55 protein-coding genes and 1 pseudogene (2 of these 56 running past the window's edge) are annotated in these 56,162 nt (G+C 63.3%); 35 read left to right on the top strand and 21 right to left on the bottom strand.

Features of this window, described 5'->3' with window-relative positions:
- From V1277_RS09255 to V1277_RS09240, 4 genes are all read right to left on the bottom strand, one after another.
- Window positions 1–243: the 5' end (the start) of a YeiH family protein gene (locus V1277_RS09255; RefSeq protein ID WP_442894570.1), read on the bottom strand. It extends 780 nt beyond the left edge of the window; 243 of the gene's 1,023 nt are visible here — the first part of the coding sequence; the start codon lies at window positions 241–243; the stop codon falls past the left edge of the window.
- 305 nt (window positions 244–548) lie between these two features.
- Window positions 549–770, bottom strand: a complete 222-nt coding sequence (locus tag V1277_RS09250; RefSeq protein WP_213251868.1) for a hypothetical protein — start codon at window positions 768–770, stop codon at window positions 549–551.
- Between the two features lie 135 nt (window positions 771–905).
- Entirely contained in the window at window positions 906–1,640 is a 735-nt protein-coding gene (locus tag V1277_RS09245; protein WP_334364884.1) for an SDR family NAD(P)-dependent oxidoreductase, read from the bottom strand.
- 14 nt (window positions 1,641–1,654) lie between these two features.
- Complete coding sequence (locus V1277_RS09240) at window positions 1,655–2,683, bottom strand: LacI family DNA-binding transcriptional regulator (RefSeq protein WP_035728164.1); 1,029 nt, start codon at window positions 2,681–2,683, stop codon at window positions 1,655–1,657.
- A gap of 198 nt (window positions 2,684–2,881) precedes the next feature.
- On the opposite strand from V1277_RS09240, the gene V1277_RS09235 reads away from it, so the two are divergent.
- The 8 genes from V1277_RS09235 to V1277_RS09200 all read left to right on the top strand — a co-directional run bounded on the left by V1277_RS09235 (window position 2,882) and on the right by V1277_RS09200 (window position 11,219).
- On the top strand, window positions 2,882–4,183 hold the full coding sequence (locus V1277_RS09235; protein WP_334415917.1) for an ABC transporter substrate-binding protein: 1,302 nt from the start codon (window positions 2,882–2,884) through the stop codon (window positions 4,181–4,183).
- A gap of 73 nt (window positions 4,184–4,256) precedes the next feature.
- The gene (locus V1277_RS09230; RefSeq protein ID WP_334415916.1) at window positions 4,257–5,144 is read left to right on the top strand and encodes a carbohydrate ABC transporter permease; all 888 of its coding nucleotides are present in this window, start codon (window positions 4,257–4,259) and stop codon (window positions 5,142–5,144) included.
- A 9-nt stretch (window positions 5,145–5,153) separates the two neighbouring features.
- Entirely contained in the window at window positions 5,154–5,981 is an 828-nt protein-coding gene (locus V1277_RS09225) for a carbohydrate ABC transporter permease (RefSeq protein ID WP_028351095.1), read from the top strand.
- A 7-nt stretch (window positions 5,982–5,988) separates the two neighbouring features.
- Complete coding sequence (locus V1277_RS09220; RefSeq protein ID WP_334415915.1) at window positions 5,989–6,993, top strand: alcohol dehydrogenase catalytic domain-containing protein; 1,005 nt, start codon at window positions 5,989–5,991, stop codon at window positions 6,991–6,993.
- Window positions 6,994–6,998: 5 nt separating this feature from the next.
- Complete coding sequence (locus tag V1277_RS09215; RefSeq protein WP_334415914.1) at window positions 6,999–8,072, top strand: ABC transporter ATP-binding protein; 1,074 nt, start codon at window positions 6,999–7,001, stop codon at window positions 8,070–8,072.
- 41 nt (window positions 8,073–8,113) lie between these two features.
- Window positions 8,114–9,043 (top strand): sugar kinase, encoded by a 930-nt coding sequence (locus V1277_RS09210; RefSeq protein WP_334415913.1) that lies wholly within the window; start codon window positions 8,114–8,116, stop codon window positions 9,041–9,043.
- Window positions 9,040–10,077, top strand: coding sequence for a tagatose 1,6-diphosphate aldolase (locus V1277_RS09205; RefSeq protein ID WP_334415911.1), 1,038 nt, complete (start codon window positions 9,040–9,042; stop codon window positions 10,075–10,077). Before V1277_RS09210 ends, V1277_RS09205 begins: the two co-directional genes overlap by 4 nt.
- Before the next feature lie 14 nt (window positions 10,078–10,091).
- Window positions 10,092–11,219, top strand: coding sequence for a mandelate racemase/muconate lactonizing enzyme family protein (locus V1277_RS09200; protein WP_334415910.1), 1,128 nt, complete (start codon window positions 10,092–10,094; stop codon window positions 11,217–11,219).
- 53 nt (window positions 11,220–11,272) lie between these two features.
- On the opposite strand, the gene V1277_RS09195 is transcribed toward V1277_RS09200, so the two are convergent.
- Entirely contained in the window at window positions 11,273–11,548 is a 276-nt protein-coding gene (locus V1277_RS09195; protein ID WP_334380253.1) for a winged helix-turn-helix transcriptional regulator, read from the bottom strand.
- 191 nt (window positions 11,549–11,739) lie between these two features.
- Complete coding sequence (locus V1277_RS09190; protein WP_334415909.1) at window positions 11,740–12,519, bottom strand: DNA-binding transcriptional regulator; 780 nt, start codon at window positions 12,517–12,519, stop codon at window positions 11,740–11,742.
- Between the two features lie 135 nt (window positions 12,520–12,654).
- On the opposite strand from V1277_RS09190, the gene V1277_RS09185 reads away from it, so the two are divergent.
- From V1277_RS09185 to V1277_RS09155, 7 genes are all read left to right on the top strand, one after another.
- Window positions 12,655–13,473, top strand: a complete 819-nt coding sequence (locus V1277_RS09185) for an HpcH/HpaI aldolase family protein (RefSeq protein WP_334415908.1) — start codon at window positions 12,655–12,657, stop codon at window positions 13,471–13,473.
- A gap of 182 nt (window positions 13,474–13,655) precedes the next feature.
- Window positions 13,656–14,390, top strand: a complete 735-nt coding sequence (locus tag V1277_RS09180) for a hypothetical protein (RefSeq protein ID WP_334415907.1) — start codon at window positions 13,656–13,658, stop codon at window positions 14,388–14,390.
- A 29-nt stretch (window positions 14,391–14,419) separates the two neighbouring features.
- Entirely contained in the window at window positions 14,420–15,391 is a 972-nt protein-coding gene (locus V1277_RS09175) for a DUF6282 family protein (RefSeq protein WP_334415906.1), read from the top strand.
- A gap of 56 nt (window positions 15,392–15,447) precedes the next feature.
- Window positions 15,448–16,542 carry an alpha/beta hydrolase gene (locus tag V1277_RS09170; protein ID WP_334415905.1) on the top strand — a complete coding sequence of 365 codons (1,095 nt, stop codon included), beginning with the start codon at window positions 15,448–15,450 and terminating at the stop codon, window positions 16,540–16,542.
- A 44-nt stretch (window positions 16,543–16,586) separates the two neighbouring features.
- Entirely contained in the window at window positions 16,587–17,558 is a 972-nt protein-coding gene (locus tag V1277_RS09165) for a Bug family tripartite tricarboxylate transporter substrate binding protein (RefSeq protein WP_334415904.1), read from the top strand.
- Between the two features lie 16 nt (window positions 17,559–17,574).
- Window positions 17,575–18,336, top strand: coding sequence for an SDR family NAD(P)-dependent oxidoreductase (locus V1277_RS09160; RefSeq protein ID WP_334415903.1), 762 nt, complete (start codon window positions 17,575–17,577; stop codon window positions 18,334–18,336).
- Between the two features lie 43 nt (window positions 18,337–18,379).
- On the top strand, window positions 18,380–19,798 hold the full coding sequence (locus V1277_RS09155; RefSeq protein ID WP_334415902.1) for an aldehyde dehydrogenase family protein: 1,419 nt from the start codon (window positions 18,380–18,382) through the stop codon (window positions 19,796–19,798).
- A gap of 30 nt (window positions 19,799–19,828) precedes the next feature.
- On the opposite strand, the gene V1277_RS09150 is transcribed toward V1277_RS09155, so the two are convergent.
- Window positions 19,829–20,722 carry a GlxA family transcriptional regulator gene (locus V1277_RS09150; RefSeq protein ID WP_334415901.1) on the bottom strand — a complete coding sequence of 298 codons (894 nt, stop codon included), beginning with the start codon at window positions 20,720–20,722 and terminating at the stop codon, window positions 19,829–19,831.
- A gap of 188 nt (window positions 20,723–20,910) precedes the next feature.
- Here V1277_RS09150 and V1277_RS09145 point away from each other — a divergent pair, with 188 nt between their 5' ends.
- Entirely contained in the window at window positions 20,911–21,750 is an 840-nt protein-coding gene (locus V1277_RS09145; RefSeq protein WP_334415900.1) for a dienelactone hydrolase family protein, read from the top strand.
- Window positions 21,751–21,790: 40 nt separating this feature from the next.
- On the opposite strand, the gene V1277_RS09140 is transcribed toward V1277_RS09145, so the two are convergent.
- Genes V1277_RS09140 through V1277_RS09105 form a run of 8 tightly spaced genes read right to left on the bottom strand, consistent with a single transcriptional unit; the run spans window position 21,791 to window position 29,587 of the window.
- Entirely contained in the window at window positions 21,791–22,318 is a 528-nt protein-coding gene (locus tag V1277_RS09140) for a MarR family winged helix-turn-helix transcriptional regulator (protein WP_334415899.1), read from the bottom strand.
- 19 nt (window positions 22,319–22,337) lie between these two features.
- On the bottom strand, window positions 22,338–23,072 hold the full coding sequence (locus tag V1277_RS09135) for an SDR family NAD(P)-dependent oxidoreductase (protein ID WP_334415898.1): 735 nt from the start codon (window positions 23,070–23,072) through the stop codon (window positions 22,338–22,340).
- Window positions 23,073–23,078: 6 nt separating this feature from the next.
- Window positions 23,079–23,591, bottom strand: a complete 513-nt coding sequence (locus tag V1277_RS09130) for an aromatic-ring-hydroxylating dioxygenase subunit beta (RefSeq protein WP_334415897.1) — start codon at window positions 23,589–23,591, stop codon at window positions 23,079–23,081.
- A 1-nt stretch (window position 23,592) separates the two neighbouring features.
- On the bottom strand, window positions 23,593–24,906 hold the full coding sequence (locus V1277_RS09125; protein WP_334415896.1) for an aromatic ring-hydroxylating dioxygenase subunit alpha: 1,314 nt from the start codon (window positions 24,904–24,906) through the stop codon (window positions 23,593–23,595).
- A gap of 11 nt (window positions 24,907–24,917) precedes the next feature.
- Window positions 24,918–25,880: a PDR/VanB family oxidoreductase gene (locus V1277_RS09120; protein WP_334415895.1), complete on the bottom strand. Its 963-nt coding sequence runs from the start codon at window positions 25,878–25,880 to the stop codon at window positions 24,918–24,920.
- A gap of 2 nt (window positions 25,881–25,882) precedes the next feature.
- Window positions 25,883–26,947 carry an indolepyruvate oxidoreductase subunit beta family protein gene (locus V1277_RS09115; RefSeq protein WP_334415894.1) on the bottom strand — a complete coding sequence of 355 codons (1,065 nt, stop codon included), beginning with the start codon at window positions 26,945–26,947 and terminating at the stop codon, window positions 25,883–25,885.
- A 40-nt stretch (window positions 26,948–26,987) separates the two neighbouring features.
- Window positions 26,988–27,428 carry a hypothetical protein gene (locus V1277_RS09110; RefSeq protein WP_334415893.1) on the bottom strand — a complete coding sequence of 147 codons (441 nt, stop codon included), beginning with the start codon at window positions 27,426–27,428 and terminating at the stop codon, window positions 26,988–26,990.
- Complete coding sequence (locus tag V1277_RS09105; protein ID WP_334415892.1) at window positions 27,425–29,587, bottom strand: indolepyruvate ferredoxin oxidoreductase subunit alpha; 2,163 nt, start codon at window positions 29,585–29,587, stop codon at window positions 27,425–27,427. The genes V1277_RS09110 and V1277_RS09105 overlap by 4 nt, the downstream gene beginning before the upstream one ends.
- A gap of 282 nt (window positions 29,588–29,869) precedes the next feature.
- Here V1277_RS09105 and V1277_RS09100 point away from each other — a divergent pair, with 282 nt between their 5' ends.
- Genes V1277_RS09100 through V1277_RS09070 form a run of 7 tightly spaced genes read left to right on the top strand, consistent with a single transcriptional unit; the run spans window position 29,870 to window position 36,344 of the window.
- The gene (locus V1277_RS09100) at window positions 29,870–31,045 is read left to right on the top strand and encodes an acyl-CoA dehydrogenase family protein (RefSeq protein WP_334415891.1); all 1,176 of its coding nucleotides are present in this window, start codon (window positions 29,870–29,872) and stop codon (window positions 31,043–31,045) included.
- Between the two features lie 41 nt (window positions 31,046–31,086).
- On the top strand, window positions 31,087–31,482 hold the full coding sequence (locus V1277_RS09095) for a RidA family protein (protein ID WP_334415890.1): 396 nt from the start codon (window positions 31,087–31,089) through the stop codon (window positions 31,480–31,482).
- 51 nt (window positions 31,483–31,533) lie between these two features.
- Complete coding sequence (locus V1277_RS09090; RefSeq protein ID WP_334415889.1) at window positions 31,534–32,658, top strand: cupin domain-containing protein; 1,125 nt, start codon at window positions 31,534–31,536, stop codon at window positions 32,656–32,658.
- 11 nt (window positions 32,659–32,669) lie between these two features.
- Window positions 32,670–33,581 (top strand): fumarylacetoacetate hydrolase family protein, encoded by a 912-nt coding sequence (locus V1277_RS09085; RefSeq protein WP_334415888.1) that lies wholly within the window; start codon window positions 32,670–32,672, stop codon window positions 33,579–33,581.
- Between the two features lie 9 nt (window positions 33,582–33,590).
- Window positions 33,591–34,238, top strand: a complete 648-nt coding sequence (locus V1277_RS09080) for a flavin reductase family protein (RefSeq protein ID WP_334415887.1) — start codon at window positions 33,591–33,593, stop codon at window positions 34,236–34,238.
- A gap of 40 nt (window positions 34,239–34,278) precedes the next feature.
- Window positions 34,279–35,370: an NAD/NADP-dependent octopine/nopaline dehydrogenase family protein gene (locus tag V1277_RS09075; protein WP_334415886.1), complete on the top strand. Its 1,092-nt coding sequence runs from the start codon at window positions 34,279–34,281 to the stop codon at window positions 35,368–35,370.
- Window positions 35,367–36,344 (top strand): 3-hydroxybutyryl-CoA dehydrogenase, encoded by a 978-nt coding sequence (locus V1277_RS09070; RefSeq protein WP_334415885.1) that lies wholly within the window; start codon window positions 35,367–35,369, stop codon window positions 36,342–36,344. The genes V1277_RS09075 and V1277_RS09070 overlap by 4 nt, the downstream gene beginning before the upstream one ends.
- 372 nt (window positions 36,345–36,716) lie before the next feature.
- Here the strand turns inward: V1277_RS09070 and V1277_RS09065 are convergent, their stop codons facing one another.
- Window positions 36,717–37,652 carry a LysR family transcriptional regulator gene (locus tag V1277_RS09065; RefSeq protein ID WP_334415884.1) on the bottom strand — a complete coding sequence of 312 codons (936 nt, stop codon included), beginning with the start codon at window positions 37,650–37,652 and terminating at the stop codon, window positions 36,717–36,719.
- A 96-nt stretch (window positions 37,653–37,748) separates the two neighbouring features.
- Here V1277_RS09065 and V1277_RS09060 point away from each other — a divergent pair, with 96 nt between their 5' ends.
- The 3 genes and pseudogenes from V1277_RS09060 to V1277_RS09050 all read left to right on the top strand — a co-directional run.
- Window positions 37,749–38,624 (top strand): aldo/keto reductase family oxidoreductase, encoded by an 876-nt coding sequence (locus tag V1277_RS09060; RefSeq protein ID WP_334415883.1) that lies wholly within the window; start codon window positions 37,749–37,751, stop codon window positions 38,622–38,624.
- Between the two features lie 80 nt (window positions 38,625–38,704).
- The gene (locus tag V1277_RS09055; protein ID WP_334415882.1) at window positions 38,705–39,622 is read left to right on the top strand and encodes an alpha/beta fold hydrolase; all 918 of its coding nucleotides are present in this window, start codon (window positions 38,705–38,707) and stop codon (window positions 39,620–39,622) included.
- Between the two features lie 127 nt (window positions 39,623–39,749).
- Window positions 39,750–39,987, top strand: a pseudogene (locus tag V1277_RS09050) (IS5/IS1182 family transposase); the annotation flags it as partial.
- A gap of 72 nt (window positions 39,988–40,059) precedes the next feature.
- Here V1277_RS09050 and V1277_RS09045 read toward each other — a convergent pair.
- From V1277_RS09045 to V1277_RS09030, 4 genes are read right to left on the bottom strand one after another with little or no spacing between them, the layout of a single operon-like run.
- Window positions 40,060–40,764, bottom strand: a complete 705-nt coding sequence (locus V1277_RS09045; RefSeq protein ID WP_442894569.1) for an ABC transporter ATP-binding protein — start codon at window positions 40,762–40,764, stop codon at window positions 40,060–40,062.
- A gap of 5 nt (window positions 40,765–40,769) precedes the next feature.
- The gene (locus V1277_RS09040) at window positions 40,770–42,539 is read right to left on the bottom strand and encodes a branched-chain amino acid ABC transporter ATP-binding protein/permease (RefSeq protein ID WP_334415880.1); all 1,770 of its coding nucleotides are present in this window, start codon (window positions 42,537–42,539) and stop codon (window positions 40,770–40,772) included.
- Window positions 42,536–43,579 carry a branched-chain amino acid ABC transporter permease gene (locus tag V1277_RS09035; protein WP_334415879.1) on the bottom strand — a complete coding sequence of 348 codons (1,044 nt, stop codon included), beginning with the start codon at window positions 43,577–43,579 and terminating at the stop codon, window positions 42,536–42,538. Before V1277_RS09035 ends, V1277_RS09040 begins: the two co-directional genes overlap by 4 nt.
- 38 nt (window positions 43,580–43,617) lie before the next feature.
- Window positions 43,618–44,766 (bottom strand): ABC transporter substrate-binding protein, encoded by a 1,149-nt coding sequence (locus V1277_RS09030; protein ID WP_334415878.1) that lies wholly within the window; start codon window positions 44,764–44,766, stop codon window positions 43,618–43,620.
- A gap of 139 nt (window positions 44,767–44,905) precedes the next feature.
- Here V1277_RS09030 and V1277_RS09025 point away from each other — a divergent pair, with 139 nt between their 5' ends.
- From V1277_RS09025 to V1277_RS09000, 6 genes are all read left to right on the top strand, one after another.
- Window positions 44,906–45,742 carry an alpha/beta fold hydrolase gene (locus tag V1277_RS09025; protein ID WP_334415877.1) on the top strand — a complete coding sequence of 279 codons (837 nt, stop codon included), beginning with the start codon at window positions 44,906–44,908 and terminating at the stop codon, window positions 45,740–45,742.
- Between the two features lie 467 nt (window positions 45,743–46,209).
- Entirely contained in the window at window positions 46,210–47,007 is a 798-nt protein-coding gene (locus V1277_RS09020) for an aspartate/glutamate racemase family protein (protein WP_334415876.1), read from the top strand.
- Between the two features lie 137 nt (window positions 47,008–47,144).
- A complete protein-coding gene (locus V1277_RS09015) occupies window positions 47,145–48,323 on the top strand; it encodes a thiolase family protein (protein ID WP_334415875.1) in 1,179 nt (392 codons plus the stop codon).
- Window positions 48,320–49,561: an SDR family NAD(P)-dependent oxidoreductase gene (locus V1277_RS09010; RefSeq protein WP_334415874.1), complete on the top strand. Its 1,242-nt coding sequence runs from the start codon at window positions 48,320–48,322 to the stop codon at window positions 49,559–49,561. The genes V1277_RS09015 and V1277_RS09010 overlap by 4 nt, the downstream gene beginning before the upstream one ends.
- 29 nt (window positions 49,562–49,590) lie before the next feature.
- Window positions 49,591–50,376, top strand: a complete 786-nt coding sequence (locus V1277_RS09005) for a cyclase family protein (RefSeq protein ID WP_334415873.1) — start codon at window positions 49,591–49,593, stop codon at window positions 50,374–50,376.
- 27 nt (window positions 50,377–50,403) lie between these two features.
- Window positions 50,404–51,561, top strand: coding sequence for an ABC transporter substrate-binding protein (locus tag V1277_RS09000; protein ID WP_334415872.1), 1,158 nt, complete (start codon window positions 50,404–50,406; stop codon window positions 51,559–51,561).
- A gap of 22 nt (window positions 51,562–51,583) precedes the next feature.
- On the opposite strand, the gene V1277_RS08995 is transcribed toward V1277_RS09000, so the two are convergent.
- Window positions 51,584–53,206, bottom strand: a complete 1,623-nt coding sequence (locus V1277_RS08995; RefSeq protein WP_334415871.1) for an AMP-binding protein — start codon at window positions 53,204–53,206, stop codon at window positions 51,584–51,586.
- A gap of 185 nt (window positions 53,207–53,391) precedes the next feature.
- Here V1277_RS08995 and V1277_RS08990 point away from each other — a divergent pair, with 185 nt between their 5' ends.
- The 3 genes from V1277_RS08990 to pgm form a co-directional block, all read left to right on the top strand.
- Window positions 53,392–55,035, top strand: a complete 1,644-nt coding sequence (locus V1277_RS08990) for an ATP-dependent acyl-CoA ligase (protein WP_334415870.1) — start codon at window positions 53,392–53,394, stop codon at window positions 55,033–55,035.
- Window positions 55,036–55,145: 110 nt separating this feature from the next.
- Window positions 55,146–55,400 carry a DUF3551 domain-containing protein gene (locus tag V1277_RS08985; RefSeq protein ID WP_334415869.1) on the top strand — a complete coding sequence of 85 codons (255 nt, stop codon included), beginning with the start codon at window positions 55,146–55,148 and terminating at the stop codon, window positions 55,398–55,400.
- Between the two features lie 97 nt (window positions 55,401–55,497).
- Window positions 55,498–56,162, top strand: partial view of a phosphoglucomutase (alpha-D-glucose-1,6-bisphosphate-dependent) gene (pgm, locus tag V1277_RS08980; RefSeq protein WP_334415868.1) — the start only. It continues 976 nt past the right edge of the window; 665 of the gene's 1,641 nt are visible here — the first part of the coding sequence; the start codon lies at window positions 55,498–55,500; its stop codon lies off the right edge, out of view.

Here is a 56,162-nt window from a genome sequence, read left to right as displayed (position 1 = left end):
GCCGAGCAGCATGACGGCGACCTCGAGCAGTTGCTTGGCGCTGAAGGCTATGCCGGAACGCCAGCGTTGGGATGGTTGCCAGACGGAGCGAATCGCCATTCCGAGCAGGATCGCGATGACCAGTGCCTCGACGTAAGGATGAATGAAGACGTGCTCTTCGAGGCGTTGCGCGCCCAGTGAAACGGCGGTGATGATGCCGCAGAGCGCGATCCCTGGAACGAGGGCCATGCCGCGGCCGAGCATGCCGGGTCGTGGCTTTGCGTCGTCAGAACTGCTTTGGGGGGGCGGCACTTATCCTCCTTGGAGAATAATTTATGCGCCGGACAGCGCGGGCTCGCTAGTACATTTTCGGATTGTGCCCATACAGAGAGGTTATATCCCTCAACCTGCATTTGCAGGCGTCGGCGTGGCCATCGTCCCGGTGGCGACCAACGAGGCTCAGATCAACTTGGGCGGTTCAAGGTAGTCCTGCGGCGGTCCCGTTCGAACGGATCATTGGATCGGGACGTCGGGGCAACCCAACCCGTACTGCGCATGCCGGCAAGATATTAAAGCGAGGCGAGCAAGCCCTGCGCCCACGCGACGGCGCGCTCGAAGCTGAGATCGCCCGGTTCGAAATAGACCGCGCGCGCCAGCACGATGACGCCGACAAGCCCCCAGAACAGGCCTATGCCGGCTGACTTCAGCCATTTGGACGCGCCGACCGGCGCAGTCGAAGGATCGACCGCCGGGACCGGCTCTCCAAAGGGATCGAATGCGGGCTGGCTCATGGTAGCTTCCGTTTCGCTAAGGCTAATGTCGCCAATAGCTGCGCGGAAGCAAGGGTAGAGGAATGCCTTTTGTGGTCGCGGCGTGGAAGCCCGTTTTCCGCCGCAGCCCCGGGCTAGGGTTTTCTTCTATCGCCCTCAGCCCGCGAGAAATCCGCCATCAACGGCGACAACCGTGCCGGTCGCATATTGCGACGCCGGCATGCAAAGAAATGCAACCGCGCCGGCGATGTCCTCCGGCTGTCCCCACCTTTTGAACGCCGTACGATCGGCAATGCGCTGGTAGTGCGCGCGATCGGATCGCCCTGCTGCGTTGATCGCCGTCTCGATGTAGCCCGGCGCGACCGCGTTGACGCGGATGCCTTCTTCCGCCCAGGCCAGTGCCAGCGCCTTGGTCAGCATGACGACGCCGCCCTTGCTGGCGCAGTAGGCGGGGATGCGCGGCAGCGCGAGCGTTGCGTTCATCGATGCGATGTTCACGATCGAGCCTTTGGTGCCGGCAAGCGCGGCCCGAAAGGCCATGCAGGTGCGGAACGTGCCGACGAGGTTGACATCGAGCACCTTTGTAAAGGTCTCGATCTCAAATTCCTTGTCGCGCGCCAGTATACCGGCGCAGTTGACCAGCGCATCGACGCGTGCCTGTCGGCCTGCAAACGATGCGACGGCTTCATCATTGGTGATATCGAGGGGAGCCAACTGCAATCCCGGCCGCGGCCGTAGCACGGTGCGCGCGATATCGGCCTCGTCGACGCCGGTGGCGGTTACCGTCGCGCCGAGATCGCAGAACAGATTGGCAATGGCAGCGCCGATGTCGCCCGCGCCGCCAATCACCACGGCGTGGAATCCCGGAGCCAGCGCGAAGGGTGCGTTCATCGGATTGTTCCTTGCTATTTGGATGATCGCGTCGGCGATGCGGTGGACTCCCGGACGATCAGCGAATAGTCGACTTCGTGATGCATGATGGTCTGCTCGCCCGCGAGGTGACGCACGAGATACTCGCCGGCGCGCTGCCAGGTATCCCCGGTCGGTACATGGATGGTCGTGAGGCTGGGGCGCAAATGCCGGCTCCAGTCGAGATCGTCGAAGCCGACCACCGACAGATCGTCGGGCACCGAAAATCCGCTGCGTTCGGCCTCCAGCAGCACGCCATAGGCGATAACGTCATTGCCGCAGACCACCGCCGTCGGCCGGTCCTTGAGGCCAAGCAGGTAGCGGGCGGCTTCGCGCGCATCGTCCAGCGTATAGGGCACCTCGACATGCCATTGCGGGGGCATCTTGATGCCGTGTTCAGCCATCGCGCGGCGAAAGCCGGCGACGCGGGCGCTCGCCCGATCGTTGTTGCGCTGCAGTGCGGAGACGATTCCGATTCGCCGATGGCCGAGTTCGATCACATGCAAGGCCGCACGGTGTGCGGCGGCTTCATTGTCCGTGCCGACACAGGGATAGGGCCGGTCGGGACGATAGATGCCGACATTGATGAAGGGCACGGAATAGTCGGCAAGCATCTTGCGCAAGCCGTCGTGATGGCAGTCGCCGCGCAGCACGAGGCCGTCGACGCCGCGGCTGACGAGGTTGCGCGCCTGCTCCAGTTCAGCGTCGAGGTCGTAGCCGCTCGTAGTCAGGAACAGCATGTAGCCGACGGAAGAGAGATATTTCTGCAGGGAGGCGATGCCGCGCGCGAACATGGTGTTGTCGATAGTCGGGACGATCGCGCCGAGCGTGCGCGACCGGCGCGACGACAACTCGCGTGCCGGTGCGTGCGGAATATAGCCGACCGTCTCGACGGCGCGCGCGATCCGCGCCCGCAGCGGCGCGCTTACCGAGTCCGGGTTGTTGAGGGCGCGGGATACCGAGGCGGTCGACACGCCGGCCTCGGCCGCCACCGCGCGAATTCCCTGCTTTGCGGATCTTTCCATCACTACATCGGTCGAGTCGAATGTAACGTTACAATGCAAGGATGGCGGATGGCGGGTAGGAAGTCTATCGATATTTGCCTTATAAATTGTATTTTGCGCAAACTTGACAGCCAGCTTCATCGGCCTAGTATGTAACCGTTTTCAAGAAATCCGGTTGAGCCGGAAACGAGGGCGTCAGCCCCATCAGGGAGGAGATCGATGAAAGCCAAAGCCTTTGCGGCGCGCCTTGCGCTTGCTCTTGTTGCGGCCGGTAATGCTGCCTCGGTGGCCTGCGCCGCTGATTTCGACTGGAAGAAATTCCAGGGCAAGACCGTTACCTTCCTCGCCAACAACAATCCGGTGGCGCAGGCGCTGCTGGCGCACAAGGCCGACTTCGAGAAGCTCACTGGCATCACGCTGAAGGTCGACGCCTACCAGGAGCAGCAGATGCGCCAGCGCCTGGTGACCGTGATGAACGCGCGCAGCGACGAGGTCGACGTGTTCATGTCCTTGCCGTCGCGCGAAGGCCCACAATTCGCTGCTGCCGGCTGGTACGCCGATCTGACGCCCATGACTAAAGGCGCGGTTGCCGGCGACTACGACTATGCAGGCCTCAGCCAGGCTCTATTGAAGGCCGGGACCTTCGACGGCAAGCTCACCAGCATGCCGATGAATATCGAAGGGCCGATCCTCTATTATCGGACTGACATTCTGAAGAAGTGCGGCGTCGAACCGCCCGCGACTATCAAGGACATCGAGCCGGCGGCGAAGAAGCTGAAGGCGTGCGACACCAATATCACGCCATTCGTCTCGCGCGGCCTGAAGCCTGCGATCGCCTATACCTTCAGCAACATGCTGCACAACATCGGCGGCAACTACATCGCCAACGGCAAATCCAACCTCTGCTCGGCCAAGGGCAGGGAAGCCCTCGAGACCTACAGCGGCCTGCTCAGGGATTACGGACCGCCCGGCGTCGTCAATTACAGCTTCCAGCAGATCTCGGCGCTCTATCGCAGCGGCCGCGCGGCGATGTCATTCGAATCCTCGAACGAGCTGCGCACCGTGATGGATGGCGGCGAGCGGCTGAAGGACACTGCGCTTGTTCCGTTCCCGGCCGGCGATGCGGGCCAGGTCCCGACAGCGATCGGCTGGGGCATGGCCGTCTCCGCCCACAGCAAGCAGCCCGAGGCTGCCTGGTATTTCGTACAATGGGCAACGAGCCCGGAGATTCAAAAGCGCATGGCGCTGCAGGGGATTGCGCCGCCGCGCTCTGCAGTTGCCAACGATCCCGCGTATCGTAAGTGGATTGAGGAAGAGCCGGTGCGCAAGCAGTGGCAGGCCGCCCTCGATGTCCTCGCTGCGAAAGGCTCGTCTGAGGTTGGCTATCCCATTGTTGCCAATCCGGAGTCGCGCGAATTCATCGGTCAGGCCGTGCAGGATCTGATCCTCAAGCAAAAGACCGTCGATCAGGCCTGTGCCGACGCCGACAAGGCGCTCGATGCCCTGATCGCACAGAAGTAGCGCATGAGGCGTCGACGGCATTGCTGCGGTCGACGCCTTCCGTTCCAGATTTAATCCGGGAAAGCATGCAGGCATGTCCGAGGCTGCTGCCACATTTTCTGAAGATCGGCAGAGGTTAGAGCTGGCCGCACTTTCGGCGCCGGCGGTGATCTTCACCGTCGCGATGATTGCGTTCCCGGTCGTCTATACGGTCTGGCTCGGGCTGCACAGCTTTTCCTCCACCGGCAAGCAGTCCTTCGTTGGGCTGGCGAACTATTCAAGGCTCCTCGCCGATACCGAATTCTGGCACGGACTATGGGTGACGATTGCGCTCTATGTCCTCTCGCTGGTGCTGCAACTCGTGTTCGGTGTGTGGCTGGCGCTGGTTCTCTTTCACGCCAAACGCCTTCCGGGCATCGTACGCTCGCTCTTCATCTCGCCATTCATGATGCCGCCGGTGGTCGCCGGCATGATGTGGCTGGTCATCCTCGATCCGTCGCTCGGCGCCGCCAACTACATCCTGCAATCCTTGGGGTTGCCGCCGTCGGAGTGGCTGGCATCGCCGGTCTGGGTGATCCCGACGGTTGCGCTGATCGACACCTGGCAATGGACGCCCTATGTCGCGCTAATCGTGCTCGGCGGTCTGCAGTCGCTGCCGCCGAGCGTTTACGAGGCGGCGCAAATCGATGGCGCCTCGGCGTTCAAGACGTTCCAGCGCATCACGTTGCCGCTGCTGTTGCCGACGATCGTCACAGCAACGATCCTGCGCAGCGTCGATCTGCTGCGCTTCTTCGACATCATCTACATCACGACCCAAGGGGGCCCCGGCAACGCGTCGAACACGCTCAACATCTACGGCTTCCGGGTCGGCTTCGAGTTCTTCAATATTGGCTATGCGAGCGCGCTGATGTTGACGTTGACCGCGATCGTGTTCGGCGCGGTGCTGGCATTCAACCGCCTGCGTGGCGCAGTGGCCTGGTGAAGTGAAGCCATGACCGACGCACCGATCACCGATGCCTGGATCCGCCGCCTCAACCTGCTTCAGCTCGTGGTCGCCGGCATCATCGTGCTGACGCCGACGCTCTGGATGGTGCTGTCCTCGCTGAAGCCGTCATTCGAGGTGACCGCCTATCCGCCGACCCTGATATTCGCGCCGACGCTCGAGAACTATGCGCAGCTTACGAAAACGACGCCCTTCCTGAGCTACGCGATCAACAGCCTGATCGTCACCATCGGCTCAACCGCCCTCGGCCTGTTGTTCGGAATTCCCGCGGCGTTTGCCGTATCGTGGACGCGCATTTCATGGCCGGCGATACTGACGCTGGCGGCGCGTATGGCGCCCGGAACGCTGTTCCTGCTGCCGTGGTACGTGATGTTCCGCCAGGTCGGCATGATCGGCTCCTACACCGCGCTTATCCTGAGCCATGCCGTCATCACGCTTCCGATCGTCATATGGGTGCTGCTACCGTCGTTCGACGGCATCCCGCGCAGCGTCTTTGAGGCAGCACAGGTCGATGGTTGCAGCGTCACGCGCATCCTCTGGCGGATCGCGCTGCCGCTGGTCGCCTCCGGCGTCGCGGTGGCATCCATCCTGGCCTTCGTGTTTTCCTGGAACTACTTCCTGTTTGCGCTGGTGCTCTCGAACGGCGACAGCAAGACGCTGATTGCAGCCGCATTCAATTTCATCGGCGAGGGATCGACGCAATGGGGCGCGTTGATGGCCGCCGCGACGCTGATCGCGCTACCGCCGCTGATTCTGGCCGCGCTGGTTCAGCGCTGGCTGGTATCCGGACTGACGCTTGGCGCAGTGAAAGGCTAGGGATTGGATGAACGTCGTTCCGCAACCGAATTCGATCATGCAGGCTGCCGTGTTCCACGGCGGCGACCGCATCACTATCGAGCGCATCGCAATGCCGGAGGTTGCGATCGGCGAGGTGCTGGTGCGAGTCTCGCGAACCGCGCTGTGCGGCTCCGATTTCAAGCTCTGGCACAAGGGCGCCGAGTTTACCGCGGGCCATGAGATCTTCGGTGTGGTCGAGCAGCCCGGCCATCCCATGCACGGCAAACGTTGCGCCGTCTACATCCCGCTGCATTGCGACCGCTGTGCGGCCTGCCAACGCGGCGATACGCAGATGTGCCTGGAGATATCGAGCCTGATCGGCTGGAACAGGCCGGGCGGTTATGCCGAATACGTGCCGGTCCCGGAAAATTGCCTGCTGCCGGTACCTGACGACATCGAAGACAGCCTCGCGCCTCTTCTGCTCGACGTGATCGGCACGTCCGGTCATGCCGTGCGTTTCGTCAGCCGTATTGTGCCGTCGCAAGAGGCGGGGCCGGTTCTGGTGATGGGCGCCGGGCCCGTTGGGCTCGGCGTGGTGCTGGCGCTCCGCAGTCTCGGCTATCGCGACATTCATGTCGCCGATCCCAATTCGGCGCGCCTCAAGATCGCGCAGTCCTTCGGCGCAAAGGCGCACCCGGTCGGTGATACGTCGAGGCGCTTCGCGCTGATCATGGAATGTTCGGGCGCGCACGCGGCCCGTAACCTCGGCATCGAACTCGTCTTGCCGCGCGGAGCATTGGTGCTGGTCGGTGAGAACGCCTCGCCCTGGACGATCGAGGAAGGCAAGGTGTTCCGGCGCAAGGATTTCTACATGGTCCGCACGTTCTACTTCCCGATCAGTGATTTCGAGCCTAACGTGGCCTTGCTGCGCCAATACAAGGAGGAATATCGCGTCCTGGTCGACGGCGAATTCGGGCTCTCGGCACTGCCGGAGAATTTTGCGCGATTCGCCCAGGGCGAATTGATCAAGCCCGTACTGGCGCTGGGCTAGCGGTCATGGCCTCGATCTCGATCCGCAATCTCGTCAAGCGTTACGGCAGCTTTACCGTCATTCCCGATCTCAATCTCGAGATTGCGGACCACGAGTTTGTCGTTTTCGTCGGCCCTTCCGGATGCGGCAAGTCGACCTTGCTGCGGATCATCGCCGGTCTTGAACCGATCAGCTCGGGCGAGCTTTATATCGGCGACAATCGCGTCAACGGCGTTCCCGCCGCCCAGCGCGATATCGCCATGGTGTTCCAGGATTACGCGCTCTATCCGCACATGCGGGTCTACGAGAACATGTCCTTTGCGCTCGAGCTGCGCGGTACGCCGAAGGCCGAGATCGATGCGCGGGTCAAGCGCGCTGCGGCCTTGCTGCACATCGAGCCCTATCTCGACCGCAAGCCGAAGGAATTGTCTGGCGGCCAGCGGCAACGTGTGGCGATGGGGCGCGCGATCGTGCGCAATCCAAAGGCCTTTCTGTTCGACGAGCCACTATCCAACCTCGACGCCAAATTGCGCGGGCAGGTGCGCGCCGAAATCAAGGCGCTGTCGCAACAGCTCAAGACCACGATGGTCTTCGTCACGCACGACCAGATCGAAGCCATGACGATGGCTGACCGCATCGTGGTGATGCAGAGCGGCACGGTTCAGCAATACGACACGCCGGAAGCGGTCTATGAGCGACCGTCCAACCAGTTCGTCGCGGGCTTCATTGGTTCGCCGGCCATGAATTTCTTTCCGGTCGAACTACGCGGAGAGCAGATCGTCTTTTCGCAGGGTGGCACTGACGCGCCGCTCGACGCGGAAAGTCACGATCTGTTGCGCAAGACCGGCCATGGCGTATTCGGAATCCGTCCCGAGCATTTTTCGGTGACGGCAGATGCTGCCGGGGCCGTGGCGGTGACGGTGAGGCTGGTCGAGCCGCTTGGCTCGGACACGCTGATTCATTTCGATCTGGCCGGCGCATCGGCGATCGCGCGGGTCGATCCCTCGCTGCGGCCGAAGGTCGGCGATCGTCTTAACCTGCGTCCGCAGCCCGGCAGGGCGCATCTGTTCGACGGCACCAATGGCCAGGTGCTGCGGTGAACGAGCACGCCAATCCCGCGACGCGGACGAGGTTGGCCGACATGGCCTACAAAGACATGGCCTCCAAAGCAAAGCGCGCGCATGTGATCTGCCTTGGCCTCTCGGCGCTTGATCAGATCTGGCGCGTCGACCACAGGTTTTCAGGCGAAAGCGAAAAGATCAGGAGTCTCGATTATTCCACACTGGGCGGTGGCATGGCCGCAAACGCTGCGGTCGCCATCGCACGCCTCGGCGGGTCCGCTGCTTTCTGGGGCCGTGGCGGCGATGATGCCGCCGGGCATGAGATGCGGTCAGCGCTATCAGCCGAAGGCATTGATGTTGCGAATTTCAAACTGTTTCCCGAAGGCCGCTCGTCGGTCTCTGGCGTGATCGTCGACAAGTCCGGTGAACGGCAGATCGTGAATTTTCGAGGGTCGTATCCCGAGCAAGCTGATTGGCTACCGCTCGATGCCGTTGCAGGCGCTTCAGCCGTGCTTGCCGATCCGCGTTGGCCGGATGGAGCTGTTGCGCTGTTCGGCAAGGCGCGTGCACTGGGCATTCCGACTATCCTCGACGGCGATGTCGCCGAAGCCGCCATATTCGAGCGCCTGCTTTCGCTCACCGATCACGCCATATTCTCCGAACCCGCACTGGCAGCCTTCATGGGGTCGGCCGACGACGCGTCGTTGGCCGATCTTGCGCGCTTCAATTGCCGCATCGTCGCGGTCACCCGCGGACATGAAGGGGTGAGTTGGTATGAAAATGGGGCCTTGCAAAAGCAGGCCGCATTCCGCGTCAGTGTCGTGGACACGACAGGTGCCGGCGATGTCTTTCACGGCGCCTATGCCTTTGCGATCGGTATGGGTCTCGCCGTGCGCGATGCGATGCAGTTCGCTGCTGCCGCGGCGGCGTTGAAATGTGAGCATTCGGGCGGACGCGCCGGAATTCCCTCGATCGAAAATTGCCTTGAATTCATGAGGACGAACCAATGAGAACAATTGGAAAGAACCGCGGGCTTGCGCGTCTGGCTGATGCGGACGGGCACTTTCGCATGGTCGCGCTCGACCAGCGGCCGCCGCTGTTTGATGCCATAGCCCAGGCGAAAGGCATCACCAGGGACCAGGTCGAGTATGCCGATGTAACTGCGGCCAAGCGGCTTCTGGTGGAGGCGCTGGCGCCTCACTGCAGCTCGATGCTGTTTGATCCGAATTTTGCGGTACCTGCAGCCATCGACCTATTGCCGGCCCGCTGCGGCCTCATCATGACGCTCGAGGAGCATCGCGTCGAGGAAACTCCGGGTGGCCGCAAGTCGCGGGCCATCACCGATTGGAGCGTGGAGAAGATCCGCGCGATCGGCGGCGATGCGGTGAAGGTGCTCGCGTGGTACCGGCCAGATGCCGATCCTGCCGTCAACGAACATCAGAAGCGCTTCGTGCGGTCGGTCGGCGAGGACTGCGCCCATCACGACATCCCTTATGTGCTCGAGCTGCTGGTATACCCCTTCCTCGGGAGCGCCAACCACACCGCCGACTATGTGGAATCGCCGGGCAAGCTGCCGAAGCTCGTCATCGACAGCGTGCAGGAGTTTGCCAAGCCCGAATATGGCGTCGATCTCTTGAAGCTCGAAAGTCCGCTTGCGGCCAACAGCCTGCCGCCGCGCGATGGAAGCGCTGCGTCCAAAGCTGCACAGAAGGAGTTCGAGGCAATCGGCGACATCTGTCGCCAACGCAACATCCCCTGGGTGCTGCTGTCAGGTGGTGCGGCACCGGAAAAATTCGAGCGCGTGCTGGACTTCGCCTACGCCGCCGGCGCCGGCGGCTTTCTGGCTGGCCGCACGATTTGGCTGGATGCCGTGCGCAGCCATTTCCCCGATCGCGCCGCCGTCGCCGCCAGCCTTCGCAAGGACGGTGTCGGCGTGCTCGAACGGCTCAACACCCTGACCAAGGCCAAAGCAAAGGCCTGGACAGCGCGCTTTCCCGGCTTCGGCGAAATCAGGCAGGAAGGTGATTTCGCGCGAGCGTACTGACTTGGATTCCTGACATGACGTCGCAACCATTCACCGTCCGTAGCGTGCAGGCCTTCTGCTATCGTTACCCATTGTCGACGCCGGTTGTTACCTCCTTCGGCAAGATGCTTGACAGGCCGGCAGTATTCGTTCGAGTGGAAGACACTGACGGCAATGCCGGCTGGGGCGAGATTTGGTCAAACTTTCCATCGGTCGGAGCCGAACATCGAACGCGACTCGTCAACGAAGTCCTGGCGCCCGCGACATGCGGGCGCACAGTCAGCGCCCCCCAGGAAATCTTCGAGGCCCTGACACAGGGCACCGCCGTGCTGGCGCTGCAATCCGGGGAGCCCGGTCCGTTCGCGCAGGCGATAGCCGGAATTGATCTTGCAATTTGGGATCTGTTCGCGCGGCGGCGGAAGCAGCCACTGTGGCGGTTGCTTGGTGGCAACGGCAAGACGATAAGGGTCTACGCCAGCGGAATTAATCCGACCAGCTCGCGGCAAATGGCGGAATCGGCCATCAAGCGTGGGCATCGCGCACTGAAACTGAAGATCGGCTTCGAACTGGCGACAGATCGCGCCAATCTGGCGTCGCTACGCGATCTGGTGGGCGACGGCGTGCTCGCAGCGGATGCCAATCAGGGCTGGTCGCTGGCCCGTGCGCTGGAGATTGCGCCGCATCTCCGCGAGTTCGACCTTGCTTGGCTGGAAGAGCCGATCCGTGCCGATCGGCCGTGGCGGGAATGGCAAGAGTTGCGTGAAAACGTCGGCATCCCGCTGGCGGCCGGAGAGAACATCGCGAGCCGCGCGGGGTTTGAGCAAGCGCTCGGTGACAACGTATTGCGCGTCGTGCAGCCCGACATCGCCAAATGGGGTGGCCTGACCATGTGCGCAGGTATCGCGCGCGACATCCTGGCGTCAGGCAAGACCTTCTGCCCGCACTATCTCGGCGGCGGAATTGGTCTGCTCGCATCGGCGCATCTGCTTGCCGGGATTGGTGGTGACGGCCTGCTGGAAGTCGATTCAAACGACAATGTGCTGCGCGACCGACTTTGCGGACCGCTCATCAACGTGACGAACGGAACCGTGACCCTGGGCGAAGAGCCGGGATCGGGAATCGAGCCGGATCTGAGCCCGATCGAGCAGTACCGAACCGCTTGATCCGACGGGGCCGCATGCTTGGTGCGCTCCGTTGTCACTATCCCGGGAATGACTTACGCCGGTAACTTCGCCGCCCACTTCTTCGCCCAAACACCGAGAGGAACGAGAAGGGCATAAAGTTCATGTCCGGTCGGTGTAGCGCGATAACCCTCGTGCGAATGCTCGACCAAGCCTGCTTCACGCAGTTCTTTCAGGCGCGAATTGAGAACCGTAGGCGAGATCGATTCGCAGCGTTCTTGCAGTTCGCGGAATGTGCAGGGTCCGCCATTGCTGAGATTCCACAGAACGCCCAATGTCCAGCGTCGCCCCAACAGGTCCAGGAGCGCCATGACAGGGACGCCTGTCCGCGAGCCTCGGACAGGTCTCCCAGGTCTTGGTGTTTGGCTCATAGGCATTCTCGCTACTAAATAGGTAGCGTTTCCCCTGTCAAGCGTCAGGGATGTCACTCCTTCATCGCGAGTACACAGGATGCCCATCATTGTGCTCGCCGCAGCACTCTGACGGCCAATCTCCCTAGGCTCTACTCCTGCAACGACGAGACACTTGCGGCAATATTGTCCGCCAGGGCTTTCACGAGCGGCACGTAGCGCCCGACGACGTCTGCGCGGTCGAGCGCCGACGTGAAATAGGTCATGCCGACGGTGGCGAGCACGCGGCGGTTGACGATGACGGGAAGCGCGATCGTGTTCGAGGAGCGCGGTTCGACCATCGGGTCGCGTTCGGCAAAACCTTGCTTGCGGATCGTGGCCAGCAAAGCCAATGCCCGCTTTCGTTCGGTGGCGAGTTTGTCTTCGGCCTCCTGCGATCGGGCCAGCATGTCGAGCAGCATCGATCGCTCGCTCACCGGACAGAACGCCAGATAGGCGCGCCCCAGCGCTCGTCCGAGCAGGCTGAGTTGCATGTTGAGGGTACCGTGAAAGGGCGAGACCGGGCTGTCGGGAATGGTGCTGAAGCGGACCACGACTGAACTCCGGTCGAGGACGGCGATGGCGATGGGCCAGTGATATTGCCGCGTGAAGGCGAGCGCCCATGGGCGCGCAGCCTCCACCACCAGCGGATCGCCGTGAAAGCCGTTGCTCAGCGATTTGACCCGCGAGGCGACCGCGTAGCCGCCCTGCCGCCGGTCGTTGGCGGCATAGCCCAGCGCGCATAGCGACTTCATCAACCGCACCACAGTCGATTTCGGCAGTCCCGTCGCCCTGTGCAGGCGATCGATCGAGGTGACGCGGTGGCGGTTGAGCTCCTCCAGCAGCAGCAGCGTGCGCGAGGCGGCTTCGACGGTGTCGGATTTGAGCGGCATCTTGAAATTCCACCTGGTGGAACGCGGCGGAATAGCTATGGCCGACCGGCGTCGTCCCTGCAATGGTTTTCGCCAAGCGCCACGCCGGGCCTGCCTCTCAAGGCAGCCCGTGCAGATGGCCGGGGAGGAGCAACCGTGTCCGGAGACGTCGTCAGGCCGCATTTCTCGTCATTCCGTCGCCGGCTCGTAGCGCGACAGGTAGTCGTCGGCACGTTCATCAAGACGCCGACCACGCATGCGACCGAGATATTCGGCGCGCTCGGCTACGATTTCGTCGTCATCGACGAGGAGCACGCGCCGATCGATCGCGCGATGACCGATGTCATGTTGCTGGCCGCGCGGGCCAGCAACCTCGCCGGAATCGTGCGGGTATCATCGGATGATCCGGCCAAGATCCTGTCCTGCCTGGATTGCGGCGCAGCCGGTGTGCTGGTGCCGCATGTCGCGACGGTCGAGAAGGCACGCGCAATTGCGGCCGCCGCGCGATACCGCAGTGGACGGCGCGGCTATTCCGGTTCGTCCCGCGCCGGCGCCTATGGCGGCACGCCGATGTGGACTCTCGTCGATGAACAAGATGAATCGGTTTGCGCAATTGCGATGATCGAGGACCCGGAAGCGCTGGATCACATCGACGCCATCGCCGCTGTCGATGGAATCCACGGCTTCTTCATCGGCCGCGGTGACCTCACCGTCGCCCTTGGCGCCAAATCCTCGGCCGATGCGTCCGTCAAGGATGCGGTGATGAGGATCATTGCCGCGGCGAAGAAAGTCGCCAAACCGGTCTGCGTGATGGTCGCGAGCTCGGCGGAAGCCAAGGATTTCGCCGAGCTCGGGGCCAGCGCCTTCATCATCTCGTCGGATCAGGGGCTGATGCGCCGGGCCGCGGCGCAAACGCTCACCGATTTCAAAACGCTCGTTCGAACCACGGATGGCTCACATGTATCACAGCACTGATCCGCGCGCTGCGCTCGCCGCCACGCCCCGCCGGCACAAAGCCCGCCGCCACCCACTTTGCAGGCGCCGAGTACGCCAAATTCTACGAAACGCCGCCGGCCGAAGATCAGAACGGCGCGCGGACCTGGTACGCCCGCGGCCAGAACTTCATCATCGCCTATAGCGAGGCCGACAAGGGCGCGGTGCTGAGCCGGACCAACCAGCCCGACGAATATGTCGTGCTGCTTCCAGATCCTGGCGCTGGGGCCGAGATCGTCTGGGGCAACGAGCGCAAGGTCGTCAACGGTCACTCCATCAGTTTCGTGCCGGCGGGTGCAAGCTCCGTCACCTTGCTGGGTGGCGCCACGGTGGTACGCATGGTGACGACGCGATCGGAAGACTTCGCAAAACTCTGCTCGAACGCCGCGTCCTACGCGACGCCGCATCCCAATCTACCGCCGTTCGAGCCGTGGCCGGTGGCGGCTGCGGGCGCGAAGATCCACACCTACAGTCTCGACGTTGCGGTGACGCCGGGCCGGTTCGGGCGCATCTTCCGCTGCTCGACCTTCATGGTGAATTTCCTCGAGCCGCGAAACGGCCCGCGCGATCCGAGCAAGATGTCGCCGCATCACCATGACGATTTCGAGCAATGCTCGCTGGCACTGGCCGGCACCTTTGTTCACCACCTGCGCTGGCCGTGGACGACCGATATGGCCCAGTGGCGCGACGACGATCACGAACGCTGCGGATCCCCCTCCATTGCCGTGATTCCACCGCCGGCCATTCACACATCGCAAGCCGTCGATCCCAAGCTCAACGTTCTCGTCGACATCTTCTGCCCGCCGCGCCGGGATTTCTCGGCCAAGCCAGGCTGGGTATTGAATGAGGACGATTATCCGATGCCCGCGCAAACCGTAGCCGGCCAATCCGCGGCCTGACACATCTCCATCTGAAAGGGCCTTCGACCATGGCCGACAAGCAAGTATCCTACCCGAACACCGTACCACTGCCGCCGCTGTCGCGGGCGGCGGAAGTCACCGAGCTTCTGGTCGGCGCGATCGACCTGCACTGCCATAGCGGCCCGGCAGCCATGCCGCGCATCCTCGATCATCACGAGGAACTGCTCGATGCGGCGGAAGCGAAGTTCCGCGCCGTGCTCTACAAGGACCATTTTTATGCCGGCATGGCGCATGCGACCCTGCTGGAGAAGCTTTTTCCCGAAACCAATGTGAAGCTGTTCTCCGGCATCGTGCTGAACAATGCCTCGGGTGGTATCAATCCGCATGCGGTCGACCATACGATCAAGCTCGGCGGCAAGATCGTCTGGATGCCGACGCTGTCGGCCGCGAACCATATCAAGGCGATGGCGGCTGGAAACTCGACGTTTCCGAAGACCTCGCAGAAAATGCTCGAGCCGATTCCGCTCTCCGCGCTCGATGCCAATGGCAAGCTCACGGACGACACCAGGAAGGTCATCGATCTCATTGCCGAGGCGGACATTATCCTGGCCGGCGGCCACCTGCCGGCCAGCGAATTGCATATCCTGTTCGATGAGGCGGCGCGACGCGGCGTCAAGAAGATGATGGTCAACCATCCGACCTACATCGTCGGCTGCAATGACACCGATATCCGCCAGCTCGTCGCGCGCGGCGTCAAGATGGAGCATTCGATCTGCATGTTCATCGAAGGCAAATCCTTAAAGTACAGCGCGGATGATCTCGCGCACCTGATCGAAGTGGCTGGCGTCGACAACACGATTTTGTCGTCCGATCTCGGCCTGCAGGGGTCGCAGCGTCCGGTCGACGGCTTCCGCAGCATTACCCAGATCCTGCTCGATCTGCAGATGCCGCGGCCTGCGATCAGGAAACTCATCAGCGACAACGCGGCGCGGTTTCTGAACCTTCCGGTGATGCAGTCGGCCACACAAGACGCCGCTTAGCGGGACAAGCGCAAAGACTGCGAAAAGCGGCGTGCGCTTAAGGGGAGGAAATTAGCATGGAACGGGTAGATCGCGACGGTGACGCGCTGATGGACCGCATCGTGGCGCGAGCCATGCCATTTATGGCAGCATTGCTGTTCATGGGAGCAAGCCACACGGTAGTCGCGGAAGAGCAGCGCCAGCCGCCGAAGCCGCCGATCATCCTGGAATCGACGGGCGCGTATGAAGTGGGCGGCAGGGTCGTTGCCAAGCCCGGCGATCCCAGCCAGACGCTCTCCTGCGACCATGGTTATGTCGAATACTTCATCCCCGCGAAAAGGCGCAGCGTCGGCCTGATCATGTGGCACAGCTCGAGCACCAAGGTGTGGGAGAACCGTTGGGACGGCGGCGAAGGCTACAAGAGTATCTTTCTGCGCAAGGGCTATCCTGTTTACCTCTGGGACGGCCCGCGCGTCGGCCGCGCGAACTGGAGTTGCGAGCCGATCACCTACACGCCGGATTATTTCGATCAGCGCAACTTTGCCGCCTGGCGCTTCGGTCTGACGTATCTCAATTGGCATCCGGGCCTGCAGTTTCCCACGGCCGACAAGGAAGCCTGGAATCAGGCGACGCGTGCCCGTTACGACGAGTTCGATACGCTCGAGAATGCATTGTTGCAGGCGGAGGCCGGCGGCCGGGCCATCGACAGGATCGGTCCCGTGGTTGCCGTCACCAATTCCGCGGGCGGCTGGCGCGCGCTGTTGTCGGCACTCAAGGCAAAGAGCGACAACATGAAGGGCATCGTTGCTTACGAAACGCCAGGCTTCGTCTTCCCGGTGGGCGAGGGGCCCGAGCCGAAGCCGGATGCGCCGTACGGCCCCAATTCCGTGCCGCTCGTCGAGTTCAAGAAGCTGACCAAGTTTCCGATCCAGATGGTATTCGGCGACTACACCGAGACGCGTCCGATCTGGGCCGCCTCGGTCAAGGTGGCACGGACCTTCTGCGATATCGTCAATCGTCACGGCGGAGATTGCGAGGTCCTGCTGCTTCCCGATGCGGGTCTGCGCGGCAACACGCACATTGCCTTTGCCGATCTCAACAATGAAGCCGTTGCGGACGAACTGTCCAAATGGCTGGGCCGCAAGGGCCTGGACAAGTTTGCCGAAGAATAAGCGCTGGTGCCCATGCAGCGCCTGCGCACAGCTCGGGAGGAAACATGCGTCTGCTCTCTGTCGGCCTCATAGGCCTTGCACTTGCCATTGCGCCATGTCAGCCCGCTGCCGCGCAGGAGTGGCCGAGCCGCCCGGTCACCATGATCGTACCGTTCCCGGCTGGCGCCGCCGTTGACACGTTGGCGCGCGCCGTTGCCCAGGCGCTGAGCGAAGACTTCGGCAAGCAGTTCATCGTCGAAAACCGTGCGGGGGCGGGCGGTAATCTCGGTGGGGCGGCTGTCGCCAAAGCGGCTGCAGATGGCCATACCTGGCTGTTCGGGACGCCAGCGCCGATCGCACTCAACAAGTTCATGTACAAGGGCCTGGCTTACGACTCCGAGCGAGATTTCACGCCGGTTGTGCTCGTCGCCAAGTCTCCAATGATCATCACGGCGACGTCAGACTTTCCAGCGAGGACGCTTCCCGACCTGATCGCCTATGCCAAACAGAACCCGGGCAAGGTCAATGTCGGCCATCCCGGCAACGGCACGCTCGGACACATTACCTCGGCGCTGATCCAGCAGTTTGCCGGCGTCGAGATGACACATGTACCCTATCGTGGGTCCGCGCCACTGATCACGGACCTCTTGGGCGGACAAGTCAACGTCGCCATGGATTTCATGCCGACCTATCTGCCGCTGCTAGCCGACCGCAAGATCCGAGCGCTTGCAGTGACGACAAGCCAGCGCGTCGCGCAACTGCCCGATGTGCCGACCGTGCAGGAAGCGGGATTCAAGGGATTTGAGGCGACCGCATGGTACGCAATCGTGGCTCCAACCGGTACACCGCCTGAGATCGTGATGAAGGTCAACAAGGCGGTGAATGCCTTTCTGAAGGGCGACAAGGGCAAAACCATCCTCGAACAAAATTCGCTGCAAGGCGTCGGCGGTGCGCCGCAAGACCTCAAGGCGTTTATCGATGGCGAACGCGACAAATGGCGGCCCGTGATCGAGGCGGCCAAGATCGCGATGCAGTAAAGCAAGATTGCCATAGATGACGGCTATTGAAATCCCTGCGCTGCCGATCCCGAAGGTTGTCCTCGTCACCGGCGGCAACAGCGGTATCGGCAAGGCGACGGCGGCGCGCCTTGCCGCCATGGGTTCTGCTGTCGTGGTCGGCTACAACAGCCGCCGTTCACTGGCCGAAGAGGTGATCGATGGGCTGCAAGGCAGCCGGCACGTCGCCATGCGGATCGCGATCGACGATCCGACTGCCATCTCCGAGGCCACGGCGGCCGTGGACAAGCAGTACGGGCGGCTCGATGCGCTGGTCAATTGCGGCGGCGCCACGACGCCCGTGCCCGCCGCTGATCTGGAAGCGTTGACGGACGATATCTTCGACCGGACCGTTACGCTCAATCTGCGGGGACCATTCGCCATGGTTCGCGCCTTCCGTCCCTTGCTGGAGCGCGGCAGCGGGTCGGCGATCGTGAACATTTCGTCCATCGCGGCTCGCACGGGTCTGGGCAGCAGCCTGGCCTATCTGGCTGCAAAGGCGGGTGTCGACGCGCTGACGATCGCGCTTGCGAAAGTGCTTGCGCCGCGGATCCGCGTCTTCTCCGTCTCGCCCGCCGGCGTGGACACGGATTTTGTCCCGGGCCGGAGCCGTGAACAGCTACAGAAAACGGCCGAAAGATTGCCGCTGGCCCACGTTACGACGCCCGACGATGTCGCAAGGGCGGTAGTAGCCTGCATCGTCAACCTGACCAGTTCGACGGGAATTGTAGTGCCGGTGGATGAGGGCAGGCACCTCTGACGGAGCAATGACGCCGCTATGCGGACATCATGAAAAGAGAACAATGAAAAAACTGAAATTCTATATCGACGGAGCCTGGGTGGATCCGGCCGCGCCGTCAACGCTTGGAATCGTCAATCCTGCGACGGAGGAGATCTTCGCGCAGATCAGCCTGGGCTCCCCTCCGGATGTGGATCGGGCCGCCAAGGCAGCCCGCCGCGCTTTTGCCACCTATTCCGAAACCAGCGTCGAAGAACGCCTGTCCTGGCTTCAGAAGATCATCGAGGGCTTTAGGGCGCGCCTGAAGGAACTGGCGCGGATGATGACCCTCGAAATGGGCGCGCCCATCACGTTTGCGACGGAGCGTCAGGCCACGGTCGCGCTGTTTCATTTTGAGGAAGCGGCGCGCGTGCTTGCGAACTACAAGTTCGAGGAGCGGATGGGGAACGGGATCATCCGCCGCGAACCGATCGGTGTCTGCGGACTGATCACGCCGTGGAACTGGCCACTGAACCAGGTCGCGTCCAAGGTCGCGCCGGCGCTCGCAACCGGCTGCACGGTCGTCCTGAAACCCAGCGAGATCGCGCCGCTCAGCGCGATGCTGTTCGCGGAGATCGTCGACGCCGCTGGCGTGCCGGCGGGCGTCTTCAATCTCGTCAACGGCGACGGTCCCACAGTGGGCGAGGCGATCGCCGCCCATCCCGACATCGACATGGTGTCGTTCACCGGATCGACGATGGCGGGTGTCAGAGTGGCCAAGCTTGCGGCGCATACGGTCAAGCGCGTCGCGCAGGAACTGGGCGGCAAGTCCGCCAACATCATCCTTGCCGATGCTGATCTGAAAGCGGCCGTGATCCAGGGCGTTCACGCCTGTTACACCAACGCTGGCCAGAACTGCCAATCTCCCACGCGCATGCTGATTCCACGCGCGCAGCGGGAGGCGGCATTCGAGGCGGCGCGCGAGGCGGTCCACAGTATTCGCCTGGGAGATCCGCTCGACCCCGCATCCACGATGGGGCCGCTGGTGAGCCAGGCGCAGTTTCAGAAAGTTCAGGATCTTATTCAGTCCGGCGTTGATGAAGGGGCGACGCTGGTGGCCGGCGGAACGGGTCGGCCTGCCGAAATCAACCGCGGATACTATGTTCGTCCGACCGTCTTCGGCGACGTGACGCCGCAGATGAAGATCGCGCGTGAGGAGATCTTCGGTCCCGTGCTGTCGATCATGAGCTACGATAGCGAGGAGGAGGCGATCGAAATCGCCAATGACACGCCGTTCGGCTTGGCGGGCTTCGTGCAGTCCAGGAATGCGGACCGAGCTCGCATCGTCGCCAACCGCATCCGCGCCGGGCGCGTCTACCTCAACGGTGCTCCTTTCGACCGCAGCCTGCCGTTTGGCGGCTACAAGCAGTCCGGCAATGGGCGCGAATTCGGAATCTTCGGATTTGAGGAATATCTCGAGGTGAAGGCGATACTGGGCCAGTGAGACTGGCGACGTCGCGGGCGAGGGAGACGCTCAAACGACAGGGCGGAAATGTCCGGGAGGATGTTTCGTATCGCGCCGGATCAGCCGGCGAAGCGTGGAAGGCTCCGCATATCCGACCTGCCGCGCGATCTGCTCGACCGACAGGCGCGTCGTCTCAAGCAGCAAGCGCGCTGTTTCCAGCCTGATCCGCTGCACGAACTGAATTGGTGAAACACCGCAGGTCGCCGCGATTCGCCGGGCAAATGTCCGCGGCGCCAGTGCGACGGCTGCGGACAGCTCCTCGATCGCAAAGTCACGCGCGATATTGTCGCGCACCCACTTCTCGGCCTTGGCAATCCTCGGGTCCTGGCCTGCTAGATAGGTAATCGCCATGAATGGCGCCTGGGAGCGTCGCTCATCCAGCAGGAGATAATTGGCGCAGGCTTTCGCCAGGCCTGGTCCTGCGAACCGGCTGACGATCGCGAGCATCAGGTCCATCTGCGCCATGGCCGCGCCAGCGGTTGCGATCGGCCAATCGGCGACGACCATCTGCTCCGTCATGAGTTCGACTTGGGGATAGCGCTGCTGGAACAGCGGTGCGAGCCACCATGTCGTGGTCGCGCGCCGGCCGTCGAGCAGGCCCGCCTCTGCCAACAAAAAGGTGCTGGCGCAGGACGCAGCGAGCATGGCTCCGGTCGCGTGCGCCCGGGTCATCATGTCGCCCGCGCGCCGGCATGCCGGGCTCATCAACTTCGTCTCCAGCTCGTCTGCCGACGCCGTGCCAAGCCCGGGAACGATGACAAGCTCGATTCCGCGCAGATCGGCGCTGCTTCGGCGGGATCCGCAACGCACCGTCGTCACCTTGAATGGCAGAACGCGTTTCGCAGCGCCGATCCGGTTCGCGGTCGCCAATACGTCGTGAGTGATGGCCGCGCTCGAGGCCATGCACCCCTCGATCTCAACAACCGCCACTTTGGTCATGTCAAAAAATGCCCGATAAATGTCATTTTTGACACTAGCCGATGGCTCAGAAATCGCAACGATAGTCACGAGGACGGCGTTTGTAGGAATCTTCGGCCGCTGCGCCGCGGCTCCTGCCTGAGCATCCATTGATCGACAAAGGAATTGTGCCGATGCCGAAGCGGTCCATGACGCAGGACGATCCGCTCGAGGATTTCGCGCGCCGCGACATCGCGCTCGATGGCGTCACCAAGATCGTCTACGTGGCCGGCACGGGGCCGGCTGTCATCGTGATGACGGAGATGCCGGGGATCAGCCCGCATGTCGCGCGATTTGCGCGCTGGGTCCGCGACGCCGGCTTCACCGTCTACATGCCGTCGCTGTTCGGCCGCGACGGTGCCGTTCCAGGCGCGGAGGAGGGCGCTGCGATCTTTCAGCGCGCCTGTGTAAGCGCCGAGTTTCGCGCCTTGTCCTCAAACCAGTCCAGCCCGGTGACAAAGTGGCTGCGGTCGCTGGCGCGATTGGCGCATGGCGAGTGCGGCGGTCCCGGCGTCGGCGCTATTGGCATGTGTTTTACGGGAAATTTTGCGCTGACCATGATGCTTGAACCATCGATGCTGGCGCCGGTGCTTTCGCAGCCGTCGCTGCCGCTGAACGATCCGGCAGGCATCGAAATCACCCCGGACGAAGTCAGGGCCGTCCGCGAACGGCTGGAGCGGGAAGATCTGACGGTGATGGCCTATCGCTTCGAAGGCGACAAGTTCTGCATGGCGCAACGCTTCGCGGCCTATGCGGAAGCGCTCGGCGAGCGGTTCATTGGACGGGTGCTGCCGGATAGCGCAGCGAATACCGATCTCGCGCCATTCTTCGCGCACCATGTGACCACCCCGCACAGCGTCGTCACCGCGCACCTGATCGACGAGGCCGGCCAGCCGACGATCGCGGCCCGCGATGAGATCCTGGCGTTCTTCAAGCATCGGCTCGCGCCTTCGGGAAGCGGCCCCAGCTCATAGCGCTTCAAGCCGCTTGCGGCGCCGCCGTCCGGCATCCGCGTCAGGCGTGCTTGTCGAGGCGGCGCTTGAGCAGGGTCAAATGTTGCAGCAGGTCCGACTGCGCGACCGGCGACAGCTCGCCGATCAGCGCAATCACCCATTCCTCGTGCCGGCGTGCCATCCGGCCGAATTCCTTGGCGCCTTCCTGTGACAGGCGCAGGCGGAAGGTGCGGCGATCCTCGGAATCGACTTCTCTATGGATAAGGCCGTCGGCTTCCAGCTTCTGCACGAGCGCGGTGATGGCGCCGTTCGAGACCATCAAGAGCTCGGAGACTTCGGACATGGTCGCGCCTGCAGGTTTGCGCGCGAGCTGCGCCAAAAGGTCGAAGCGGGCCAGCGTAGTGTTGAACTCCTTGCGCAGCCGTGCGTTCAGCGCCTTCTCGATCCTAGTGGCGCAGGAAAGCAGCCGCAGCCAGATGCGCAACTCGAGATGCGCGCCATCGGATTCGTGCGCCGGCTCGCCTGGGTGCAGCGGTTGCATGCGCGCGCCCTTGGCGGATCGAGCCTTTCGTTTGACCGTGGCGTCCATGGCTGGAACTCACTCCAAGCTAGATGGAAATCGACCCGATGCTGGCTCCGCCGCAGACGTAGAGCGTCTGCCCGGTGATGAAGTCGGCATCCGGTGAACTGAAGAAACTGACCGCGCGGGCGACGTCGGTGGATTTGCCGAGGCGGCCGAGCGGAATCGACTGTGCCAACCTCTTGGCGCGTTCGGATTCCGGCGACATCACGCTCTCGAACATCTCGGTGTCTCCGATCGGGCCCGGCGCGACGACATTGACGGTGATCCCGAACGGCGCAAGCTCGAGCGCCCAGGTCCGCGCCATGCCGATGATGCCGGCCTTGGTGGCCGAATAGACGGTGCGTGTGGCGGCGCCGAGCGCGGCACGGGAGGATAGTAGAACGATGCGGCCGAAGCGCGCCTGCTTCATATTCGGTAGCGCCGCCTGCGCCAGCGCGATCCCGGCGCCGAAATGAAGCTGCGCCAAGGCGCCGACGTCCCCGTCATCGACCTCTTCCAGCGGCTTAGGCCGAATGGCGCCGGCATTGTGCACGACATGGGTGATCGCAAAATTCGCGGCGATTTCCGTCGCCGCCTGGCGCGTTGCCGTCGCATCGAGCAGGTCGACCTCGCGCGAGGAGAGTTTTGGATGGCTCCAGTCCGGCTTGCGCCGCGACAGCGAGATCACGTCATACCCCTCGGCGAGCAGGCCGCGCGCGATCGCAGCGCCAATGCCGGTATTACCGCCGCTCACGATCGCCGTGTGGTGGACCACGTTCATCCTCCCTCACATGAAGAGCTGGATGTTGCCGAAGGCAGCATCGCAATTGATCAGGTCGACGCGCTTGAGCTTGATCTTCAGCCTGCCGTTCTCGACGCTGAGATGATGCGTGGCCCAGGCAGCAAAGAGTGTCTGCTCGTCCATGCGGGTCTCGATGTAATGCATCGGGGTCCAGGTGACGTAGTTGTTGGCGGCAGGATCGCGCGAATCCACCTGCGGCGTCTGCAGCACGTGATGGCAGCGGCTTTTCGGCTTCTGGCTGAATGTCCGCGCGCCCTTGAGCCGCTCGACCCGGATCGAGAGCAACAGCTTGTCCTCATACATCAGCGAGCAAGTCAGCCGCGGATCGGTTTGATTCCATTCCAGCGGCATCCAGTAGAAAGCGTCGTCGGCGTAGAGATCGAGCCATTCGTCGAAACGCTGCTGATCGATCAGCCGCGCCTCGCGAACCACGAAATCGATCAACTCCTGGTCGGTTGGAACCGCATTCTTCAGGGGAGCCTCAGTGACCATGCTCATGTTACATCCCCATCGTCATGAACTTGGTCCATGCCCGGAACTGGTGACGCATCGGCCACTCGCTGGTGCCGTTGACCGCTACGTTGGTCTGCCCGGCTTCGTCGGGGCTGTAGAGGCGCTGGAGGTTCACCCACTCATTGCCGTTCGAGTGCAGGCCCTCCTGTGCGCGTTCATACATTTCGAGGTCGTCATGGCCGACGATCGAGGTCGGCGCGTTGATCAGCCGGTTGTACATCAACGTGCGCTCGAGCAGCATGTCGGGTGCATCGACGAGCTGGAACGTCCAGGATTCGACCAGGGTCTTGTTGGCTGCGATCGGCTTGAAGTGCCGCAACAACTGGATCGGCCCCTTGATCATGATGTTGGGGAAATAGACCGTGTTGTGCCGGTTCTCGCCGAGGATCGCCTTGGCGCGTTCTTCGCCATAGGCCGCTTTCATCTTGTCGAAATAGCCGGGCACTGCCGAATAGTCGGAATGGATCGAGTGATGCACGCCGGTGTGGCCGTGGCCGTTGTCCCAGATCCGAATGCCCATGTTCTCGAAGAATTCATATGGGCTCATGAAGGGAGCGATGATCTCGACCGCCATCGGCTTCTTGGTGCCGGGCGGCGCCTTCTTCCAGACCTCGACCACCGTCCCGGCGGAGGACTCATGCGCCACCATCGGATGGCAAGTGTCGGTCTGGTTTTCCACCAGCATCTTCCAATTGCAATTGTGCATGTACCGCAGCACGCCGCCGGCGACCTTGAGCTGACCGACCGGCGAGCGGTCGATCATGTTGTCGAAGCTCGATAGACTGTCGCCGAAGAACTCCTCGAAATCGAGGCCGCCGTCATTGATCTTGGCGAACACGAAGCCGCGGTAGTTGCGCACATGTCGCACCGGCGCCATGCCGCTCGCCGCATGGCTCTGTTCGAAGCCGGTGTTCTCGTAGCCCTTCTTTAGTGGGATAGCGAGCAGCGAGCCGTCGGTCCTGAAGCTCCAGGCATGATAGGGGCAGCGGAAGAACTTTCCGGCATTGCCGCAGGTCTCGGACGTGATGCGTGTGCCCTTATGCGGGCAGCGGTTGTGCAGCACCTTTACCGTCCCGTCAGTGTGGCGGACCAGCAGGATCGGCTGCGTGCCGATCGTAGTGCCAAAATAATCGCCGGGATTGGGGACCTGGCTGTCGTGGCCGACATAGACCCAGCTATTCGGGAACATGTGCTCCATCTCGAGCTGGAACACTTCCTCGCTGACATAGACGTCGCGGTGAACCTCCTGGTCGCGGACCAGGGCGCGAATGGCCGCGACATTGCCGGCATATCGGGTCATGCGTTTCTCCCTCACAGGTCGAGCACGAGTCGCTTGGTCTTCGCGCGCGAAATACAGATCTGCATCACCTTGTTCGAGGCCTTCTCGCTGTCGCTCAAGATGTAGTCGCGATGATCGGGAATGCCTGAGATCACCGTGGTCTGGCAGATGCCGCAATCGCCGCGCTTGCAGTCATGCATTGGGTCTTCGCCGGCCTCGATCAGCACGTCGAGGATGGTCCTGCCGGCGGGAATGTCATAGACGCGCCCGCTGCTCCTGAGTTCGACCTCGAAGGCGGAGTCTCCGGACTTCTCTTCGGGCGCGGTGAAGATTTCGAAATGAAGCCGCCCTTGCGGCCAGTTCATCCGCTTTGCCAGCGCGATGGCTGCTTCGATCATCGGCAGCGGTCCGCAGAGATAGAGCGGCACGTCGGGTGCGAGCCCGCTCATCAAGCCCTCGAGGTCGAAGAAGCAGCCGGCTTCGTCGTCGGCGTGGATGGTCGCGCTAGCGCTAGCCAGCCGCTCGATGTCGCCGAGAAAGGCGAGTTCGCTGCGGCTGCGGCCGGCGTAATAGAACGAGAACGGCCGCTTCGCCGCGTTCAATTCACAGGCCATCGTGAGCAGCGGCGTCACGCCGATGCCGCCCGCGACAAGTGCCACCTCTCCCGCGCCGGCTCGAAGCGGAAAATTGTTCGCCGGTGGCGAGATTGTCAGGCGATCGCCGGTCTTGAGGCCGTGCATAAAGCTGGAGCCGCCGTGGCTCTTGCTTTCCTGCAGCACGGCGATGCGATAGGCGGTCGGATGTTCGGCCGCGCGCGGCGAGACCGTCTCGATCAGCGAATAGGAGCGACGGCCGACATCAGGCAGGTGGACGTCGATATGCGCGCCCGCGGACCAGCCCGGCATCGGCGCGCCGTTGGCTCGCGTCAGCACGAATTCGCGGATGCGCGACGTGAGCGCCTCGGCCTTCGACACCACGACTTCGAATTGATCCATCCTCAGGCGTCCTCGAACAGTGTCTCGACGGTGCGCAAGGCGCCGTCGAGTTCGCCGCCATCGGCGTCCTTCAGCGCCACCTTGGTCAGCCGCTGTACCCATTCGGCGGCATCGGGGCGGCCGGCCAGACGCTCGGACGCAAGCATGACCTTGTCGAACTTCGATTCACCGCGCGAATGCGTGTCCGAGTAGCCGCCGACGAGGCGGCGAGCCTCACACACGGCGGTCGCGAGCGCCGGATCGGTCCCGACGAATTTCCGGATGCGTTGCGCCCACTCGTCGAGATGGCGCATCTCGCGGGCATGTCGCAGCGTACGACGGCGGAAGCGCCGCAGTCCGGCCACGCCGTACAGCAGTAGGAACGACGACGGCGCGGTGGTGCGCAGTTTACGTCCACGATCGACAAGTCGGGCAAGCCGTTTGTTGCGCTCGACCTTCTCGCCGAGAACTGGTGGCAGGAGCCCCGCCAGTTCCTCGATCCGCGGATGGAAGAACTCGGTGATCGCGAGAACCTGGTCGTCGCCAGCGCGGACCTCGCGGCGCACCCGGTCGAATCGTCCCGCTCGCGTCTTCAGATCGGCCACGCGAATCACGTCGTCATAGGCCATCGCGACCGCGAGATACTTGGCAAAAGCCTGCAGCAGGCCGGTCGCCTCGCGCGGCATCGCTTCCATCCGCTCGAGATATTCGCCGCCGTAGGCGACATCTTGATAGTCGACCACTCGCCGTAGGCCGGCCGCGACGATGCCGTGCAGCTCCGGCGGCAACCGCCGCGCTCGCGCGACCAGCGCGTCATAACCGGCGTGGCCGATTGGTTCGAGACGCGGAAAATGCTTTGCGAGCGGCGGCTTCGCCACAGGCTTGATCTTAGGATCCTGCTTGACCATGGCGCCGGCCCGTTCGCGGCCGGCGGTGAAGGCGCGCAGGCTGGCATCGACGCCGACCCCCGCAGCCCGGATCGTTTCCTCAAAGTCCTCTGTCGTAAAGGGCAGAGCGCCGGAGCCCGCGAGCGCGCCGAACAGCACCGAGGAGACCACGCTGCCGGTGTCGTCGGCGATCTCGGCCATGTCGAAGGCGATGAAGCGGTTGGCGGCGACGTTTGCCGCCTCATAGACCTGCGCCGCCGTCTGCGGTACCGTCGCCGGGTGCGGTCTTCTCGATCACGGCCAACGAGCGGTGGGACGAACCTATCAGCAGCGTGCGATCAGGCGAGACCAACCCGCGCAGGATAGCGCGGCCAACTTCCATCAATTCGGCGCCGATCACGATATCGACCTTGCCCGGCGCCGGCATCAGCGACAGCACCGGGTGGCGGCCGGGCTTGCTCGTGTCGGGCGCGATCATCTCGATGTAATAGATCGTGGCACCGGTGCGCTGGGCGACGCCGGGCACCGATGTCGATTGCGCGAACCAGCCGCGCCGCTCGGCCAATGCGACAATCCAGTCGACCAAGACGCCGCCGCCTTGGCCGCCCATCGCGAGCACCGCGACGGTGATCGGGCGAGCCTGACTAAGTGCGATGGAGGAGGGCGCGACCGGGACGTTCATGCCGCCTCCTGCTCAAACGTGACGCGGCGTCCGGCGCGCCAGCGCTGCAAAGCGCCGATCATTCGTTGCCAGATACGATCGAGCCGCGTTTCGAACGAGGTCGGATTGGAAACGATGTCGGCGCGATAGAACGAGGGACACAAGACAGCCGCGTCCGCGACCTCGCCGCAATGGCCGCAGCCGACGCAACTATTGTCGACGGCGGCGACTGGATTGTCCTTCAGGGGATCGCTGGTCGGTTTCACCGACAGCGAGGGGCAGCCGGACAAGCGGATGCAGGCGTGGTCGCCGGAACATACATCCTCATCGACACCGAAGCGCTCGCGCACGATGCGCTCGCCGCGCTTGGCGGCCGCCGCCATCAGCGGCTTCACGCGCCGCTGCTTGTTCAGCATGCATTCCGACGAGGCGACGATGATCTTCGGGCCCTTCTCCTCCGTCGTCAGCGCCTCGCGCAGCGTGTCGCGCATGCGCGTGACATCGTAAGTGCGATCGATCTGTCGCACCCATTTGGCGCCGACACCCTTTACAGCCTCGACGATCGGGTGCCTGGTCGAACGCGATCGGTTGTCGGCGCGCGAGGACGGAATGTCCTGGCCGCCGGTCGCGGCGGAATAGTAATTGTCGACCACGACGATCACGCCGTCGTGTTGGTTGAAGACGGCGTTGCCGACGCCGCTGGTCAACCCGTTGTGCCAGAAGCCGCCGTCGCCCATCATCGAGATCGGCCGCTTGCCCGCGGGAACGTTGAAGGCGGAGGCCGAGGCCGGGCCGAGCCCGTAACCCATCGTGGTGGCGCCGATATTGAACGGCGGCAGGATCGAGAACAAATGACAGCCGATATCGGCGGCGATGTGATGCGGTCCGAGTTCCTTCTCAACCAGTTTCATCGCGGAAAAAATCGGCCGCTCCGGACAGCCGGTGCAGAAGCCCGGCGGACGGGGTGGCACCACATCGGCGAGCACGCGGATTTTCTCATCGACTTCGGCGCGGTCGATGTTCGGTGCGCGCGCGGCATCCGACAAGGCATCCGGGCGCCAGCGGCGGATGAAGGCCCCGATCGCTTCGCGCATGACTTGTGCCGTATATTCGCCGGCCATCGGGAACAGGTCCTTGCCGTGCAGCTTGGCCGGAATGTCTGCGTTGCGCAGGATCTTGTGCAGCGCCTGCTCGATGAATTCGGGCTGTCCTTCCTCGACCATCAGCACCGCCTTCTTGCTGCGGCAGAAGTCGATCACCTCGCGGTCGACGATCGGGTAGGTCACGTTCATCACATAGAGCGGTACACGTGTCTCGCCCCAGATATCGGCAAGTCCGGCCTCGCGCAGGGCTGTGATGACGCCGTTGTACATGCCGCCCTGCATGATGATGCCGATATCGTCGATGTCGCCGTCGAAGGTCTCGTTCATGCCGCGGGCGTGGATGAACTCAACCGCCGCGGGCCAGCGATGCTCGACCTTCTCCTTTTCGTGCAGGAACGAGGCCGGCGGCAGCACGATGCGGTTGGTGTCGCGCGACGGCTGATCCAGCGCGCGGGACAGCGGAAAGACGGGGCGGAGATTGTCGCGGGTGGCGAAGCGGCCATGCACGTGGCAGGCGCGTATCCGCACCTCCAGCATCACGGGCGTATTCGACGCTTCGGACAGCTCGAAGGAATCGTGCACGGCCTTGACGATGGACGCCACGTTCGGCCGCGGATCGACCAGCCAAAGCTGCGACTTCATCGCAAACGCATGCGAACGCTCCTGCATGATGGAGGAGCCTTCGCCGTAATCCTCGCCGATGATGATCAGCGCGCCGCCGGTCACGCCGCCCGAGGAGAGGTTGGCGAGCGCGTCTGACGCGACATTGATGCCGACCGGCGCCTTGAAGGTGACCGCGCCACGCACCGGATACATCACGGAGGCAGCCAGCGTTGCCGCGGCGGTGGCCTCGCTGGCGCTGGATTCGAAGTGCACGCCGAGATCGGAGAGAATATCCTGCGCGTCCGACAGCACGTCCATCAGATGCGAGATCGGCGCACCCTGGTAACCGGCGACATAGCTGACGCCGCATTCCAGCAGCGCTTTGGTAATGGCGAGGATGCCTTCGCCGCGAAATTCCTGGCCGGCACCGAGCTTCAGGTCTTCCACCTCGCGCGCGAAAGAGCGTTCTGCCATGCTCGCCTCCTGAGGGCTCGCCCGGAACTCCGGATGACCGAATATAATTTTAGACATCAAACAAAAATGATGTCAATCGGACCCCGCGAGTTCTGAGGCCGCAAAACGCTTCACGCGCATTTGAGCGCGTTTTCTAGCCTGTTTCAAAGGCTTCATGCACACGCGCCGGGCTTTCGATCGGCGGCCGGTTCGCTTGACAGGATATTTTAGCCATGAAACATTATTGAGGCCGCGCGTTGCACTTGGCGGCGTGCGCAAAACCGGCCTTTGCGGGAGACTGACATGACTCCGGTTTCGCCATTACGCGGGCCGTCGCGCGAACACCTCGCGTGGCCGTTCTTCGATTCCCGCCACAGCGAATATGCCGCCGCGCTCGATGCATTTGCAGCCGATCTTGGCGATACGCACGGCCATGACGTCGACGAAACCTGTCGTTCGCTGGTACGCCAGCTTGGCGCCGCCGGATTGCTGGAGGCATCGGTCGCAGGCGATCGGTCCGATGCGGTGATCGACTCGCGGCTGATCTGTCTCGCCCGAGAAACGCTTGCCTGGCATAGCGGGCTCGCCGATTTCGCATTTGCGATGCAGGGACTTGGAACTGGTGCGGTGGCGATTGCCGGTTCGCCCGAATTGCGCGCGCTGGTGCTGCCGAAGGCGCGGCGTGGCGAATGGATTGCCGCCTTTGCGTTGTCGGAGAAGGAGGCCGGCTCCGACGTCGCTGCCATGGGCTGCAGCGCCCGCCGCGACGGCGACCACTACATCCTCGATGGCGAGAAGACCTGGATTTCCAACGGCGGCATTGCCGACGTCTATACGCTGTTTGCGCGAACCGGCGAGGCGCCGGGTGCGCGGGGCATTTCGGCCTTCGTGGTGCTGCCGGATGATCCCGGATTTTCGATCGCCGACCGTATCGACGTGATGGCGCCGCACCCGCTGGCGACGCTGCGTTTTGATTCTTGCCGGATCCCGGCGGCGCGGCTGTTGGGTTCGCCGGGCGAAGGTTTCAAGATTGCGATGCGCACCCTCGATATCTTCCGCGCATCGGTGGCGGCCGCCGCGCTGGGCTTTGCCCGCCGCGCGCTCGATGAGGCGGTGGCGCATGCCCTGTCACGGCGGATGTTCGGTGGCGTGCTGGGCGACCAGCAATTGACGCAGGCAGCCCTCGGCGATATGGCCGCAGGCGTCGATGCCAGCGCGCTTCTCACCTACCGCGCGGCGTGGCGGCGCGACGTGCAGAAAGCTTCCACGACCCGTGAAGCGGCAATGGCCAAAATGGTCGCCACCGAAACCGCGCAAGCGGTGATCGACCGCGCCGTACAGATGTTCGGCGGCCGCGGCGTGCGCTCGGGCGAAGTCGTTGAGCAGCTCTATCGCGAGATACGCGCGTTGCGCATCTATGAAGGCGCGACCGAAGTCCAGAAACTCATCATCGGACGTGATGTCCTGAAGGCGGTCTAGCCGAACGGCCGTTCAGTCGCGTCCTGCTACGGGAGTATGAAATGTTCGAGGTCTTGCAACCACCCGGTTGGGCCAAGCCGAGGGGGTACGCGAACGGCATCGCCGCGCGCGGCAAGATGATCTTCGTCGCCGGCCAGATCGGCTGGAACGAGCAATGCAAGTTCGAGTCCGATGATCTGGTGGATCAGATCGGCCAGACCCTGAAGAACGTCGATGCGGTCTTGCGTGCCGGCGGCGCTGCGCCCGAGCATGTGGTGTCGATGACCTGGTTCCTGCTCGATCGCAAGGAATATTCGGCGCGCCTGAAGGAAATCGGCGTAGCCTATCGCGGTGTCATGGGCCGGCATTTTCCGGCCATGACCGCGCTGCAGGTATCTGGGCTGGTCGAGGATCGTGCCAAGGTCGAAATCCAGGTGATCGCAATGATACCTGACTAGATGAATTGACAACGCGACGCCGGGTACGGCGCCAACCCACAGGAGGGCGACATGGCAACGAAAGCGCGTGAAAACCACCGGGAAGACGTGGCCGGGCGGGCCAATGTCGAGGACACCCCTGAATTGCTCGCCTACTATGACGAGCTCGAACGGCTGGAGGCGGGCGCACTCTGGACGGTCGCGAACAAGATCGAGCCGTGGCAGCCCAAATCGTCCTCCGTCCCGGTGCTGTGGCGTTATGAGGACCTCCGCGCGCACGTGCTGCGTTCCGTCGAACTGGTGTCGCCCGAAAAGGCCGGGCGCCGCGTCATCTATCTGAACAATCCCGGCCGCCGCGAGCACGCCGCCGCGGTCGGCTGGCTCTATTCCGGCCTGCAGGTGATGCACCCGGGCGAGGTCGCATCTGCGCATGCCCATTCGGCCTCCGCGCTCCGCTTCATCATGGAAGGCGAGGGCGCCTATACGATCGTCGACGGTCACAAGATGACGCTCGGTGCCAACGACTTCGTGCTGACGCCGAATGGCACCTGGCACGAGCACGGCGTCTCCAGCGACGGCACGCCCTGCATCTGGCAGGACGGCCTCGACATTCCCCTCGTCAACACGCTCGAAGCCAACTTCTATGTGGTTCACCCCGACCTGCAGCAGAGCGTCGGTTATCCCGTCGACGACATGACCCATAGCTGGGGCAATCCCGGCCTGCGCCCGGCGGGCGCCGAATGGTCCAAGGGATATTCGCCGCTATTGAAGTATGAATGGGCTCCGACGTACGAGGCGCTGCAGCGTTACGCCAAGGCCACCGACGGCTCGCCCTATGACGGCGTTCTCATGAACTACGTCAACCCGGTGACCGGCGGCCCGGTAATGCAGACGATCGGCGCGTCGATGCAGATGCTGCGGCCGGGCGAGAGCACGCGCGCGCATCGTCACACCGGCAGCTTTATCTACCAGGTCGCCAAGGGGCGCGGTCACTCGATCATCGACGGCAAGCGCTTCGACTGGAAGGAGCGGGATATCTTCTGCGTTCCGTCCTGGGCCTGGCATGAACATGTGAACGCCTCTGGCAGCGAGGACGCCTGCCTCTTCACCTTCAACGACCTGCCGGTCATGCACGCGCTCGGCCTCTATCGCGAGGAAGCTTTTGGCGACCATGGCGGCCGCCAGCCGCTCGTATAGGAGTAAGAGCAGTGCGTCTTGTTACCTATCGCAGCACCGTTGAAGCTGCCGCCCGTCTTGGCGCCGTTGTCGGCGACCTGGTTGTGGACGTCGAGAAGGTCGGCCAGCATGCCGGGGCTTCCCTTCCCGCATCGATGCTCGACTTCATCGATCTGGGACCGCCGGCCTTGGCGGCGCTCAAGAAGATACTGAACGAGGGTAGGGATAGCTGGCCGGTCGGCGCTGCATTGCCGCTTGCAAACGTCCGCTTGCTGGCGCCGATACCGCGTCCGCGCAAGAACATTTTTGGCATCGGCCTGAATTATGTCGAGCACGTTGCGGAATCCTCGCGCGCCCTCGATACGGCGAAGGACCTTCCGAAGCAGCCGATCATCTTTTCGAAGCCGCCGACCAGCGTCATCGGACCGGACGAGGCCATCCATCACAACAAGGCCATCACGCAGCAGCTCGACTGGGAAGTCGAGCTTGCGGTTGTGATGGGACGGACTGCGCGGCGTATATCGGAGGCGGAAGCGCTCGGCTTCGTGTTCGGCTACAGCGTGATGATCGACATCAGTGCCCGCGACAACCGCCGTGCCGGACAGTGGATCTACTCCAAGGGGCAGGACACCTACGCGCCGTTCGGGCCGTGCATCGTCACGGCGGACGAAATCACCGACCCGCATGCGCTCGATCTCTGGCTCACGGTGAACGGCGTCGAGAAGCAGCGCTCCAACACGCGTCACATGCTGTTCAAGGTACCGCTCCTGATCGCCGACATTTCGGCCGCGATGACGCTGGAGCCGGGCGACATCATAGCGACCGGCACGCCCGAGGGCGTCGGCGCCGGCCGCTCTCCGCAGGAATGGCTGTGGCCGGGCGATGTGGTGGAAGCCGAAGTAACGGGCATCGGCCGGCTGCGTCATCCGGTGGTGGCGATCTGAGAGGCCGGCATGATCTTCGACATGGAGACGCTGGAAGCGCAGAACCGCTACAAGATATTGACGGCCACGGTGACACCGCGGCCGATCGCCTGGATCACCACGCTCTCCGCGAGCGGCGTCACCAATGCCGCGCCGTTCAGCTTCTTCAACGTGATGGGGCATGAGCCTCCCACCGTCGCGGTCGGACTTCTGGCGGGTTCGCAGCGATTCAAGGATACGGCGGCGAATATTCTCGATACCGGAGAATTCGTCGTCAATCTCGTCGCCGAGCGCAACGCCGAGGCCATGAACATCACCTGTATCGACGCGCCGCCCGAGATCGATGAATTGGCGCTGGCCGGACTGACCCCGGCTGCCTCGCAGGCAGTGCGCCCGCCGCGCATCGCGGAATCGCCGGTATCATTCGAGTGCCGAGTGCTCACGTCGCTGGTGACAGGACCGCGACAAACGGCCGTGATCGGCCGCGTGGTTCGTGCCCATATCGACGACGCGGTGATCCTGGACCAGGAGCGCTGCCACATCGATACGCAGGCGCTGCGGCTGATCGCCCGCATGCATGGCAGCGGCTGGTATGCGCGCTCCACCGACCTGTTCCAGATCGATCGGCCAAGCTGGGCGACGTGGCAGGAAAAGAACGTCAAGGCGGAGCCTGCGTGACAGGACTGCCGATACGCGAGGCGACGAAGCGGAGGACACCTTGAAGATTGCAGTGTTGGGTGGAGGAAACGGTTCGTTTGCGGCCGCCGGGGACCTCGCGTTGGCCGGTCAAGAAATCCGGCTGTGGCGGCGAAATCCCGGAGATGTCGACGCACACCGTGCGCAGGGCGGCACGATCACGGTCATCGATCGATCGGGCCGCCGCGAGGCCAGGCTGGCTGTGATTACGTCTTCGATCGCGGAAGCGATCGACGGCGCCGATCTCATCCTTTGTCCGGCGCCGGCTTTTGCGCAAGGCGCGATCGCCGAATCGGCCGCGCCGCATTTGCGCGACGGCCAGGTCGTGTATTTGCCGCCGGGCACATTCGGCTCCTACATCTTTGCGCGCGCCGCGCGGGACGCAGGTAACCGTGCGGAGGTTGCAACGGCGGAGACCGGAACCTTGCCGTGGCTGGCGCGCAAGCAAGGTCCTTATGCGGTCCGAATCTCGGGCAGGGGCGCTCGATTGCCAACCGGTGTGTTTCCGCAGCGCCTTGCCCCGCACGCGCTGCGCGTGATCGAGCGCGTGTTTCCGAATGCCATCGAGCCATGCGGCGATGCGCTCTCGGCGGCGCTGATGAATGCCGGCCCGATCATTCATCCGCCGCTGATTACCATGAACGCCGGTCCGATCGAACATTTCGACAAATGGGATATTCACAAGGAAGGAACGCAGCCGGCGATACGCCGCGTCACGGACGCGCTCGATGCCGAGCGCATCGCCATTCGCGAGGCGCTTGGTTATGGAAAGCCGCATTTTCCCCTGGCTGATCACTATTCGCGGGATGGTGAGCCCTGGATGTATGCGCGTGACGCGCACGAGCAGCTCACGGATTCCGGCGATTGGTCCGAACGCCTCATTCTTGTCGAGCACCGCTACATGCTGGAGGATCTGCGTCTCGGCCTGTCGTTCCTCGCATCGGTCGCTGATCTTGCAGGCGTGCACACGCCGCTGGTCAAGGCGTTCCTCGCAATCGGCTCTGCCATCACCGGCGAGGATTTCTCGGTGACGGGCCGGAGCTTGTCCTCGCTCGGCCTCGGCAATCTCGACCGGACCGCGTTGCAAAATCATCTCGCCGAGGGTTTCCGATGAAGCCGGTCATCGGATGCCTCGGCGCAGGACGAATGGGCCGCGGCATTGCCGTCGTGTTCGCTTTCGCCGGTCACCAGGTTATCGTCATCGATTTCAAGGAACGGGAAGCCTCGGCATTCGAGGTGTTGGCAACCGAAGCCAGAGCGGAAATCCGCTCAACGCTTGAGATCCTCTCGCGCATCGATCTGCTCCCGCCAGAGCTTGTATCCACGATTGCCGAACGGATCACGGTCGTGTCCCGGGAGGAGGCGGCCACGGCGTTGCCGCGCTGTGATGTCATCTTCGAGGGAATGCCGGAGATCCTTGAGTTGAAGCAGGCGGCGCTGGCGGAAGCCTCGCGGCTGGCGGGCGAGGGGTCGATCATCGCCTCGACCACCTCGACGATCCTGGTCGACGATCTCGCCGGATCGATCGAACATCCCGGTCGCTTCCTCAACGCGCACTGGCTCAATCCCGCATACCTCGTGCCGCTGATCGAATTGTCTCCGGGGCAGCTCACCGCGCCGGAGGCAACGGCGCGGATGAAGACGCTGCTCGAAGGCATTGGCAAGGTGCCGGTGGTTTGCGCAGCGCGTCCGGGCTTCATCGTTCCGCGAATCCAGGCGCTGGCAATGAATGAAGCTGCCCGCATGGTGGAGGAGGGTGTCGCCTCGGCGGAAGATATCGACAGGGCCGTGATTTATGGTTTTGGATTCCGCTTCGCGGTGCTCGGCCTGCTCGAGTTCATCGACTGGGGCGGCGGCGATATCCTGCATCACGCCAGCCGCTATCTGGTCGAGGCGCTCGGCGACAGCCGCTACGCCGCGCCGCCGATCATTGCCGCCAATATGCGCGAAGGACGCATCGGCATGAAGACCGGACAGGGATTCATGAATTACGAAGGTGTTGACCAAGCCGCCTATCGCGAGCAGCGGCTTGCGGCGTTTGCGTCCGCGCTGCGGGCCATGGGACTCGCGCGTGAACCCGTCGCGTAACACGCGCGCTGTCCTAGTTAGCTAGGGCATGTACTCATTAAGCGGTTCTTAAGCGGTTCGCCGACTGGTGTCCGGTCTCACCCCCAACAGCGGCCCAAGAGCGGAGATTCTCCCAAGTCGCAGATGGGCAAGAGCCGATCTGCGACCGGCCTGAGCACGCCCGGGGCACGACTATCACCGTGATATTGCCCGTTTCGGACCTTCCAGCGGGCCAATTCAGATACCAAAAACTCGTGGAATTGCTCCGGGGTATTGGCAACGATTTCGTGCCGATCGACTGTCTCACGTCGCGCCCGCATGGCGTCTGGATTCGCTTCGAGCCGTCTCTGAACCCTCAAAATGTGAGCGCCTCGCTGCTGGCGAACGCATTGGCTACGCGGTGGGCATCGCTCCATGCGGTGAGTGCGACGGTTCACCCCTTACGAAGTCGATGAACGCGCGCAACGGCGCCGGTACGAGACGTCGGCCAGGATAGTAGAGAAAGGGACCCAAAAAGCTTTGCCACCAGGGTTCGAGGACCGGCTCGAGCTGACCACTGGCGAGATAGGGACGCAGCCAGTCCTCGAAGAGGCTGACAATGCCGGTACCGGCGATGGCCGCGGCAACGGCGAGATCTGTCGCCGTCCCGATGCTGACCAGCAGCGGTCCTTTGGGTTCGACGCGAACGATTTCGCCCTCACGTTCAAACTCCCACGTGGCCACCATCGCACCGGACGAAAAACGGCCGCCAAGACAAGCGTGGTTAAGGAGGTCGCGAGGATGATTGGGCCGGCCGTGGCGATCGAGATAGTTTGGAGAGGCAGCAGTTGCGAAGCGCTGAACGCGAGGTCCGATTGGAATCGCGATCATATCCTGCTCCAGACGCTCGTCGTATCGGATGCCAGCATCACAACCCGCGGCCAGAACGTCGATGAAATTACTCTCCGCAATGACTTCCAGCCGAATGTCTGGATAGGCGGCGAGGAAGCGGGGCGCGATGGTGGGCAGCACGAGGCGCGCCGCGCTGACGGGTACGTTCAGTCGCAGCGTACCCGCAGGCCTGTCGCGGTAGTTGTTGACGACGTCGACGGCAGCTTTCACCTCGGCGAATGCTGGTCTTAGCCGGTCGAGGAGCCGCTGCCCCGCCTCGGTGGGCACCACGGTTCGCGTCGTTCGGTTCAACAACCTGACGCCGAGTTGCGCTTCCAGCCTGGTTACCGCTTCGCTGAGTCCTGACGCACTGGCCCCGCTCGACCGAGCTCCGTCGCGAAAGCCTCCGGCCCGCGCGACGGTCACAAAAGCGCTCAGTTCACCCAGATCGATTTTCACTGTTCGCTTCTCCGAACGACCCGTTCGGATTGTACCCAGTTATCGAGCACGCGGGCAACGTCTACCTACCGACCATTGGTTTCATGGAGATGACCTATGCCCAACACCGACCCAACCGCTAGCTTTGACCTCGGAGACCGCCGCGTAAAGCGGCTTGGCTACGGTGCCATGCAGCTTGCTGGCCCCCACGTGTTCCGTCCGCCCAAGGATCGCGCCGCGGCATTGGCTGTCCTGCGAGCGGCCATCGCGTCGGGCGTGAATCATATCGACACAGCCGACTTCTACGGCCCGCATGTCACAAACCAGTTGATCCGTGAGGCGCTGCACCCCTACCCCAAGGATCTCGTCATCGACACCAAAATCGGGGCTCGGCGTGGCGCGGACGCTTCATGGAATCCGGCCTTCTCGCGCGAAGAGCTCACCCAGGCGGTCCACGACAACTTGAGCAATCTCGGGGTCGACGCACTCGATGTCGTCAACTTTCGCGTCATGATCGACCGGCATGGCCCGGTCGAGGGCTCGATCGAAGCGCCGCTGAACGTCTTGGCGGATCTCCAACGTCAGGGCCTGATAAGGCATATTGGGCTGAGCAACGTGACCGCCACGCAGGTCGCGGAAGGACGCAAGATTTGCAAGATCGTCTGCGTGCAGAACCAATACAATCTAGCCCACAGGCCTGACGACTCCTTGATCGACGACCTTGCCCGGGACGGCATCGCCTACGTACCGTTCTTTCCACTCGGCGGGTTCACTCCCCTGCAATCGTCCACTCTAACCGATGTCGCTGCCCGCCTTGGTGCAACGTCGATGCAGGTAGCGCTTTCTTGGCTGCTTCGACGGGCCCCCAACATCCTCCCTATCCCCGGCACCTCGTCCGTCGCGCATCTGCGCGAGAATCTCGCCGCAGCCGAACTCGATTTACCGGATGATGCGATGGATGAGCTAAATGGCCTTGCCGGCAGCCCCGGTTGAGACGGTTTCCAGGCGCAGCATGGTGCCAGTGCTGCCTCATGGCAAATCGGGGCCGACAGTATGAAAATGGAAAAACGCTCATGGACATCGGACGTCGCAATGCCTTCAAGACCCTGGCCGGCGCTACCCTCGCCGCCGCAACCGCCCCGCAGGCTCTCGCACGTTCTGGCGAGATTGAATCCCGGATTGCCCGCTTGAATGGCTGCGACATTCATTATCGGGTCGCGGGTTCCGGTCCCACCGTCGTGCTGCTCCACGGGTGGCCACAAACGTCCTTCGCATGGTTAGGCGTGATGCACAGGCTGGCCGACCGATACCGCTTGATCGCGCCCGACATCAGGGGCACCGGCCTCTCGGAGAAGACAGTCTCTGGATACGACAAGCGCACCATCGCCGAGGACGTCCGGCAATTGATCCAACTGGAAGCGGACGGTCGCGCGCATCTCGTCGGTCACGATATGGGCGGCAAGGCGGCGCTTGTCCTCGCCCTACTGGCGCCGGAGTCCGTCTCGAGGTTGGTGCTCGTCGATTGTTCGGTGCCGGGCACGGAGAACATGGACCCATCGCGCGGCGGCCTATGGCACTACGGGTTCCACATGGCGCCCGAGATTCCGGAACTTCTAACGAAGGGCCGCGAACGCGACTATATCGCGGCTCAGATCAAGTCATGGTGTCATCGCAAGGACGCGGTGACGGACGAGGCGATCTCCGAATACGCCTCGCATTACGCGAAGCCGGGCGGGATGACGGCCGGGTTCAACCTTTATCGGGCGCTCAAGACCGACGCCGCCCTGGTGGCTTCGTTGAGCGATCGCCGGCTTGCCATGCCGGTGATGACCATCGGTGGTCGCCACAGCGTCAGCGACAAGCTCGCCCAACAAGTCGCGCCGCGCTGCGACCGACATGTGGGCGTCGTCATCGAGGACAGCGGTCACTTCGTTGCTGAGGAAGCTGAGAGTACGTTCTGCGACCACATCGTCCGGTTCCTCAGCGCCTAAGCACTTGACGACTTACATCATACCGGCCACGACCCCGCCGGATCGGCGCGAGCGGCTCCGTGTAATCTCTTCGTGTTAGGGCTGTTCGGGTCGATCTTGGCGAGACCGCCTCCGATTGTGCGCGCGGCGCGATCAGCCCGACGGCTTCGGCCCGTATACGACCTGCTACAACCGCTTCGTTCGCTGGCGACGAGCTGGTGTGGGCCGCGATCATGAACGCCTTGGCAGGTGCGCATGATGCCGCTGTGCAAATGATCGACACGTCGATTGTCCGCGTGCATCAGCACGGAGCCTGCATCAACGGGAATACAAAGCAATGCATGGGACGGTCACGGGGCGGATTGACCAGCAAGGTTCTAGGCGTTCGGATGATGCGAGCCCCATTTCTACTTTGCATGGGGTTGTTTTCGCAATTTTTGGTCCCGCTCTTCGTTGCTCTAATGCCCGCCGAGATAGGCCGCGATCAGTTTAGGGTCGTGGATCAGGGCGTCCGCCGGCCCCGACTGGATGATCTCGCCGGTTTCCAGCACATAGCCGTAATCTGCGGTCTCAAGCGCGGCGCGGGCGTTCTGCTCGACGAGCAGGACCGACACGCCGAGGCTTCGCAGCGAGGCGATGGTGCGGAAGATTTCCCGGACGATGAGCGGCGCAAGGCCGAGACTGGGTTCGTCGAGCACCAGGAGTTTCGGCTTCGCCATCAGCGCGCGCCCAAGCGCCAGCATTTGCCGCTCGCCGCCCGACAGCGTGCCGGCGGCTTGCTTGCTGCGCTCCTTCAGCCGCGGAAAGCGGTCGAACACATCGTCGAGGCTTTTGCGCGTCGTCGAGCGATCGCGCAGGCTGTAGGTGCCGAGCAACAGATTGTCGGCGACCGACAGATCGGCGAACAGCTCGCGCTTCTCGGGCACGAGGCAGAGACCACGCTCGACGCGGCCCTCGACGTCGATCCGCGCAAGATCGTTGCCTTGAAAGACCATTCGTCCGGTGGACTTCAGCAGACCGATGGCGGCCATCAGCAGCGTCGTCTTGCCGGCGCCGTTCGGGCCGATCACGGTCACGATCTGACCTTGCTCGACGGAAAGCGAGACGTTCCGCACCGCCTCCACCTTGCCGTAGGCAACCGACACATTCTCGATCGAGAACATCTGTGTCACGCGACCCCTCCAAGATAGGCTTCCTGGACGCGGGCGTCGTTGCGTATTGCCGCCGGTTCGCCTTCGCAGAGTTTTGAGCCGAAATCGAGTACGACGATGCGGTCGACCAGCGACATCACGAACTCCATGTCGTGCTCGACGAGGAGGATCGTCAGATGGTCGGCGCGAAGCGACCGCAGCAGTTCGGCCAATTTAAGCTTTTCCTGGCGGCGCAGACCGGCCGCGGGCTCGTCGAGCACGAGCAGTGTCGGATCGGCTGCGAGCGCGCGGGCGATCTCGAGCACGCGCTGATTGCCGAGGGGGAGGTTGCCGGCGAGCTCGAACGGCTTGTCGCCGAGCCCGACCCGTTCGAGCTGCTGCAACGCCTCGTAGCGTGCGCTGGCTTCTTCCGCCTGATTCAGGCGGAGCGCGCCGGCGAGCAGGCCGGTCCTGGTGCGCGAATAGGTGCCGAGCAGCACGTTGTCGAGCAGCGTCATGCGCGGGCGCAGCTTGACGTGCTGGAAGGTGCGGGAGATGCCGGAGCGAGCGATGTGGAATTGCTGGTCGCGGGTGATCGAGCGTCCCGCGAAAGCGATCTCGCCGCTGTTGGCGCGTAGCGCCCCCGTGAGCAGGTTGAACATCGTGGTCTTGCCGGCGCCATTCGGCCCGATCAGCCCGAGGATCTCGCCGGACCTCACTTCGAAGCTGACATTGTTGACGGCGACGAGGCCGCCAAACCGCCGCTGCGCGCCACTCACTTTAAGAAGAAGCGTGCCGGGCGCCGGCTGCTCGCGGCGCGGCAGCGGGCTAGCCGGTTGCGGACGGGACAGCTTCACGTCGGGCAGAAAGCCCGCGAGAAACGGAACGATGCCTTGCCGGGCGCGCTGCAGGAACAGGATAAAGAGCGCGGAGAATGCCACGATCTCGAGCTGGCCGGAGGCGCCCTTAGCGATCAGCGGCAGGTAATCCTGCACGGTGTTCTTCAGGAGCGTAACAATCGCAGCACCGACAACGCCGCCCAAAATGCTGCCGGCGCCGCCGACCATCGCCATCATCAGATATTCAATGCCCATGATGGCTTCGAACGGTCCGGGGCTCACGAAACGGCCGAGATGGGCATAGAGCCATCCCGATAGCGCGCCGAGGAACGCGGCGATCACGAATGTCACCAGCTTGATCTGGAAGGCGCTGATGCCGAGGCTTTCGACCAACGTATTGCCGCCGCGCAGCGCGCGCATCGCGCGGCCGATGCGGGAGTCGAGAAGGTTGTAGCAGAGGAGGAGGACCGCGACGACGATCGCCCAGATCAAGAAATAGATCTGCCGACTCTCCACCAGCGCGAACGGGCCGATCGAGATCGGCGGAATGCCGGAGATGCCGTTATGTTGGCCGAGCCCCTGGATGTTGCCGAACAGGAACGCGATCGCTAGTCCCCAGGCGACCGTGCTCAGCGACAGAAAGTGACCTCCCAGGCGCAGCGTCACGAAGCCCAGGATTGCCGCGATGCTGCAGGTCAGGACCACTGCCAGCACCAGTCCGAGCCAGGGCGAATAGCCGCTCAGCGCTGTGACCCACGCTGTTGCATAAGCAGCGACGCCGACGAAAGCGGCCTGGCCGAACGAGACGATGCCGCCGACACCGGTCAATAGCGCCAAGCCGATGGCCGCAAGCGAGTAGATGCCGATATAGTTCAGCAAGGTGATGCTGAACGGACTGAGCACAAAGGGCGCCGCCACGAGGCAGGCGATCGCCGCGGCAATGATGAGGCGAATCTGCTGCAGCGTCATTCCTCGACTTCCTCTTCGGAATGGTGCGAGGCGAGCGAGCGCCAGAGCAGCACGGGAATCAGCAGCGAGAAGACGATGACGTCCTTCAGGGTGCTGCTCTGGAACGAGGCGAAGCTTTCGAGAAGGCCGACGCCGAACGCGCCGAGCGCAGCCCCCGGGTAGCTCGTCATGCCGCCCACGATGGCGCCGACGAAGGCTTTCAAGCCGAGCAGGAATCCGGAGTCATAGAAGATCGTGTTGACCGGCGCGATCAGAATGCCGGAGACGCCGGCCATTAATGATCCCAGCAGATAGGCGATCGTTCCGGCACGCGCCGGCCTAATGCCCATCAGCCGGGCGCCGGTCCGGTTCAGGGCGGTTGCGCGCAGCGCCTTGCCGATCAGCGTGAAGTCGAAGAACAGAAACAGCAAGCCGCTGAACACGAGCGCGGCCGTGAGGATCAGCACCGTCTGTCCGGAGACGTGCACCCCAGCGATCTCCATTGCCATCGACGTCAGCGGCTCGGTTCTGACGCCTTCGGGGCCGAAGAACAGCAGGCCAAGTCCGACCAGCGCGAAGTGGAGGGCGACCGAGACGGTCAGCAAGAGGAGAACAGAGGCATCCGCGATTGGGCGAAACACGATCCGGTCCAAGAGTGGCGAGATCGGCAGGATCAAGAGCAGCGCCAGCACGATCCGGACCGGCATCGGCGGGGTGAAGCGCATCGTTAGCCAGACGGTCCCGACGACCAGCAGTGGCAGCACCAGATAGAAGAGGACGGCCTTCGGCACCGCGCGGAGCTCGCCGGCGCGCGCCAGGGAGACGACTTCCATCAGGCAGGCCATGCAGGCCAGCACGACAACCAATCCGATGGTGCCGGGAAGCTGCTTGGCATCGAGCGCCGCCAGCGTCAGCGCCGTGAAGGCCGCGATGTCGCCGAACGGAATGAAGATCACCCGCGTCACGGTGAAGATCAGCACGGTTCCGATCGCCACCAGGGCGTAGACCGCCCCGGTGGCTATTCCGTCGATCGCAAGGATCGCTGCGATGTCTGCCGTCATGCCCTCAGTCGTCCTTCCGTGTTACGCGTCGGCACCGCTCAGGGCTGGTAGGTCCAGGCGCCGTTGACCAGGCGAACGATCACCAGCGCGCGCTCGTCCACGCCGTGATAGGCACCGGGCTTGAAGTTGTAGACGGCGTGCACGCCCGAGAGCTCCTTGGTGTTGAGGATCTCGTCGCGCAGGGCCTTACGGAATTCGACGGTGCCGGGTTTTGCGGTCTTCAGCGCGCGCGCCGCGGCTGACGTGAAGATCATCCAGCCGTCGAAGGAGTAGGCGGAGAAGCCGTCCGTGCTCGGGAGATTGTTGGCCTTCTGGTAGGCGGCGCGGAATTCGAGCGCGAGCTTCTTGGCGAAGTGATTGTCGGGAAGCTGCTCGGCCACGATCACCGGACCGGCGGAGACCTGAATGCCTTCCGCGGCCTTGCCGCCGACGCGCACGAAATCGGGATTGACCAGCGCAACTGTGCCGTAGGTCTTGCCTTTGAAGCCACGTTCCCCGAGCGCAAGCAGCGGCAGCGCGCCCTGCGTGCCCGATCCGCCGATCAGCACGGCATCCGGACGCACGGCAAGGACTTTAAGGATCTGGCCGGTGACCGACGTATCGACGCGCGCGTAGCGCTCGTTGGTCAGCACCTTGATGCCGTCCTCGGTTTCCACCGCCTTGGCGCCGTTGTAGACGAGATCGCCCCAGGCATCGGAAAAGCCGATATAGCCGATGTTCTTCATCGCGTCGCGCTTCATGCGATCGGCGACGACCTTGACCAAGAGCGAAGCGGGTTGCGGAACGGAAATGCCCCATTGGTCGGTCGGATTGGGCTGTCCGATCACCGGGGAAACGGCGATCATCGGCACCTTCAGTTCGGTCGCAACTGCCATCATGGCGATGGTCGATGGAGCGGTTGCGGTGCCGATCAGGAGATCGACCCTCTCTTCCTCGATCAGCTTGCGCGCGTTGCGGGTTGCGGCGGAGGGATCGGAGCCGTCATCGAGCTGGATCAGCTTGATCTTCTCACCGTTGACCTCGTTCTTGTATTCCATAGCGGCCTGGATGCCACGTCCGTACGGGATGCCGATCGAGGAGCCCGGTCCACTGAGCGAGGTAACGAATCCGATGGTGATGTCGGCCTGTGCAGTCGAGGCCGCGACGAGGCCGCCGAGGAGGGCAGTCAAACTCAACATCTTGCGCATTGCATTCCCCTTGGTTGAAAACAGCCGAGACCTGAGCGAGATGTCAGCATGGATCGGGTCGGACCAGCACGATCGATGCCGTGATTGTCGCCGAAACCCGGCGCGGGTCCGGTCCCCGCCTCCGGATGGGAGTTATGAAATGAGCGTCAGCAACGTCGGTTCCAATCTCGAGCGCCGCTTCGTCACGACGCGTCTTGGCCGCATCCATGTTGCTATGGCAGGAACCGGGTTTCCCGTTCTCCTGCTGCATCAGACGCCGCGCTCGTGGGACGAATACCGTGATGTGCTGCCGCTGCTCGGCCGCGATTTCCGCGCGATCGCAATGGATACGCTCGGCTTCGGAGATTCCGATTCCCCTGCCGCTGATCCTTCGATTGAACTGTGGGCCGAAGGGGCCTTCGCGCTGCTCGATGCGCTGGAAGAGCCGCGGGCCGCGATCGTCGGTCATCACACCGGCGCGGTGATCGCGGTCGAAATGGCCGCCTCGGCGCCTGCGCGGGTGAGCGCACTGGTGCTCTCGGCCTGTCCTTTTGTCGATGCGACGCGCCGGGCCAAGCATGACGGCATGCGTGTGATCGACGAGGTCGAGGCGCGTACCGACGGCGCCCATCTCACCGAGCTCTGGGCGCGCCGGCAGCCGTTCTATCCCGCTGATGATATTGATTTGCTGCAGCGCTTCATGATCGATGCGTTGCGGGCTGGCGAGATGGCGGCGGAAGGCCATCGGGTGGTGAATCGCTATCGGATGGAGGATCGTCTGGGAAGCATCCAGTGTCCCACGCTGGTCATTGCTCCGACAGCCGATCCGCACGTTCATCCCGCGGCTCCGAGAGTTGCTGGAGCTATCAAGGATAGCATCTTGCGCGAGCTCTCAGGAGGCATGGTGCCGCTTCCCGATCAGATGCCGGAGGCCTTCGCCGGCTTGATCCGCGAATTCGTCGCCGCCGAGGCGGCCAGGGGCGGGAACGGCACCTGAAGCGCCGGATCCAACCGCGGCGGATGCGAACCCGTCTGCAACACCTGCTGTTCCGAGGTCGATAATCTCAGCCACGATTGATGACCTTTATCAACGCAACTACCAATGCGACGCATGCCCGCACAGGGTCGATGCCCGTCAATTGTTTAAAGCCTAAAGTATTTCGGCCGAACGTCAATACGCCGGCTTCGTGGCTTTGCGGAAAAGTTGTGGCGGCGCGTGCAAGCGCGAAAGCCGAATTCGCCTATGCAAAAGCGTGAGGCGCTCTCTGCCTGTCCTTTCGGCAACTCGATCTCGTCGCGCGCAGATGTCGTCGGAAAGCCGTTTAATTGACGCGAAAATTATTTTGTGGTTGAAATATTTCAGTCGATGGAATGGCGCTAAGCTATCGCGTGCCTTCACATCGACCGACTTGTGCATATCGTCAGTCCTCTCAGACTGCGTCGGCTGCGAACGGGATATCCGCTGTGCGCATCTTCTGGCAGAGCTTCGTCGACCAGGCTACGAGCGCGCCCTACATGGCGCGGCTTGCGGCCTATCTGAACGAGATCGCGGCGCCCGGCACCAGCGTCCACGTCGAGGGCATCACGCCTGCCGACCGCGACTTCGGCCGCCTCAGCGAATTCCGTTGTGCCATTCAGGCGGTCGACAACGGACTCGCAGCGCAGGAAAATGGCTTCGACGCCTATGTCATGGGCCACTTCCAGGATCCGGGATTGTACGAACTGCGTTCGGCGCTGACGATTCCGGTGGTCGGCGCCGGCGAAGCCACGCTGCTTGCGGCCTCGCAGCTCGGCCGTCGGCTCGGCCTTGTCACGCTCGATGCCGCCTTCGGGGTCTGGCATTATGAGCAGGCCGATCGTTACGGGCTTTCCGGCCGCGTGGTGCATGTTACCGGCATGGGCTGTCGTCCGGAAGATTTCAGCGCCGCGTTTGCAGGCGATGCGGCGGCGAAGGCACGCATGCTGAGCGACTTTGTAGCCTGCGCGCAGCCGCTGGTCGATCGCGGCGCCGACGTCATTATTCCGGCCGGCGTGTTGCCCGGTCTCCTGATTGCGAGCGAGCGTGGCTTCAGGATCGGCTATGCGCCCGTGGTGAATTGCGCGGCGGTCGCGCTGAAGAGCGCCGAGATGTGGGTGCAGTTGCAGCGTCTCAACGGCACCGAGCCGAGCCGCGGGCCGAGTTTTGCGCTGGCCAATGACCGTGCCCGCCGGGATTTCCGCGCCACCGTGGCGCGCACGCCCGGCAAAACGAACAGCGCTTGAGGACAAGACATGCTGCAGCCCGACAAGATCTTGTATGAAGCTGAGGTGACGTCGACCGGCGGGCGCGACAGCAAGGCGGCGAGCGACGACGTCAAGTTGACCGTACTCTGAACGACTCACAGGAATCCGGCGGTCCGATGCAGAGCTCCATCCGAACACCTTACGATCGGGTCGTGATGGCAGTTCCGGTGACGGTCCCGTACGTGCGCTACTCGATCGAGAGCGCGCAGTGGTGGATCGGCCGCGCGCTGAAGGCGCTGGTCGATGGCGCCGGAATCACGCCGCGCGACATCGACGGCTTCTGTGTTTCGAGTTTCACGGCGGGGCTCGACAGCGGGATCGGGCTCACCCAGCATTTCGGCCTCTGTGTGCGATGGATCGACACCATTCCGCTCGGGGGCGCGAGCGCAATTGCCGCGCTGCGCCGCGCGGCGCGGGCGGTGCAGGCGGGCGACGCCCGCATCGTGGCCTGCGTGGCTGGAGATACCAACCACGTCGATTCCTTCCGCTACACGCTCGAAAACTTCTCGCGCTTCAATCAGGATGCCGTCTATCCCTATGGCGCCGGCGGCGCCAATGTGAGCTTTGCACTGATCGCGCGCAACTACATGCGAACGTTCGGCGCCCGGCGCGAGGATTTTGGCAAGATCGCCGTCGCCCAGCGTAGCAATGCGCTCCGCAATCCCAACGCGCTGATGAAGGCGCCGCTGACCATCGAGCAGTACATGTCGGCGCGACCGATCGCCGATCCGATCCATCTGTTCGATTGCGTGATGCCGTGCGCCGGCGCGGAGGCGTTTCTCGTGATGAGCGAGGATGTCGCCGGTTCCCTGAACCTGCCTGCCGCCAAAATTCTCGCCACGATCGAGCGCCACAATGCGTTCGGCGACGACCCTGTTCAGGTGCGGGGCGGATGGGCGATGGACGTCGATGAGCTCTACGCGATGGCCGGCGTCAAGCCTGACGATCTCGACTTCGTCGAGACCTACGACGATTACCCCGTGATCTCGATGATGCAGTTCGAGAACCTCGGCTTCTGCCGGAAGGGGGAGGGACCGGACTTCGTTCGGCAGCACGATCTCACGATCGACGGCAGCTTCCCGCACAACACCTCCGGCGGTCAGCTCTCGGTCGGGCAGGCTGGTGCGGGCGGCGCCTATCTCGGCGTAGTCGAGGCGCTACGTCAGGTACTCGGGCTCGCCGGACCGACGCAGGTTGGGGATGCACGCGTCGGGTTGGCGTCGGGTTTTGGAATGATCAACTATGATCGCGGCCTCGCTTCGGGTGCGGCGATCCTCGCGGGGCCAGGCGCATGATCGAGCCGATCCAAAAACCGCGCCGGAAGAATCCTTTACAGCGGACGCGGCTGCCGACATCGCCACCGCGCGCACGCAGCCGCGCCTCGCACGGCTTTACGCGGGCCGCTGCCGAGGGCCGCTTCATGCTGCAGCGCTGCGGCGCCTGCGGAACGTTCTGTTATCCGGCGCGCGATGCATGCCCTGCATGCCTTTCCGCCGATCTCGCCTTCACGGACGCGCCGCGGCGAGGGACGCTTTTGTCCGAAACGACACTGCATGTCCCGGCGGACGTGCACTTCCGCGAGCGCGCGCCATGGCGCATCGGCCTGGTTGCGATGGAGTGCGGGCCAACCCTCGTGACGCACCTGCACGCCGATTGCGAAGAGGGCGGGCTGGTCGTGATGTCGTTCCAACTGGACAAGAGCGGACAGGCCGTGGCCTTCGCACACCCCGAACGTGAGACCTCCAACATGACGGACGACAGGCAGTGGCGTGAGATGACCGCCGATCCAAAATTCCGGCGCGTTCTGGTGACCAACGGGCGCAGCGTCGTCGGTCAGGAAGTGGTGGCTGCGCTGAAGACAGCCGGCGCGTCGATCGTGTTCGTCGGCGTCGCCGAGCCGTGGAAGCCGTTTCGCGGCGAGGATGCGCTGCGCGCCATGGAGGGCGTCGAGATCGTGCCGCTCGATATCGGCGACGAGAAGTCGGTCGCAGATCTGGCGGCCGACATCGGCGGCAAGGTCGATATCCTCGTCAACACCACCGAATATGTCCGCTCCGGCGGGCTGCTCGATCGTCAAGGCACCAGCGTCGTGCGCGACGAGATCGACCAGAGCTATCTCGGCTTCGTGCATCTGGCGCAGGGGTTCGGGCCGACGATGCGGATGCGCGGCTCGGATGGCGTCAACAGCGCTGCCGCCTGGGTCAATATCCTGTCGGTCTATGCGCTCGCGAACTGGCCGGTGTTTGGCGCCTATTCGGCGTCGCAGGCCGCCTGTCTGTCGCTGTCGCACTGCCTGCGGGCGGAGCTTCGGTCCGGCGGCGTCAAGGTGGTGAACGTGTTCACGGGTCCGCTCGATATCGAGTGGTTCCAGACGGTGCCGCCGCCGAAGGTGGCGCCACGCGCGGTGGCGAGTGCGATCGTGTCGGCGCTCAAGCGCGGGCTTGAGGATGTGTTCGTGGGCGATGTCGCCGAAGACATTCGTCAGCGCCTGGCGGCCAACCCCAAGGCAGTCGAGCGTGAGCTAGGGGCGTAAGCGGGCTTGTTGAGAACGGGAGAAGCGCAATGGACAGCAACAGTCTCATGCAATTTGCCAGCGCGGTTGCATCCGGCGCGGTGCGTGTCGTCGATCTGACGTTTACGCTCAGCCCGGACTTTCCCGTCATCGTGCTGCCGCCGGAATTTGGTCAGGCCGCGCCGGTCCGCATCCAGCAGATTTCGCGCTACGACGCGAATGGTCCTGCCTGGTACTGGAACAATCTCACCTTCGGCGAGCACACTGGTACGCATTTCGATGCGCCGATCCACTGGTTCACCGGTAAGGACCTGCCGAACAACGCAGTCGACACGCTGCCGGTGCGCGACATGATCGCGCCAGCCTGCGTGATCGATTGCTCGGCGCAGGCCGCAAAGGATGCGGATTTCCTTTTGACGATACCGGTGGTCGAAGCCTGGGAAAAAAGCCACGGGCGGATTCCGGAACGGCACTGGGTGCTGCTGCGCACCGACTGGTCGAAGAAAGGTTGGCGCGACTACGCCAATCTGAAGGACGACGGCGCCCACACGCCCGGACCGAACGCCGCCGTGATGCGCTGGCTCGTCGAGGAGCGCGGCGTCATCGGCTTTGGCACCGAGACGATCGGGACGGATGCCGGCCAGGCCGGGCATCTCGATCCTCCGTATCCGGCGCACCATTTCCTCCACGGTGGCGGACGTTACGGCCTGCAGTGCCTGTGCAATCTCGATGAGCTTCCGCCGACCGGCGCGGTGATCGTGGCCGCGCCGCTCAAAATCCAGAATGGCTCCGGCAGTCCGTTGCGCGTGCTTGCGTTGGTACCTGGGCAGGGTTGAACCTTTTCGTCGACATCGAGTGACATCATGAACAAGAAGAAGACTTTGTTGATCGGCGCTGCGCTCTTGCTCGCCGCCGTGGCGCCGGCGCATGCCGAAATCCTCGTCGGTTTCGTTACCGGCCTGAGCGGACCGGTGTCCTCGATCGGCGTGCCGAATGCCAAGGGATTGGCCGCGGGCCAGGCCTATGTCGGCGAGATCGATGGTGAAAAAGTTCGGGTCATCCAGCTCGATGACGGCTCGGACCCGGCCGCCTCGACGCGCAACGCGCGTAAGCTGGTCGAGCAGGAAAAGGTTGATTTCCTGATCGGCACGTCAGGCGCGCCGCAGACGCTGGCGATGGCGACCGCCGCCATCGAGATGAAAGTGCCGATGATAGCGGTCTCGCCGATCGCGCCAGTGCCGGCCGGAGAGGGCGGGCCGTGGGTGGTGCAAACCCCGCAGCCGACGCCGCTTCTCGTCCAGGGCATCGTCGATCACATGAAGAGCCGCAATGTAAAGACCGTGGCCTTCATCGGCTTCTCCGACGCCTTTGGCGACCTGATGCATAATTCGCTGCTGCAAAGCGCCGAGAAGGCTGACATCAAGGTGATCGCCAACGAACGCTATGCGCGCTCCGACAACTCGGTCACTGCGCAGGTGCTGCGTGCAGTTTCCTTGCGTCCCGACGCGATCATGCTGGGCGGCACTGGAACGCCCGGCGCGTTGCCCGTGATCGCGCTATCCGAGCGCGGTTACAAGGGGCCGCTCTACGGCAATCACGGCATGATCAGCGCGGATTTTCTACGACTTGCCGGCAAATCGGCCGAGGGCATCATCTGCCCGACCGGGCCGGTCACGGCAGGCGAACAGCTTCCCGAGAGCAATCCTATCCGCAAGGTCGCGCTCGCATTCCGCGCGGCCTATGAGAAAGCCAATGGCGAGGCGCCGGCCGATGCTTTTTCGCCATATGCCTTCGATGGCTGGCTGGTGTTCATGGATGCCGCCAAACGTGCCAAGGCGATCGGCGCGACGCCCGGAACGCCGGCGTTCCGTAACGCGTTACGCGAAGCCTTGTTCACGACCAAGGATGTCATCGGTGCGCACGGCATCTACACTTATACGCCGGCCGACCGCCACGGCGTCGATAGCCGCGCGCGGATACTGGTCCAGATCGAAAACGGGAAATACAAGCTGCTGCCGTAGTTGCCGGGTCGGCACCCGCGGCTCAGGCGTGTCGCAGCTTCGCCTTCAGCGCGCGCATGTCGATCGCGCGATTGGCGCTGACGGCGGCAGCCGCCAACGTCTTGATCTCGCCCCGGGCGAGCTTGCGCGTTGACGACAGCGGCAACTCGTCGAGGATGGCGACGTAGCCGGGCACCTTGTGATAGGCGAGGCGTTCGGCGCAGGTTTTGACGATCGAAGCCGCCAGCGCGGCTGCATCGTCGATCTCCACATTCGGCACAATGAAAGCAAAAACCTCTTCGCCGCGGATGTCGTCAGGAACGGGTGTCACCGCGCAGCCGCCGATGCGGGTATCCATGTAGAGCGCGCTCTCGACCTCGAGCACGCCGATGTTCTCGCCGCTGCGCCGCACGATGGTCTTCTTGCGATCGAAGAAATACAGAAGCCCGTCCTCGTCGGCGAAAACCAGATCGCCGGTGTGAAACCAGCCGTCCTGCCACGCCGCTTCAGTGGCTTCCTCGTCTTTCAGGTATCCGCTGAAGAAGCCAGCCCGACCATTGTCGCCCTTTGCGCGGACCAGCAATTCGCCGGGCCTGCCGAGCGCGACATCCGCGCCCTGATCGTCAACGAGACGATACTCCATACCCGATGATGGCCGGCCGACGCAGCGCGCGCCAAATCCCGCGGGCTCACGGGCGGTGGTCGTCGCCGCCGCACCGCCGGTCTCGGTCATTGCCCAGGCCTCGACGATTGGAATGCGGTAGCGCTCCTCGAAGGTGGCGCGGTGGCGGACATCGACGCCGGGCGCGAAGGCGAAGCGTACGCGATGCTGCCGTTCCACTTCAGTTACAGGCAGTTGCAGCAGAATGGCCGGGATGACACCGAGACAATGCACGACGGTCGCGCCGCTATCGGCCACGCACCGCCACCAGCGATTGGCGTGGAAGCGGTCGAGCGGCACCACGGCGCCGCCGAGCACCATCATGCCGACGGCGCTGCAGCCGAGCGCGTTCATGTGAAACATCGGCAACGGCGTCAGGTTGATCTCGCGGTCTGGCTGTAGCTCTGCCACACCACCTTGCGCAAGGTACCAGTCGGCGACCTGCAGAAAATAGCGGTTCGAGAGCATGCAGCCCTTTGGTTTGCCGGTACTGCCGGAGGTGAACAGCAGCGCGCATTCATCATTGAACTCGGGGGTTTGGGCGCTGACGTTCGTCTGGCACGGTGGAATGCGGCTATCGGTATCGATCAGGCGGGCGCGGCCTAGCGCCGCGTCTTTCGTCACACGGATGCGATCGAGCGTCGCAACGAGCAGGTCGGCCTCCGACAGCTCAAGCTGGAAGGACAGTTCATCGGGACGGACGTCGGGGTTGATTGGAACGATCGAAACCCCGAGCGCATTGAGCGCGAGCCAATGCAGGAAGAAGACCGGGCGATTTTCGAGCAGCAAGGCGACCCGCGCACCGCGCCCGTAGCCGGCGGCCGCGTATTCGACACGCAGACGCTCGACCTCGGACCTGAAGGCGCCGTATTCGATCTTGAAACCTTCCGGTGCGTAGGGCAGTTGCGCACTCGCAGGCGCCAGCAGGAATGGCGCGTCCGGCCGCCTTGCAGCCGTGGCGGCGAAAGCATCGGATGGCGATCGATACGGAATGTTGAGGCTCATTGCGGGCGTCGCTCCCATTCATGTCCTACCGCCGGACGCAGGTGGCCATAAGTCCGCACGCAGCACTTGCTGCAGCGGTCTTCGTCGAATACTTTAAGCCTAAACTATATTGCTGGCCAATAGCGATCTATCGCAGACCTGCCCGGCGAACCCTTGGAGAGTAGCCTTGGAAGTAGGAGGTGCGTATGCAGGCAGGTGATGGCAGCGCGGCCGGGCAGCGGCGGCGTGGGTCGATCTGGCCGCAGGCGGCTGAGCGTTTTCCGCCGGCGGATCGAATTCTCTCGACCATTCTGACACGGCAAGCCGCGCAGTACCGCGACCGCACCCTTTTTGTCTTTGGCGAAACACGATGGAGCTACGCCGAGACTGCTTCGATCGCCGCCGCATCGGCCGCCCGCCTGATGCAGGCCGGAATTCGCGCCGGCGACCGCGTGGCCCTGATGTGCTCGAATCGGCCGGAATTCCTGGAAATCTATCTCGGCTGCGCCTGGATGGGCGCCGTCACGGTGCCGATCAACATCGCACTGCGCGGCATCCAGCTCAGCCATATCCTGCGAAACTCCACGCCGACGCTGCTGGTGATCGAGTCGTGCTTTATGCCCGCCATCGACACGCTGGAAGAGGATGTATCATCGCCGGAAATTGTCTGGACGATCGGGCAAGCCACCGCAGCTCCACTCGCGCCGGGATCGATCTCGCCGCTGCCGGCGCTCGGCGACGGAGCGCCGCCCGCGCCGGTGCAGCCGGGCGACACGGTCGCGATCCTCTACACGTCGGGCACCACAGGCCCTTCCAAGGGAGTTTGCTGCCCACAGGCGCAGATGTTCTGGTGGGGCATCTACTCCGCACGCGCGCTCGACATTCGCGAAGGCGACATCCTGTTCACGACGCTGCCGCTGTTCCACACCAACGCGCTGAACGCGTTCTATCAGGCGCTCCTCAACGGCTGCACCTACGTGCTCGAGCCGAAATTCTCCGCCTCCGGCTTCTGGGCCGCGGCGCGCCGACATCAGGCAACGGTCGGTTATCTCCTCGGCGCGATGGCCGTGATGTTGCTGGCACAGCCCCCGTCAGCGAACGACACCGCGCATTTCGTGCGTGTCGCGCTCGGTGGCGGCGTGCCCGGTCAATTTCAAGGCCCCTTCCTCGAGCGTTTTGGTGTGCCGCTGCTCGACGGTTACGGTTCGACTGAGACGAATTTCGTATTCGCGGGCACGATCCCGTCCGATCGCCCCGGCACCATGGGCTATCTCGTCGAAGGCGTGGAGGCTTGTATCGTCAACTCCGAGGACGAACCCCTGCCTGACGGCGAGGCCGGCGAGCTGGTGCTGCGCGCGTGCGAGCCGCTCGCGTTTGCGACGGGATATTTCGCAATGCCGGACAAGACGGCCGAAGCCTGGCGGAATCGGTGGTTTCACACCGGAGACCGTGTCGTGCGCGATGCGGACGGCCACTACCGCTTCGTCGACCGAATGAAGGATTCGATCCGCCGGCGTGGCGAGAATGTTTCGTCCTGGGAGGTGGAGCAGGTGCTGCTCAGGCATCAGGCTATCGCTGCCTGCGCGATCTATCCGCTGCCGTCCGAACTCGGCGAAGACGAGGTTGCGGCTGCCGTCCAGCTCGAACCCGGCCAAGCGCTTGATCCTGTCGAGATCATCAGCCATTGCGAGGGCAAGATGGCCCATTTCGCGATTCCGCGCTTTATCCGGATCGTCACCGAGATGCCGTTGACCGAGAACGGCAAGATACGCAAGGTCGCGCTGCGCGAGGCTGGGAAGACTCCGGACACCTGGGACCGCGATACCGCGGGTATGCCTAAACTAAAATGAGCCCGATGAAAAATTACCAGGCGGGTTGCGATGCGCCGGCCGAGCTTGCCTCAGTCTGAGATACGGACCAAGCCCACATTGTCTTGTCGGTTGCCCCGAAGGAACTCCCAATGCGTGTATTGGCTTGCACGATTCTGACGCTCGGAGCGATCTTGGCGTCTGCGGCCGCATGCGCCCAGACCTATGATCCAAACTACCCGGTTTGCCTGCAAACCTATGCCATCGGTGGTGGCCATATCGACTGCAGCTTTGCTTCGCTGGGACAGTGCGCCGCGTCCGCTTCGGGCCGCGCGGCCCAATGCCTGAACAATCCGTACTTTGCGCAAGGCGCCAGGAAACCGCCCCGGCAGCGCGGCGTTTACTAGAGGTGGCATCGGCTTGCGTCGTAGACGTAACGCCCGACTTTGCCCAGGCCAACGCTTGCACCTATAATCCGGCGAAACCACCATTCCGTGAGGTCATGTGACTGCCCCCAATCCTGCTGCCGGCAAACCGGTCGATCCCGCTTCCCTCGTCAACGTACCGCGGTTGATAACGGCCTTTTTTGCGTCGAAGCCGGATCCGTCCGATCCCACCCAGCGTGTTGCGTTCGGCACATCAGGGCATCGCGGGACATCGCTGAAGAACTCGTTCAATGAAAATCATATCCTGGCAACGACGCAGGCGATCTGCGATTACCGCCGCGAGACGGGACTGACCGGTCCGCTATTCATCGGCATCGATACCCATGCGCTGGCCGACCCGGCGCTGGCAAGCGCCGTAGAGGTGTTTGCCGCCAACGGCGTCGACATCATGATTGACGAGCGCGGCGGCTATACGCCGACGCCCGTCATCTCGCATGCAATCCTGAGCTACAACAAGGGGCGAACGAGCGGACTTGCCGATGGCGTCGTCATCACGCCCTCGCACAATCCGCCCGAGGATGGCGGGTACAAATATAATCCGCCGCATGGCGGCCCGGCCGATACCGACGTAACGGCAAGGGTTGAGAAGGCGGCCAATACCTACATCGAAGCCGACATGAAGGGCGTTGCGCGGATGCCGTATGAGCGCGCCCGCAAGGCGCCATCGACCCATCTGCACGACTACATCCGTCCCTATGTCGCCGATCTCGGCAATGCCGTAGA

Origin of the sequence: Bradyrhizobium sp. AZCC 1588, from assembly GCF_036924735.1 — a bacterium.
Taxonomy (GTDB): domain Bacteria; phylum Pseudomonadota; class Alphaproteobacteria; order Rhizobiales; family Xanthobacteraceae; genus Bradyrhizobium.
This window is presented reverse-complemented; position numbering and strand designations above follow the sequence as displayed.

Coding starts and splice junctions, on each gene's coding strand:
- V1277_RS09105 (WP_334415892.1), bottom strand. CDS start 29,587: ATGGCAGAACGCTCTTTCGCGCGCGAGGTGGAAGACCTGAAGCTCGGT.
- V1277_RS09230 (WP_334415916.1), top strand. CDS start 4,257: ATGTCCGAGGCTGCTGCCACATTTTCTGAAGATCGGCAGAGGTTAGAG.
- V1277_RS09200 (WP_334415910.1), top strand. CDS start 10,092: ATGACGTCGCAACCATTCACCGTCCGTAGCGTGCAGGCCTTCTGCTAT.
- V1277_RS09245 (WP_334364884.1), bottom strand. CDS start 1,640: ATGAACGCACCCTTCGCGCTGGCTCCGGGATTCCACGCCGTGGTGATT.
- V1277_RS09145 (WP_334415900.1), top strand. CDS start 20,911: ATGCCGAAGCGGTCCATGACGCAGGACGATCCGCTCGAGGATTTCGCG.
- V1277_RS09160 (WP_334415903.1), top strand. CDS start 17,575: ATGACGGCTATTGAAATCCCTGCGCTGCCGATCCCGAAGGTTGTCCTC.
- V1277_RS09095 (WP_334415890.1), top strand. CDS start 31,087: ATGTTCGAGGTCTTGCAACCACCCGGTTGGGCCAAGCCGAGGGGGTAC.
- V1277_RS09210 (WP_334415913.1), top strand. CDS start 8,114: ATGGCCTACAAAGACATGGCCTCCAAAGCAAAGCGCGCGCATGTGATC.
- V1277_RS09165 (WP_334415904.1), top strand. CDS start 16,587: ATGCGTCTGCTCTCTGTCGGCCTCATAGGCCTTGCACTTGCCATTGCG.
- V1277_RS09010 (WP_334415874.1), top strand. CDS start 48,320: ATGATCGAGCCGATCCAAAAACCGCGCCGGAAGAATCCTTTACAGCGG.
- V1277_RS08990 (WP_334415870.1), top strand. CDS start 53,392: ATGCAGGCAGGTGATGGCAGCGCGGCCGGGCAGCGGCGGCGTGGGTCG.
- V1277_RS09025 (WP_334415877.1), top strand. CDS start 44,906: ATGAGCGTCAGCAACGTCGGTTCCAATCTCGAGCGCCGCTTCGTCACG.
- V1277_RS09215 (WP_334415914.1), top strand. CDS start 6,999: ATGGCCTCGATCTCGATCCGCAATCTCGTCAAGCGTTACGGCAGCTTT.
- V1277_RS09060 (WP_334415883.1), top strand. CDS start 37,749: ATGCCCAACACCGACCCAACCGCTAGCTTTGACCTCGGAGACCGCCGC.
- V1277_RS09005 (WP_334415873.1), top strand. CDS start 49,591: ATGGACAGCAACAGTCTCATGCAATTTGCCAGCGCGGTTGCATCCGGC.
- V1277_RS09090 (WP_334415889.1), top strand. CDS start 31,534: ATGGCAACGAAAGCGCGTGAAAACCACCGGGAAGACGTGGCCGGGCGG.
- V1277_RS09030 (WP_334415878.1), bottom strand. CDS start 44,766: ATGCGCAAGATGTTGAGTTTGACTGCCCTCCTCGGCGGCCTCGTCGCG.
- V1277_RS09040 (WP_334415880.1), bottom strand. CDS start 42,539: ATGACGCTGCAGCAGATTCGCCTCATCATTGCCGCGGCGATCGCCTGC.
- V1277_RS09055 (WP_334415882.1), top strand. CDS start 38,705: ATGGACATCGGACGTCGCAATGCCTTCAAGACCCTGGCCGGCGCTACC.
- V1277_RS09110 (WP_334415893.1), bottom strand. CDS start 27,428: ATGAACGTCCCGGTCGCGCCCTCCTCCATCGCACTTAGTCAGGCTCGC.
- V1277_RS09115 (WP_334415894.1), bottom strand. CDS start 26,947: ATGGCCGAGATCGCCGACGACACCGGCAGCGTGGTCTCCTCGGTGCTG.
- V1277_RS09170 (WP_334415905.1), top strand. CDS start 15,448: ATGGAACGGGTAGATCGCGACGGTGACGCGCTGATGGACCGCATCGTG.
- V1277_RS09190 (WP_334415909.1), bottom strand. CDS start 12,519: ATGCCGCTCAAATCCGACACCGTCGAAGCCGCCTCGCGCACGCTGCTG.
- V1277_RS09175 (WP_334415906.1), top strand. CDS start 14,420: ATGGCCGACAAGCAAGTATCCTACCCGAACACCGTACCACTGCCGCCG.
- V1277_RS09235 (WP_334415917.1), top strand. CDS start 2,882: ATGAAAGCCAAAGCCTTTGCGGCGCGCCTTGCGCTTGCTCTTGTTGCG.
- V1277_RS09100 (WP_334415891.1), top strand. CDS start 29,870: ATGACTCCGGTTTCGCCATTACGCGGGCCGTCGCGCGAACACCTCGCG.
- V1277_RS09135 (WP_334415898.1), bottom strand. CDS start 23,072: ATGAACGTGGTCCACCACACGGCGATCGTGAGCGGCGGTAATACCGGC.
- V1277_RS09220 (WP_334415915.1), top strand. CDS start 5,989: ATGAACGTCGTTCCGCAACCGAATTCGATCATGCAGGCTGCCGTGTTC.
- V1277_RS09000 (WP_334415872.1), top strand. CDS start 50,404: ATGAACAAGAAGAAGACTTTGTTGATCGGCGCTGCGCTCTTGCTCGCC.
- V1277_RS09120 (WP_334415895.1), bottom strand. CDS start 25,880: ATGGATCAATTCGAAGTCGTGGTGTCGAAGGCCGAGGCGCTCACGTCG.
- V1277_RS09125 (WP_334415896.1), bottom strand. CDS start 24,906: ATGACCCGATATGCCGGCAATGTCGCGGCCATTCGCGCCCTGGTCCGC.
- V1277_RS08985 (WP_334415869.1), top strand. CDS start 55,146: ATGCGTGTATTGGCTTGCACGATTCTGACGCTCGGAGCGATCTTGGCG.
- V1277_RS09045 (WP_442894569.1), bottom strand. CDS start 40,764: ATGTTCTCGATCGAGAATGTGTCGGTTGCCTACGGCAAGGTGGAGGCG.
- V1277_RS09070 (WP_334415885.1), top strand. CDS start 35,367: ATGAAGCCGGTCATCGGATGCCTCGGCGCAGGACGAATGGGCCGCGGC.
- V1277_RS09205 (WP_334415911.1), top strand. CDS start 9,040: ATGAGAACAATTGGAAAGAACCGCGGGCTTGCGCGTCTGGCTGATGCG.
- V1277_RS09015 (WP_334415875.1), top strand. CDS start 47,145: ATGCAGAGCTCCATCCGAACACCTTACGATCGGGTCGTGATGGCAGTT.
- V1277_RS09155 (WP_334415902.1), top strand. CDS start 18,380: ATGAAAAAACTGAAATTCTATATCGACGGAGCCTGGGTGGATCCGGCC.
- V1277_RS09225 (WP_028351095.1), top strand. CDS start 5,154: ATGACCGACGCACCGATCACCGATGCCTGGATCCGCCGCCTCAACCTG.
- V1277_RS09035 (WP_334415879.1), bottom strand. CDS start 43,579: ATGACGGCAGACATCGCAGCGATCCTTGCGATCGACGGAATAGCCACC.
- V1277_RS09080 (WP_334415887.1), top strand. CDS start 33,591: ATGATCTTCGACATGGAGACGCTGGAAGCGCAGAACCGCTACAAGATA.
- V1277_RS09240 (WP_035728164.1), bottom strand. CDS start 2,683: ATGGAAAGATCCGCAAAGCAGGGAATTCGCGCGGTGGCGGCCGAGGCC.
- V1277_RS09130 (WP_334415897.1), bottom strand. CDS start 23,591: ATGAGCATGGTCACTGAGGCTCCCCTGAAGAATGCGGTTCCAACCGAC.
- V1277_RS08995 (WP_334415871.1), bottom strand. CDS start 53,206: ATGAGCCTCAACATTCCGTATCGATCGCCATCCGATGCTTTCGCCGCC.
- V1277_RS09150 (WP_334415901.1), bottom strand. CDS start 20,722: ATGGCCTCGAGCGCGGCCATCACTCACGACGTATTGGCGACCGCGAAC.
- V1277_RS09140 (WP_334415899.1), bottom strand. CDS start 22,318: ATGGACGCCACGGTCAAACGAAAGGCTCGATCCGCCAAGGGCGCGCGC.
- V1277_RS09250 (WP_213251868.1), bottom strand. CDS start 770: ATGAGCCAGCCCGCATTCGATCCCTTTGGAGAGCCGGTCCCGGCGGTC.
- V1277_RS09195 (WP_334380253.1), bottom strand. CDS start 11,548: ATGGCGCTCCTGGACCTGTTGGGGCGACGCTGGACATTGGGCGTTCTG.